General features: G+C 66.4%; 57 protein-coding genes and 1 pseudogene. 25 read left to right on the top strand and 33 right to left on the bottom strand.

The window, feature by feature from the left end:
• Positions 1-317: 317 nt before the first annotated feature.
• The 3 genes from RKD05_RS17905 (at position 318) to RKD05_RS17895 (ending at position 1,426) form a co-directional block, all read left to right on the top strand.
• On the top strand, positions 318-797 hold the full coding sequence (locus RKD05_RS17905; RefSeq protein ID WP_424711986.1) for a hypothetical protein: 480 nt from the start codon (positions 318-320) through the stop codon (positions 795-797).
• Entirely contained in the window at positions 790-1,104 is a 315-nt protein-coding gene (locus RKD05_RS17900) for a hypothetical protein (RefSeq protein WP_424711984.1), read from the top strand. Before RKD05_RS17905 ends, RKD05_RS17900 begins: the two co-directional genes overlap by 8 nt.
• A gap of 70 nt (positions 1,105-1,174) precedes the next feature.
• A complete protein-coding gene (locus RKD05_RS17895) occupies positions 1,175-1,426 on the top strand; it encodes a hypothetical protein (RefSeq protein ID WP_424711982.1) in 252 nt (83 codons plus the stop codon).
• Between the two features lie 102 nt (positions 1,427-1,528).
• Here RKD05_RS17895 and RKD05_RS17890 read toward each other — a convergent pair whose 3' ends face one another.
• Both RKD05_RS17890 and RKD05_RS17885 read right to left on the bottom strand, forming a co-directional pair.
• Entirely contained in the window at positions 1,529-2,137 is a 609-nt protein-coding gene (locus tag RKD05_RS17890; protein WP_424711981.1) for a hypothetical protein, read from the bottom strand.
• Between the two features lie 97 nt (positions 2,138-2,234).
• Positions 2,235-3,074 (bottom strand): hypothetical protein, encoded by an 840-nt coding sequence (locus RKD05_RS17885; RefSeq protein WP_424711979.1) that lies wholly within the window; start codon positions 3,072-3,074, stop codon positions 2,235-2,237.
• Positions 3,075-3,420: 346 nt separating this feature from the next.
• On the opposite strand from RKD05_RS17885, the gene RKD05_RS17880 reads away from it, so the two are divergent.
• From RKD05_RS17880 to RKD05_RS17870, 3 genes are all read left to right on the top strand, one after another.
• Entirely contained in the window at positions 3,421-6,645 is a 3,225-nt protein-coding gene (locus tag RKD05_RS17880; RefSeq protein ID WP_424711978.1) for an AAA family ATPase, read from the top strand.
• A gap of 257 nt (positions 6,646-6,902) precedes the next feature.
• Positions 6,903-7,742 (top strand): hypothetical protein, encoded by an 840-nt coding sequence (locus RKD05_RS17875; RefSeq protein ID WP_424711977.1) that lies wholly within the window; start codon positions 6,903-6,905, stop codon positions 7,740-7,742.
• Positions 7,739-8,266: a hypothetical protein gene (locus RKD05_RS17870; RefSeq protein ID WP_424711976.1), complete on the top strand. Its 528-nt coding sequence runs from the start codon at positions 7,739-7,741 to the stop codon at positions 8,264-8,266. Before RKD05_RS17875 ends, RKD05_RS17870 begins: the two co-directional genes overlap by 4 nt.
• Before the next feature lie 174 nt (positions 8,267-8,440).
• Here RKD05_RS17870 and RKD05_RS17865 read toward each other — a convergent pair whose 3' ends face one another.
• From RKD05_RS17865 to RKD05_RS17815, 11 genes are all read right to left on the bottom strand, one after another.
• Complete coding sequence (locus RKD05_RS17865) at positions 8,441-8,890, bottom strand: single-stranded DNA-binding protein (RefSeq protein ID WP_424711975.1); 450 nt, start codon at positions 8,888-8,890, stop codon at positions 8,441-8,443.
• 89 nt (positions 8,891-8,979) lie between these two features.
• Positions 8,980-9,477, bottom strand: coding sequence for a hypothetical protein (locus RKD05_RS17860; RefSeq protein WP_424711974.1), 498 nt, complete (start codon positions 9,475-9,477; stop codon positions 8,980-8,982).
• A complete protein-coding gene (locus RKD05_RS17855; RefSeq protein WP_424711973.1) occupies positions 9,474-9,869 on the bottom strand; it encodes a hypothetical protein in 396 nt (131 codons plus the stop codon). The genes RKD05_RS17860 and RKD05_RS17855 overlap by 4 nt, the downstream gene beginning before the upstream one ends.
• Positions 9,866-11,644: a type IV secretory system conjugative DNA transfer family protein gene (locus RKD05_RS17850; RefSeq protein WP_424711971.1), complete on the bottom strand. Its 1,779-nt coding sequence runs from the start codon at positions 11,642-11,644 to the stop codon at positions 9,866-9,868. Before RKD05_RS17850 ends, RKD05_RS17855 begins: the two co-directional genes overlap by 4 nt.
• Entirely contained in the window at positions 11,641-12,435 is a 795-nt protein-coding gene (locus RKD05_RS17845; RefSeq protein WP_424711969.1) for an FHA domain-containing protein, read from the bottom strand. The genes RKD05_RS17850 and RKD05_RS17845 overlap by 4 nt, the downstream gene beginning before the upstream one ends.
• 5 nt (positions 12,436-12,440) lie before the next feature.
• Positions 12,441-14,018 (bottom strand): hypothetical protein, encoded by a 1,578-nt coding sequence (locus RKD05_RS17840; RefSeq protein ID WP_424711968.1) that lies wholly within the window; start codon positions 14,016-14,018, stop codon positions 12,441-12,443.
• Positions 14,018-15,511: an SCO6880 family protein gene (locus RKD05_RS17835; RefSeq protein ID WP_424711967.1), complete on the bottom strand. Its 1,494-nt coding sequence runs from the start codon at positions 15,509-15,511 to the stop codon at positions 14,018-14,020. The genes RKD05_RS17840 and RKD05_RS17835 overlap by 1 nt, the downstream gene beginning before the upstream one ends.
• Before the next feature lies 1 nt (position 15,512).
• Positions 15,513-17,054, bottom strand: coding sequence for a hypothetical protein (locus tag RKD05_RS17830; protein WP_424711966.1), 1,542 nt, complete (start codon positions 17,052-17,054; stop codon positions 15,513-15,515).
• Positions 17,024-17,329, bottom strand: coding sequence for a hypothetical protein (locus RKD05_RS17825; protein WP_424711964.1), 306 nt, complete (start codon positions 17,327-17,329; stop codon positions 17,024-17,026). The genes RKD05_RS17830 and RKD05_RS17825 overlap by 31 nt, the downstream gene beginning before the upstream one ends.
• Before the next feature lie 19 nt (positions 17,330-17,348).
• Positions 17,349-17,930: a M23 family metallopeptidase gene (locus RKD05_RS17820; RefSeq protein WP_424711962.1), complete on the bottom strand. Its 582-nt coding sequence runs from the start codon at positions 17,928-17,930 to the stop codon at positions 17,349-17,351.
• A gap of 39 nt (positions 17,931-17,969) precedes the next feature.
• A complete protein-coding gene (locus RKD05_RS17815; protein ID WP_424711960.1) occupies positions 17,970-18,710 on the bottom strand; it encodes a hypothetical protein in 741 nt (246 codons plus the stop codon).
• On the opposite strand from RKD05_RS17815, the gene RKD05_RS17810 reads away from it, so the two are divergent.
• Positions 18,709-18,909 carry a hypothetical protein gene (locus RKD05_RS17810; protein WP_424711991.1) on the top strand — a complete coding sequence of 67 codons (201 nt, stop codon included), beginning with the start codon at positions 18,709-18,711 and terminating at the stop codon, positions 18,907-18,909. The genes RKD05_RS17815 and RKD05_RS17810 overlap by 2 nt on opposite strands.
• Positions 18,910-19,089: 180 nt before the next feature.
• On the opposite strand, the pseudogene RKD05_RS17805 reads toward RKD05_RS17810, so the two are convergent.
• The 4 genes and pseudogenes from RKD05_RS17805 to RKD05_RS17790 all read right to left on the bottom strand — a co-directional run.
• Positions 19,090-19,491, bottom strand: a pseudogene (locus RKD05_RS17805) (DUF2637 domain-containing protein); the annotation flags it as partial.
• Complete coding sequence (locus RKD05_RS17800; protein WP_424711958.1) at positions 19,482-20,612, bottom strand: hypothetical protein; 1,131 nt, start codon at positions 20,610-20,612, stop codon at positions 19,482-19,484. The pseudogene RKD05_RS17805 and the gene RKD05_RS17800, both read right to left, overlap by 10 nt.
• An 80-nt stretch (positions 20,613-20,692) precedes the next feature.
• Positions 20,693-21,244, bottom strand: a complete 552-nt coding sequence (locus tag RKD05_RS17795; protein WP_424711957.1) for a hypothetical protein — start codon at positions 21,242-21,244, stop codon at positions 20,693-20,695.
• Positions 21,245-21,434: 190 nt separating this feature from the next.
• Positions 21,435-24,182 carry a hypothetical protein gene (locus RKD05_RS17790; RefSeq protein WP_424711955.1) on the bottom strand — a complete coding sequence of 916 codons (2,748 nt, stop codon included), beginning with the start codon at positions 24,180-24,182 and terminating at the stop codon, positions 21,435-21,437.
• A gap of 260 nt (positions 24,183-24,442) precedes the next feature.
• Here RKD05_RS17790 and RKD05_RS17785 point away from each other — a divergent pair, with 260 nt between their 5' ends.
• The 4 genes from RKD05_RS17785 to RKD05_RS17770 all read left to right on the top strand — a co-directional run bounded on the left by RKD05_RS17785 (position 24,443) and on the right by RKD05_RS17770 (position 28,203).
• Positions 24,443-24,763: a hypothetical protein gene (locus RKD05_RS17785; protein ID WP_424711954.1), complete on the top strand. Its 321-nt coding sequence runs from the start codon at positions 24,443-24,445 to the stop codon at positions 24,761-24,763.
• 346 nt (positions 24,764-25,109) lie between these two features.
• Positions 25,110-25,322: a hypothetical protein gene (locus RKD05_RS17780; protein ID WP_424711952.1), complete on the top strand. Its 213-nt coding sequence runs from the start codon at positions 25,110-25,112 to the stop codon at positions 25,320-25,322.
• Positions 25,323-25,525: 203 nt separating this feature from the next.
• A complete protein-coding gene (locus RKD05_RS17775; protein WP_424711951.1) occupies positions 25,526-27,469 on the top strand; it encodes a hypothetical protein in 1,944 nt (647 codons plus the stop codon).
• A 200-nt stretch (positions 27,470-27,669) separates the two neighbouring features.
• On the top strand, positions 27,670-28,203 hold the full coding sequence (locus RKD05_RS17770; RefSeq protein ID WP_424711949.1) for a hypothetical protein: 534 nt from the start codon (positions 27,670-27,672) through the stop codon (positions 28,201-28,203).
• Positions 28,204-28,444: 241 nt separating this feature from the next.
• On the opposite strand, the gene RKD05_RS17765 is transcribed toward RKD05_RS17770, so the two are convergent.
• Complete coding sequence (locus RKD05_RS17765) at positions 28,445-28,642, bottom strand: hypothetical protein (protein ID WP_424711947.1); 198 nt, start codon at positions 28,640-28,642, stop codon at positions 28,445-28,447.
• A gap of 551 nt (positions 28,643-29,193) precedes the next feature.
• Here RKD05_RS17765 and RKD05_RS17760 point away from each other — a divergent pair.
• The 6 genes from RKD05_RS17760 to RKD05_RS17735 all read left to right on the top strand — a co-directional run bounded on the left by RKD05_RS17760 (position 29,194) and on the right by RKD05_RS17735 (position 39,989).
• Positions 29,194-30,591, top strand: a complete 1,398-nt coding sequence (locus tag RKD05_RS17760) for a ParB/RepB/Spo0J family partition protein (RefSeq protein ID WP_424711945.1) — start codon at positions 29,194-29,196, stop codon at positions 30,589-30,591.
• A 282-nt stretch (positions 30,592-30,873) separates the two neighbouring features.
• Positions 30,874-31,326, top strand: a complete 453-nt coding sequence (locus tag RKD05_RS17755; RefSeq protein ID WP_424711943.1) for a hypothetical protein — start codon at positions 30,874-30,876, stop codon at positions 31,324-31,326.
• A gap of 793 nt (positions 31,327-32,119) precedes the next feature.
• Positions 32,120-32,332: a hypothetical protein gene (locus tag RKD05_RS17750; RefSeq protein ID WP_424711942.1), complete on the top strand. Its 213-nt coding sequence runs from the start codon at positions 32,120-32,122 to the stop codon at positions 32,330-32,332.
• A gap of 545 nt (positions 32,333-32,877) precedes the next feature.
• Complete coding sequence (locus RKD05_RS17745; protein ID WP_424711940.1) at positions 32,878-33,570, top strand: ParA family protein; 693 nt, start codon at positions 32,878-32,880, stop codon at positions 33,568-33,570.
• 597 nt (positions 33,571-34,167) lie between these two features.
• Positions 34,168-34,983 (top strand): hypothetical protein, encoded by an 816-nt coding sequence (locus RKD05_RS17740; protein ID WP_424711939.1) that lies wholly within the window; start codon positions 34,168-34,170, stop codon positions 34,981-34,983.
• An 86-nt stretch (positions 34,984-35,069) separates the two neighbouring features.
• Entirely contained in the window at positions 35,070-39,989 is a 4,920-nt protein-coding gene (locus RKD05_RS17735) for a helicase (protein WP_424711937.1), read from the top strand.
• Positions 39,990-40,380: 391 nt separating this feature from the next.
• Here RKD05_RS17735 and RKD05_RS17730 read toward each other — a convergent pair whose 3' ends face one another.
• The 7 genes from RKD05_RS17730 to RKD05_RS17700 form a co-directional block, all read right to left on the bottom strand.
• Positions 40,381-41,052: a M23 family metallopeptidase gene (locus RKD05_RS17730; protein WP_424711990.1), complete on the bottom strand. Its 672-nt coding sequence runs from the start codon at positions 41,050-41,052 to the stop codon at positions 40,381-40,383.
• Positions 41,053-41,446: 394 nt separating this feature from the next.
• Positions 41,447-42,289 carry a F510_1955 family glycosylhydrolase gene (locus tag RKD05_RS17725; RefSeq protein WP_424711935.1) on the bottom strand — a complete coding sequence of 281 codons (843 nt, stop codon included), beginning with the start codon at positions 42,287-42,289 and terminating at the stop codon, positions 41,447-41,449.
• Positions 42,290-42,350: 61 nt separating this feature from the next.
• The gene (locus RKD05_RS17720) at positions 42,351-42,962 is read right to left on the bottom strand and encodes a DUF305 domain-containing protein (protein ID WP_424711933.1); all 612 of its coding nucleotides are present in this window, start codon (positions 42,960-42,962) and stop codon (positions 42,351-42,353) included.
• A gap of 99 nt (positions 42,963-43,061) precedes the next feature.
• Positions 43,062-43,502, bottom strand: a complete 441-nt coding sequence (locus tag RKD05_RS17715) for a DUF6153 family protein (RefSeq protein ID WP_424711932.1) — start codon at positions 43,500-43,502, stop codon at positions 43,062-43,064.
• Positions 43,503-43,539: 37 nt separating this feature from the next.
• Positions 43,540-45,684, bottom strand: coding sequence for a heavy metal translocating P-type ATPase (locus RKD05_RS17710; RefSeq protein ID WP_424711930.1), 2,145 nt, complete (start codon positions 45,682-45,684; stop codon positions 43,540-43,542).
• A 32-nt stretch (positions 45,685-45,716) separates the two neighbouring features.
• Complete coding sequence (locus RKD05_RS17705; protein ID WP_424711929.1) at positions 45,717-46,049, bottom strand: heavy-metal-associated domain-containing protein; 333 nt, start codon at positions 46,047-46,049, stop codon at positions 45,717-45,719.
• Positions 46,050-46,079: 30 nt separating this feature from the next.
• Positions 46,080-46,361, bottom strand: a complete 282-nt coding sequence (locus RKD05_RS17700) for a metal-sensitive transcriptional regulator (RefSeq protein WP_091493920.1) — start codon at positions 46,359-46,361, stop codon at positions 46,080-46,082.
• A gap of 100 nt (positions 46,362-46,461) precedes the next feature.
• Between RKD05_RS17700 and RKD05_RS17695 the strand changes: the two genes are divergently transcribed.
• The 4 genes from RKD05_RS17695 (at position 46,462) to RKD05_RS17680 (ending at position 50,403) form a co-directional block, all read left to right on the top strand.
• On the top strand, positions 46,462-46,827 hold the full coding sequence (locus tag RKD05_RS17695; RefSeq protein WP_424711927.1) for an ArsR/SmtB family transcription factor: 366 nt from the start codon (positions 46,462-46,464) through the stop codon (positions 46,825-46,827).
• Positions 46,824-47,888, top strand: a complete 1,065-nt coding sequence (locus RKD05_RS17690) for a cation diffusion facilitator family transporter (protein ID WP_424711925.1) — start codon at positions 46,824-46,826, stop codon at positions 47,886-47,888. Before RKD05_RS17695 ends, RKD05_RS17690 begins: the two co-directional genes overlap by 4 nt.
• A 54-nt stretch (positions 47,889-47,942) precedes the next feature.
• Positions 47,943-48,185, top strand: coding sequence for a glutaredoxin domain-containing protein (locus tag RKD05_RS17685; protein ID WP_424711988.1), 243 nt, complete (start codon positions 47,943-47,945; stop codon positions 48,183-48,185).
• A gap of 85 nt (positions 48,186-48,270) precedes the next feature.
• On the top strand, positions 48,271-50,403 hold the full coding sequence (locus RKD05_RS17680) for a hypothetical protein (protein WP_424711923.1): 2,133 nt from the start codon (positions 48,271-48,273) through the stop codon (positions 50,401-50,403).
• A 167-nt stretch (positions 50,404-50,570) separates the two neighbouring features.
• On the opposite strand, the gene RKD05_RS17675 is transcribed toward RKD05_RS17680, so the two are convergent.
• From RKD05_RS17675 to RKD05_RS17665, 3 genes are all read right to left on the bottom strand, one after another.
• A complete protein-coding gene (locus RKD05_RS17675) occupies positions 50,571-50,840 on the bottom strand; it encodes a hypothetical protein (protein WP_424711922.1) in 270 nt (89 codons plus the stop codon).
• A gap of 26 nt (positions 50,841-50,866) precedes the next feature.
• Entirely contained in the window at positions 50,867-51,124 is a 258-nt protein-coding gene (locus tag RKD05_RS17670; protein WP_424711921.1) for a hypothetical protein, read from the bottom strand.
• An 86-nt stretch (positions 51,125-51,210) separates the two neighbouring features.
• The gene (locus RKD05_RS17665; RefSeq protein WP_424711919.1) at positions 51,211-51,918 is read right to left on the bottom strand and encodes a hypothetical protein; all 708 of its coding nucleotides are present in this window, start codon (positions 51,916-51,918) and stop codon (positions 51,211-51,213) included.
• 326 nt (positions 51,919-52,244) lie between these two features.
• Between RKD05_RS17665 and RKD05_RS17660 the strand changes: the two genes are divergently transcribed.
• Positions 52,245-52,526, top strand: a complete 282-nt coding sequence (locus RKD05_RS17660; protein ID WP_424711918.1) for a hypothetical protein — start codon at positions 52,245-52,247, stop codon at positions 52,524-52,526.
• A gap of 24 nt (positions 52,527-52,550) precedes the next feature.
• On the opposite strand, the gene RKD05_RS17655 is transcribed toward RKD05_RS17660, so the two are convergent.
• Positions 52,551-53,138: a PIN domain-containing protein gene (locus RKD05_RS17655; protein ID WP_424711916.1), complete on the bottom strand. Its 588-nt coding sequence runs from the start codon at positions 53,136-53,138 to the stop codon at positions 52,551-52,553.
• 39 nt (positions 53,139-53,177) lie between these two features.
• Complete coding sequence (locus RKD05_RS17650) at positions 53,178-53,705, bottom strand: excisionase family DNA-binding protein (protein WP_424711914.1); 528 nt, start codon at positions 53,703-53,705, stop codon at positions 53,178-53,180.
• Between the two features lie 229 nt (positions 53,706-53,934).
• Here RKD05_RS17650 and RKD05_RS17645 point away from each other — a divergent pair, with 229 nt between their 5' ends.
• Both RKD05_RS17645 and RKD05_RS17640 read left to right on the top strand, forming a co-directional pair.
• Positions 53,935-54,447, top strand: coding sequence for a hypothetical protein (locus tag RKD05_RS17645; RefSeq protein ID WP_424711912.1), 513 nt, complete (start codon positions 53,935-53,937; stop codon positions 54,445-54,447).
• Positions 54,444-54,641, top strand: a complete 198-nt coding sequence (locus RKD05_RS17640) for a hypothetical protein (protein ID WP_424711910.1) — start codon at positions 54,444-54,446, stop codon at positions 54,639-54,641. Before RKD05_RS17645 ends, RKD05_RS17640 begins: the two co-directional genes overlap by 4 nt.
• Positions 54,642-54,683: 42 nt before the next feature.
• On the opposite strand, the gene RKD05_RS17635 is transcribed toward RKD05_RS17640, so the two are convergent.
• Both RKD05_RS17635 and RKD05_RS17630 read right to left on the bottom strand, forming a co-directional pair.
• Positions 54,684-55,589, bottom strand: coding sequence for an ImmA/IrrE family metallo-endopeptidase (locus tag RKD05_RS17635; protein WP_424711909.1), 906 nt, complete (start codon positions 55,587-55,589; stop codon positions 54,684-54,686).
• Between the two features lie 2 nt (positions 55,590-55,591).
• Positions 55,592-55,954: a helix-turn-helix domain-containing protein gene (locus RKD05_RS17630; RefSeq protein ID WP_424711908.1), complete on the bottom strand. Its 363-nt coding sequence runs from the start codon at positions 55,952-55,954 to the stop codon at positions 55,592-55,594.
• Positions 55,955-56,088: 134 nt separating this feature from the next.
• Between RKD05_RS17630 and RKD05_RS17625 the strand changes: the two genes are divergently transcribed.
• Positions 56,089-56,283 carry a hypothetical protein gene (locus RKD05_RS17625; protein ID WP_424711906.1) on the top strand — a complete coding sequence of 65 codons (195 nt, stop codon included), beginning with the start codon at positions 56,089-56,091 and terminating at the stop codon, positions 56,281-56,283.
• Positions 56,284-56,392: 109 nt separating this feature from the next.
• Here RKD05_RS17625 and RKD05_RS17620 read toward each other — a convergent pair whose 3' ends face one another.
• Positions 56,393-56,845 carry a hypothetical protein gene (locus tag RKD05_RS17620; protein WP_424711905.1) on the bottom strand — a complete coding sequence of 151 codons (453 nt, stop codon included), beginning with the start codon at positions 56,843-56,845 and terminating at the stop codon, positions 56,393-56,395.
• Positions 56,846-57,073: the final 228 nt, after the last annotated feature.

The raw sequence follows: 57,073 nt of genomic DNA, 5'->3' as shown, positions 1-57,073 counted from the left end.
GACTCGGCCTGCCAGGGCATGGCTGAGTGCGAATCACCCGAGCGTGGGGAACGCTCGATCGGTTGGTGATTCGTTGAGAGAGGTTGACCGCGATCGCATGACTGCGGCCGGTTTCTCTGACGCGTGGAGGGGTCTGGGTCCTAGTCAAACGCCTCATGTGTTGGTGGGCACACGAGGAATATATCACACGAAACGCCGTCGATACACATCCTGTGTACATATGAGTGACACCTTCTGGTAGTCTATGAACATCCCTCAGGGTGTCCGACGTTCCCGACCTCGCGCCCTGTCTCAGCTCATATAGACCAGGACCGCATGTGAACGACGACGCAGATGACTCCGACCCCCTCCTGCCCTGGGAACTTCTAGAACCCCTCGTCATCTACATGGTGACCAAGGGGATCCGCGAGATCCGCCTGGAATCCCGGCAGCTGCCCGACCGTCCCGCGGTGGAGCCGCAGCGCGAGACGTCGGAACACGAGATCTCCTGCGACGCAGCGCCGGACGCTCCCGGCCTCCAGGGCACCTACGCCGTCTCGGATGAGTCCGGAGGTGGACTCATCGGACCCACCTCCGTTCCGCAGTCGCTCATCCGCCCGATCCTTCGCGCCCTCGATGCAACTCCGGTGACGGGTATCAGCATCAAGACCGACGCGCCGATCTTCTCGGAGCCGGCGACAACGACGACGCTCGCTCCTCCCGCCGAGAGCTTCGAGGAGTTCGAGCTGCCGTCTTCCGATAACTGGCCGCCGGCGGTCGTCGCTGTGCAGTGCCCTCGCGGAGGCGCCGATGGCTGAGAGCGAGTTCGAAGAGGACGCCAAGCCCCAGTTCAACCCCGCCCCCTCTGCCTGGCGAATCCGCTCAAGGCGAGTGCCCCCTCATTGGCTTCACATCGCAGACACTCAGCGCCTACTGGGCCTCATCATCGTCGTCTCGACGCTGCTGCTGTACGGATACCTAGTCGTCGCCGTCGTCGTCAAATGGATTGATGACGAATCCTTCGTCCGGACAGTCGCCGCTCTCGCTCCCCTGCAGGCGCTTGCTGCTGCGACCGTCGGATTCTTCTTCGGTCGACGAGACAATACCCAAGCTTCCGGCTCCTGAGGCCAGGCGGCACGGAGAGGTGCCCCGAACCGATGCATGCCAGTCGACTCCGACCTGGCACACTCCTCCTGTGAGCACCGACTATCCCCGATACCTCGTCGACTACTACGCGAACGGCGAGCACATCTATCAGGACGAGCACGCCCAGACCCCGCCGGTGATCGGACACGGCTTCGAGTTCGGCCGCAAGTGGTACCGGATTGTCGACGTCTGGACCGTCCACGAGAAGCATGCGCCGGTCACCCACGGCACGGCCGTGTTCCTCCAAGAGGTCGAGACACCACCCGTGTTTCTCGAAGTGGACCGTAAGTACTACCGCTGAGGAGCGGCGCCGCCTCGTCCATAAGCATGGACCGTTCTGCGATCCGGCGAAGCGGTTGTCATGAAGGAAGCCGGAGCGCTAACGTGCCGGATCGGCTCGAGATCAGAGCGAGTCCGATGCAATTGGGCTGCCGTACTGTGGCAGATCTCGCTGAGTGTACTTCGGTGCGTATTTCGCATGTAGAGTCGCCCGGTCGAGCTTGAAGTCGATCCCCGGGGCGTCACCCGCTAGCCAGGCAACAACGAGGTATTCGCCGAGCTGCAGCTGGTTATCGAGCCAGTCAAAATCCTCAACGCGAGCCGCACCGCCAAGCAGCGACTCGTGGTGATGAAGAGCCCATCCGCTGATCGCAAGCTTCGATGCTGTGGCCTTCTCGAGAGTGGCCGCCAGCTGTGCGTTGACCCAGATGTCGCGGGCTTCGCGTGGCAGCGTAAGTGGCTCCTCGGCACCATCGGTGGTCTGAGGTAGCAGCCCGTCCGGGTCTCTTCGATCCGCGCGGTGCGCCCGCGTCCGCGCCGACTGAACGGCAATCCGGGCCGATCCCAGCGCGTCTAGGAGCGCCTGCCCGTAACGCTCGCGACGCAATCTTGCCGATTCCGCTCGAGCGAAACGCCACGTTGCGATCCCACCCGCGATGGCTCCGATGACGGCGGCGACCAGAGGGGACGCCCAGTCCTTCATGATCGCCGCAAATGTAGCCCAGTCGCTCATGCCACGACGATAGGCCGTGAGACTCCCTGATGGATTACCGCATCGACTCGAGAATCCCGCCCCGGCGGCACACCCAGCTAGAGGTACTCGTACGACCTCAAGAAGCAGGACTGATGCCAGACAGTCCAGCGTCGAGTCGCTCGTAGATGCGCGGCCCCGTAGGTTCTGCGACGTTGTCCTCCCAGGGGAACTGAGGGGTGGGGTCAACGATGAGGCGGGATCCGTCGAGCCTGAAGTGTCGGAAATCGCCCCCAAAGCGGAACGTGTCCCGGACGTTCATCCCAAGATCTCGCACCCAAAATTCCACCGTCATCAACCAGTGCTCACGGCGCCCGAGGTCCTCGGGCGTTCGGAGCGCCGCGCGAGCGACGACGCGTTGCCACGACACCTGTGTCTGCTCCCCCGGGCTCAGGATGATGCCTTCCCCGGATCGGACGCTTAGTTCTCCCTGCGCCGAGTCGACGACGTCAATCCGGGCAACAGTGCTCGAGAGGTTTCGGAACGTGATCGCCGCCGAGGTTCGGAAGAAAACATCCTCCTCTGCCTCCAGTTCCTGGCGGTGCTTTACCTCGACGAAGGAGCCTTGGAAGCTTCTCATCAAGTTGTGCCGACGGGCCGTGGCAATGACCAAGGGAGCAATCGTGTCCAAACGGGCCTCCGTCTGACGCCGCTCTGTAATGACCGCCTTTCGTTCCTGCTGGTCGAGCTGTCTTCGCGCTTCGGTGGCCTCGTCACGCGCGAGGTGAAGCTGTTCAGTGGCTGTGTGCGTTTGAGCTCGGGCTGCCTCTGCCTGCTGCTTGGCCCAGTGAGCCGCCCATCCCGCGAAAACGGCTGCCGTAATGGCAGCAAACAAAGTGAGGGTGCCCGTCACCGCAGATATCCAGTTCGGCAGTCCTTCCCAAGCCACGTCGACCGCTGCTGCTTGGAACGATGTCATGTCGGCACTATTCACCATGACGGGATGTTGTCACGAACCGAAGACAGGGATGAACGCTGACTAATCCTTCCGCATCCGTCGTGCCGATAGCGCGGGCCAACCTCAGCGCGAGGCCCGCACCCGTCTGCTCCGGAACAGCGGCGGCGATGCGGGCGGTGTCGGCGTCGAGCACCCCGGCCTGCACGATGACGATCCGGTCACCCGGCTGTAGCGCGCACGCGATCGCATGACGGATCCCCCCGACCGTCAACGCCGCGCTTCCGACCCTCAGAGCGTCCGCCGGTTCTCCAATGACAGTGATATGTAATGCACGCAGGCACTATGTGACCTGGGCTACGCTGTGGGCGTGCGTGGAGGGCTGGAAAGGTGGAAGCGGGGTGTCGGCTCGCAGGGTGTCCGGCAGGCCGTGGAGTACGCCTTTCATGGCGCGTGCGACTCGCATCTGACGGGTGTGTCGGGGGCGGCCGCGCTTGCGCATTACAGCGATGTGGATGCCGGTGAAGTGTCGCGGTTCGTGGTGGTGGATGGGGAGATCTCCGTTGACCAGCTGGATCGGGCCGGCCTGGCACGGTGGGTCAATGGTGACGATCCTGAGACGGGCGAGCGGCGGGGCCGGGAGCTGGCGTCTGCGGATGCGGATCTGGTGCTGGACGGGACGATCAACGCGCCGAAGTCGTACAGCCTGGTCGCGTTGCTGAATCCGGAGCTCGCCGCGGAGTTCGAGGCGCTGCAGGACCGGCTTCGTGAGCGGATCCTGTTGACGTGGCAGCGTGAGCTGAACGCGCGGCGCGGTGCCGGCGGTCGCTTCCGGGAGCAGCTGCACCGGATCGAGGTGGTCGAGCTGCAGCATCGGCGATCGCGTGCGTTGGACCCGCATTTGCACCGGCACCTGTGGCTGAGTGTGAAGGTGCTCGGTCAGGACGGAAAGTGGTCGAACGTGGACTCGCGTGTGGCGATGAAGCTGCACACCGTGGTCAACGCGGAGGGTGAGCTGGCCGCGCGGACGGACCCGCAGTGGGTGGCCGCGTTGGCTCGTCATGGGTACACGATCGGCGCGGACGGGGAGATCTCGCAGCTGGTGGCCGCGGTGCGTCCGCTGTCGCGGCGGTCGAATCAGATCGAGGCGAACAAGGCGGTCAAGCTCGCGGAGTGGCAGGCGGCCAACCCTGGTCAGGAGGCTGACCGGACGGTGTTGCAGGCGATTGACCGGTGGGCGTGGGCGCAGGGTCGGCCGAACAAGCCGGGCCAGGTCGACGAGGACAGCTGGGGGCAGATGGTGGCCGAGGAGATCGCGGCCATCGACTCGCGCCTTGTCCGCCCGCGTGCCGCGGTCGCGGTCGAGGCGGTGGCGGTTGCTGACCTTGACCGTGATCTTCTGGCGGCCAAGGCTGTGGCCGAGGCGGACAAGAGGTCTGCGGCCACGGGTGGCCGGTTCAGTGTGTATGACCTGCGGGCGGGTGCGACGCGGGCGGTCGCGGCGTCCGGTGTCGTGGCTGACCGTGTGGTCCTGGGTGAGGTCATCGAGGACGTGACTGCTCGCGCGGTGGGCGGGGCGGTGAACCTCCTGGCCACGGACGAGGATGTCCCGCCGCACATCAAGGGGTATATCGCTGCGGGGACCGTGGCCGTGAAGGTCGCGTTGGCCGAGCAGTTTGACCGCCTGAACGTGCCGGGTGTCACGGTCCCGGTGGACGTGATCGACGATCTCGCCGGTCAGGTCCTCGCGGACGGGCAGTCCCTGGACGAGGGGCAGACGGCGGCTGCCGCGGCGATCGCCGGCACCGACCGGTTGGTGACGGTCACCGGCCCGGCGGGGACGGGCAAGACGACGATGCTGCGGGTGGCACGTCGCGCGTTGGAGGGGCAGGGGCGTCGGCTGTTCGTGGTCGCTCCGACGAAGAAGGCGGCGTCGGTGGCCGGGCGGGAAGTCGGTGTGACAGCGTCGAGCCTTCACGCGCTCCTGGTGGATCACGGGTGGCGGTTCGGGGAGAACGCTGCGGGCGCCGTGGAGTGGACGCGGGTGCGTCCGGGTGAGGCGGACCCGGCGACCGGTCGCGTGTACGACGGCCCGCGCCGGTATCCGATGGTGTCGGGTGATCGGATCGTCGTCGACGAGGCGGGCATGGTCGATCTGCACACCGCGTCCGCACTGGCCACGTTGGCGGAAGAGACCGGCGCTGGGATCGCCCTGGTTGGGGATCATTTGCAGGCGATGCCTGTCGGTCATTCCGGGGCGATGGCGATGATGACCCGCCGCAGCGGAACCGTGGTTGAGCTCACCGCGGTGCATCGGTTCGTCGACCCGGAGTACGCGGCGCTGTCGCTGCGAGTGAGGGATCCCGGTTCCTCGGCCAAGGCGACTGAGGTGGCGGAGCTGCTGCACGAGCGGGGTCACGTCGCCCTCGTCGACAGTGCTGAGCACGCGCGCGACCGGATGGTCGATGCGTGGTTCGACTGGGCGGGGCGGGGAAAGCGTGCGGCGCTGGTGACGATGACCAACGCCGAGGCGCAGAACATCAACGACCGGATCCAGCAGCGTCTCGTCGACGAGGGCCGGCTGAGCCTGTCTCGGATCGGCGTGGGCCAGGACGAGCAGCGCATTCTGGTCGGCGACGTCGTGCAGACCCGTCGCAACAACACGGAGCTGGACGTCGACAACCGGGCGCTGTGGCGCGTCGTGGACATCACGCGGGACGGCGCGGTGTTGGCGAGCCTGTCGGACTCAGCGGACACGCGCGCGGTGACGGCGGACTACCTCGCGGAGCACGTGCACCTGGCGTACGCGTCCACCGTGCACGGCATCCAGGGTGAGACGATGGATGCCTCGATCGTTGGTCCCGGTGTGGACGCGGCGGGTCTGTATGTTGGGATGACCCGCGGCCGCCGGCACAACGAGGTCGTCGTGGTCGCTCGCAGCCTGCGGGAGGCGGTCGCCGAGGTGGCCTCGACGATGCTCCGTGGCACCCCGGAAGTCACCGTCGACGACGGGATCCGTGCTGCTCGGGAGGAACTTGCTCGCGCCGCTCGGACACCTGTCGCGGCCGTGGACGCGGCCTCGGCGTCCTGGGACGATCGAGGGGTGCGACCGTTGGGCGCGATTGTCGACCTGGATGCGTACCTCGAGCAGGTGTCCGCAAAGGTGCCGGCGCTGCGGTCCGAGCTGGAAGAGCTGGGCGATCTGATTCGTCGGGATCAGACGGCGCTTCGTGAGCTGGAGTCGCGTCAGCGCACGCTCGAGGCGCGCGGCCACGCCGCGGCCGCCACGGTTGACGGTGACGTCCCTGTCCCTAGCGGGCCGCTTGTGACGGTCCGCGCGCGGTTGGTGGCTCGGCTGGAGGAGCGGGAGCAGGTTCGAAAGACCAAGGGTGGGGAGTACGCCAGCGCCGTTCGGGCGCTGGAGCACGGGCCGCTCGAGAGGGACGTCCGTGCCGGGCAGTCCGAGGCGCAGCGCGATGCTGAGCACCGCGCCCGCCTTTCGCACATCCGCTCTCGTCGTGCGAGGGGCGCAGCGGTAGCACCCGGGCCAGCCGTCTCGACCCCCTTGTATGACGGGCCTGCCCTGGGCCTCTGAGCCCTGCTTCACGGGGAGTACCAGCTGGAGCGTACTTGCGTCGGAATCGGCAACCCAGCCGGGAGGACCGGCCCTACGCCCCAGCGCCAACCGGTGCCTCTTCAGCGAGCGGAGAGCAATCCGCCTATTTGGGCATCACATATGAACTCTCAGATAGCTCGAATGAACTCGGATGTACTCTCATGGGGTTCCTGAAACGGCAACTCACGTTGGTGCTCGCGGCTAACCCATGGTGGCCTCATCGGTAGACTGGAGGCATGAACAAAGCCACCCGCGCCAGCGCTGGGGCACCCCCCGCGTCCGCGGGCAGGCCTCCGCGACGTGAACTGCTGCTCCCGATGCTGGAGGGCACGAAGCGTTCTATTGTTCCCATCCGTCGGGAATTCATCCAGAAGCCCCGCGGAACATCCGGATCCCGTGGCTCCATCCTCTCTCAGCTCGCGCGGGATGAGTCCGCTCTGGACGCATATCTTCTCCTGCACGCTCTCGCGTCCAGCAGCGAACCGTATTCCGCGGAGTACCCCGCTCCGACGTGGACGCAGCTGGCGCGGCTGGACGAGGCGGCCACGTTCGACGCTGCTAGGTCGCGGTGGTCGAAGGTCGTCTCGAAGCTGGTGGCCCTGAACGTCATCGAACGAAAGCGCAAGGGCAACACGATGGATTATCGGCTCCTGCACGAATCAGGTAGCGGTGAGCCGTACACCCGCCCGAAGAAGACGGCTGACGGTCACTGGCTCCGGTTGCCGCACAGCTACTGGCTCGACGATTACGACGCCGCGCTCAGTCAGCCGGAGAAGCTGATGCTCCTGATCGCTCTCGATCTCGGAGACAGTTTTGTGCTCCCGTTCAATCAGTCCGCGGCCTGGTATGGCATTTCGGAGGCGACAGCCCGACGAGGCCTGAGAGGCCTCGAAGAGCGTGGACTGCTGTCGAAAACGAGCTCCCGCGTCGTGTCTCCCCGATCGCCTACGGGCTGGATGGACGAATTCCGTTACACCCGCGAAGGGGCGTTCTCGGCTTCTGCCGTCGAGGCGGCGGCGAAGGCAAGCCGTCGTGGCAAGGGCAAGGTCGGTTTCTCTGAAGAGGACGCGTCATGAGCGTTCTCTTCGTGGACGAGTCCAAGGCGAAGGGGTACACGCTCGCGGCCGCTGTCGTCGTGCCCGGTGAAATGGAATCGGCTCGGCGCAACGTGCGTGGTCTCGTTCTGCCCGGTCAGCGTCGTATCCACTTCACCAAGGAGCAGGATGCGCGCAAGCGTCTGATCCTTTCGCGCCTCATCGAGTTCGGCTTCCAGGCGCACGTGTTCCACAGCTCTTCGAAGCACGCCTCGGTCGGCCGCGAAGAGACCCTGGGTGCTCTTATCGCGCATGCTGTCGAGCACGGACATCGGCGCGTCGTACTTGAGCGGGATGATTCCATTGCACAAGCTGATCGACGGTTTCTGTTCCATGAAGTCCAACGACATGGCCTCACCGGGACGCTCACGTACGAACTCGAACCGCCCCACCTGGAGCCACTGCTGTGGGTGGCTGACGCTGTGGCCTGGAGCTACTCCAAGGGCGGCGAGTGGAAGCGTCGAATCGAACCACTGGTGGCTGGCATTACGAGACTGCCCGCATAAAGCGCGAAGCTCGGCCCACCCACCGTCCGGAAGGCTGCCGAGCTCACTTCGCGTCGCTATTGCAACGCGCAGGTTCAGTTTACCCGTTTACCAGCGCTCGGGGCTACAGGGTCCTGCGTCGCAAGGGGCGGGCGGGAGCTACGATCGCTTCCGCCCGCCCCGATGTGGAGTCGGTCAGCGTGCTAAGGCAGTGGCACCGGTTGCCGCCGGTGTCGCGACCGGCCCTGTGGTGCTCTGCTGCACTTCAGGGCCGGGCCCCTTCGGAGCGCGGAGCTCCTGCACGGGGTTGAATTGGAGGGACACGGCGACGTGGTCGGCGATGATCTGTCGGCTCTCCCGCAGTTCCTGGGTGTTCTTGTCCTCGTAGGTGCCGAACTGTAGCTCTCCGGAGACCAGCACCGGCGATCCCTTGCTGAGGGACGTGGCGGCGTTTGTGGCCTGCTTACCGAACACCGCGACTCGGTGGAACACGGTCTGCCCGTCCTCCCAGGTGTTGGTTTCGGGGTCGAATCGCCGATCGGTCACGGCGACGCTGAACCGGGCCCAGGGTCCGTTGCGGCCGGTGCCGGACTCGACGTCGGCGGTGAGGTTGCCGTGGATCGTGACGGGGATTTTCGTGCTCATTGCTCTTCCTCTTTCTCTTTTCTTGAACTCCTCGGAGGTCCCGGGGAGGGTTTCACGCGGCTCAGGGTGATCGCCGTGGCGGGATCCTGTTAGTTGGGCACCTGAGCGGGGCGATGGTCGGTGCTGATCCATTCGGACCAGGTGTGTTCGGGGGTGACGTTCTCCCACGTGCGGGGTAGGTCGTCGCGGTGGGTGGTGGTGCAGCCGCCGTTGTAGACCTCCCGCCATCGGGCGCGAGCGACCGCGAGGCGTTCGTGCCATCCGATGGGGCCGAGGCCGGCGTCGCTGGGGTCGAAGGAGGCGACCCACGCGGAGTGAAGGGCGGAGAGTTCCTCGACGAGACCGCCGTGGCGCCACCAGCAGTTCGGGATCGCGCTGGAAGCGATCGTGTAGCGGACGGTGAACCATTCCACCCAGTCGCGGAGGCGCTGCCACTCGTCGACTGCGGTCTCGGGGTCGATGGTTCGCCAGTTCACCGCGTATCCGCCGATGGGTGCGGACGTCCCGTCACGGTTGTCGACGTCGAAGTCGGGTGTGGTGAGTTCGAGGTCGTGGGCGAACTCGTCGGGGTCGAAGTAGTCGCTCATGGGGTGGAGGTTCCTTTCGCCAGGCGTCGCTGGAGCCGTGTGATCGCGGCGGTCGACGCCGCGCGACGGTCTCTGTGGGAGCGCAGAACGATGTCGCGGTCGATGAGGCGGTGGAGCAGTTCGTGGCAGTAGGGGTGCAGTGACACCAGGTCCTCGTGCTGCTCGCCCGCGAACCACCGCCCGTCGAGGTAGGTGACGCCGCTGTAGTCGGTGTGGTGGAGCTCGAGGGCGCGCGGCCGGGCGGGACGCTCGCACGCCGCGCAGGAGAGCTTCCCGCCGGTGCGCCGCAGCTGCTCCGCGAACCAGCGGTCTCGGCGGGCGAACCACACGCGGGAGCGGAGGTAACCGGTGCGGTACCGGTTTCCTCGGGCGCCGAGGCGACCGTTGCTCACTGTGACCTTCTCCGTGCGTACCGGTCGGCGAACACGGCCTGCTGCTCAGCGGCCGTGGTGCTCTTGCCTGCGATGATGTCTGCGCGGTCGCTGCGAGCGGTCCAGCCCTGCAGGTCCAGCAGCACGCCGCGACGGTTGCGGTAGGCGAGCAGTCCCAGCGACTCCGGGAGCCGGCGGATCTCGTCGGCCGAGAGCACCGCCATGCGCTCGCGCTGTTCGGACGTACTCACCCCCGCCTGATGCGTGCTCCACGAGCGTTGCGTGCGCTGCAGTTCCCGGGTGCCCAGCAGCGCTTCGATGTCGCGCAGGTCGTCGACGTCGGAACCACCGCCGAGGAGAATCTTGGCTGTTCCGGCGGACCAGATCGTGCTGGCTTCGGCGGCCGACCATCCGGACTCTGCCTGGGAGAGGGCCTGGAGCACGACCATGGCGCAGATGCCACGGCCGCCGCCGTCGGCCATGATCCGCGGCAACTCCGCCCATCGGAACATGTTCACGATTTCGTCGAGGATCAGGCCCAGGGGTCGCTGCAGACGTGACCCTGGGGAGGCGAGTGCTTTGGTGCGTGCGACCTCGACGGTGTCGTTCAGCAGCGCCGCGAGGAATCCGCCCATCGCTGACGCGCCGGTCGCCGATCCGACCAGGTACAGGGAGTGCTCCCCCTCAAGGAATTCGTGTGGGTCGAAGGTCAGGTCGCCGCGCGCTGGGGTGAGCGTGTCGCGGATCTGTGGGATCGCGAGCGGCGCGACGGCACCCTGTACACCGAACCAGGTGGAGGAGAGCAGCTTCTCGTCGCCGGCGAGGATCGCCTCGAGCCCGTCGCCCCATCCGGGGGTGCCGTCGCTGCGGAGGATGTCCACGGCGGCGCGAGCCATTCGCGGGTTCGAGCCCCACGCATACAGGTCTTCCACGGTGCCGCCGCTGACGGCGGCCGCGTGTAGGAGACGTGCGAGGACGACACCGGAGGCTTGCGCCCACTCCTGGTTCGATGACGAAGAGCCCAAGGCTGTGCCGGTGACGATCGCGCGGCCGCGTTGGTCGGCGACCTGGGGGTCTTCGCACCCGGCGATCGGGCTGATCCGGGCGCGATCGCGGACCCCGGAAAGTCCCTGCGGGTCGAACACCCACGTCTGCCCGCGCTTGCGGCGCATTTGCAGCGTGGCGGTGAGGTTGTCGTTGGTGGTGGAGGTGGTCACCAGGGGGCCGGCCCAGTCGATGATGGCCGAGATCAGGACCCGGTATCCCTTTCCCATGCGGGGCGGGCCGACGACGACGACGGAGTCTTCGATGGAGATGTAGACGTCCTGGCCGCGGGCGCGGCCGATTCGCCACCCCACATCGGTTGCTGCGGTGGTCTTCAGTCCGGGGCGCAGCTGCGGGGCGCGAGCGAGCACGGCCGCGGCCGACATGTGCTTGCGGATCTCCCACCCGTTGGCAAAGCCGGACCGGTTCTTGACGTCGCGGATGAAGAACGCATCCGACTGCCGGTACGCGCTGTAGATGAAGGTCGCCGCGATCAGCGCGGCCGCGATCAGCGCGATCGCGACGATGCACGCGACCCGAGCGGTGTCCGCCGGGTAGGTGCAGTCCGTGGGGATGGTCACTATCAACAGGTCGCCCGTGAGCGGGACCAGGAGCCCGGCGAGAGGGTGGGAGATCCCCAGCGTTTGCCCGCAGGCGAAGAGACCGACCAGCTGCAGCGCCCCGATCGATGCGGCGGTGAGGGCGACGCCCACGGCGATTACGGCGAGGAAGAACTTTGATGAGGTGTTCATGGACGGTGGTCCTTCTCCGTTGGGGTGTTCGCGGGGTGCGGCGCGTGGAGTGTGGCGTCGAGGTCGCCGAGCAGGAGCCGTTCGCCCGGGCGGATCAGGGTCGGGGTCTGCGGAGGAAGGTCGGTGAGGATGTCGTCGACGAGGTGGGCGATCCCGTTCTTGGCGTCCAGGTCGGTGATGAGGACACCGTCAGCGACGGGCTCGAGGCGGGCGTGACGACGGGACAGCGTCTGGGTGGGATCGGGAACGGTGATGACGTGTTCCCCGCGCCGCGGCGCCGGGTTTCTCCCGATCACGCAAACCTGAGTCACTTCGACCGTGGCGGAGGGGAACACCAGCTGCCAGCGCGGAGGGCCGGTGAGCGTGTTCGTCTGCCGCCGCTGGCTCACCGTGGTCCACTCATCGACGTCGACGTCGATGTAGGTGATGTCCTCAGTCGCCGGGACGGCATCCTGGGCGGTGAGCCGGGCCGGTCGCGGCGACGCGGGTGGGCGGAGGATGCTCGGCGCCGGCGCCGGTGGGACAGTGGCCGGTCCCGCGTCCGTCGATGGGCGCGGGCTACGCGGGGTGACCGTCCCGCCTGGAGTGATGCGGAGAATGTGCTCGCCCTTGTCCCCCAGAGTGCGCAGCTCGATCACGTCGCCAAGGCGGCGCGCCTCGGCCGTGGCTCGGCGCAGGACCAGCGCCCGGATGTCGTGCCCGAGCTCCGCGTTGACGGTCTCCTCGGCGCCGTCGGACATGACGACGGTGGCGTTGCGACCGGACACGGTCGCCGTGATGACGTTGATCATTCCCGTCAGCTCCCCGCTACCAGCCACGCATCAACGTCGTCGTCGACGTCCGGCCACACCTCGTCGACGGGCACGTCGAAGTCGTCGATGTCGCTGTCCTCACCGGTGACCGCGTCATCGGTCTTGAACAGCTCGTACTCCCACGCGGTGGACGTTGCGAAGCAGTCGACGATGTAGGCGTACTCCCCCACGTACGCTAGGAACCGGCCCTTCGGGAGGCTCCGGAGCTGCTGGACATGGCTTTCCGGCATCAGCAGTCGGGTGCGGAGGTTGCCCCACTCCTGCCGGTTCATGCGGAACAGGAACTTGTTCTCGATGTCCCCCAAGATGGCGTGGGCCAGGGCGCGCTCCTTCGATCCGGCTTCCCCCACCGCGTCCAGGTCGGATAGCGAATGCAGGATGAGGATGTTGCTCACGCCGTAGTGGCGAGAGAGCTTCATCCACTGCTGGAAGGTGCGCAGCTGCGGTACGGATGCCATGTCGCGCCACCCCTCCTCCCGGATGAGGTATCGCCGGCGTTTGGCTGAGCGGTCCGAGATGACCGATTGGATCCATGCGCTGGTGCATGTCGACGCCAGCTGGGCGACTAGCTCGCCGCGGGCGAACAGCTCGCTGGTGTCGACGACAACCATTGGTGAGTCCTCGTCGAACTCGACGGTCGACTCGTCCTCGAACAGTCCGGCGAGATCTCCGTGCACAAACCGTCGCAGAACGAACCGAGGCTCGCGCGCGCCCGTGACGAGGTCGGGGTCAGACCATAGGCCGTCGTCGGTCATCTGCTCGAGCTGGTCGAGCACAGTGCGCAACGTGGGCTGGTCGTCGGTCGCTGCGATCGCGGCAGACAGAGCCTGCTCCAGAGCGTTCACTTCGTCCGAGCGGAGACTGCGAGCTCCTCCGAGAGTGTGGTCGACCAGGGCGAACAGGACGGCGCTGCGCCGATCACGCACCATCTCCGCGTCCTGCTCATCGGTGACGTCCGCGCGTCGTGGCCCGCGGTTCAACGGGTTGAGACGGTTCTTGCTGCCCCCGCCCAGGCGGATGACCGTCCCGCCGACGGCGCGAGCGACAGGGACCCACTCGCCTTTCGAATCGGAGGGGATGACGGAGAAGTAGCCGAACGGGATGCTGCGCACCGCCATCGTCTTGATGGTGCTGCTCTTGCCCGATCGGTACTTCCCGAACACGGCGATGTTGGTCGTCATCACCGCACGGTCGCTGCCGTCGGCATAGGCGTCGAAGGGTGAGAAATGCCACAGCGCGTCCGCGTTCAGATCGGCGCCGATGATCGGTCCGCGCTGCCCGATCCCAGGATCAGCGACGAACGGGTAGATCCCGGCGATATGGGGCGATGTCGACCGGTGTGCGGGCGCATTCAGCCCGATCGGGTTCCAGTAGCCGGGGGCGGTCGTGTGCGCGGCGAACGGCCCCGGAGATGCCGGCGCCGGCAGGACCGCCCGTGCACGGCCGACGGGCCCCTCGGATGTGCTGACGTCGGCCCGGGCGGCTGCGGCGACCGCGCGTTCGCGTGTCCGACGCTCGCTCCGCGTCTCCCCCGCCGGGGTGAAGGATCCTGCCCACCGCATCAGCGCATCCCCAGCCCGAGCGGGAGCGCGTTGACCATCAGCGCCTCAGCCTGCTGGCAGTAGAGGATCTGTGCTTCCATCCCCGCTCGAGCTAGCGCGTTCTGCATCCCCGCGACAGACTGCCGCAGCCCGGCTTCGTCTTGCGCGGTCACGGTCAGGTACGCCCCGTACCGGAACTCACCGTGACCGGCGACAAGCTCGGCCTCCTGCTGATCGAGGACCTCCGCGTCCTTCTCGCTGAGGATGGAGCCCTCCCGGTTCCGCTTCGCGCGCAGATTCTCGTTCGTGCGCCACGTCTTGCGTTCGGTGGTGACCCTGTCCAGAGCTTCACGGACCGGGACCGGCGTCATCACAATCGACAGGACATGGCTGATCGCCGCATCCGTCACCGGGTGGCGAGCGAATACCAGCGGGGCGATGAACCCGACCGGGGAAGCCGTTCGCGGCCACTCGTGCACCCAGAGCGTGGTGTGCACGCCAGAGTCGGTGATCACCAGGCCGTTCTTGCCGCGCGGTTCCTCCAGCACCATCGGGCCCAGCCCGATCGGGTCCACACCGCGGCGCTCGGCGGACCGGTTCTGGATACCGGGGATGGACGCGGGATCGAACACCGTCCTGGTCAGGGCGGCCACGTCGCGCGGGTTCAACCACAGGCGGACGCGAATCTCCGCCTCCGTCAACGCGGCGGCGATGTTCCGGGCCTCCATCAGCGCCACGGCGCGGACCCCGCGCTCGCCCTTCCCCAGCTCACGGATCTGACGGTCGAGCTTGCTCAGGTCCAGGGTCACCGTGAAGAAGTTGCGGTGAGAGACGGCGAACGTTTCTGAACGGTCCATCACCTCTTCGTAATTCGCCGCGGTGACCGCCGGGACGGCTCCTCTGAGACGCGCGCGGGCCTCCTGGTAGTTCTCCCGCGCCGCGCGGATTGTGGTCGGCGTGGTCCGCTCCTGCAGGATCACGCGCTTGATGCCCGGGCGCTGCGTGAACGACGCCAGCACGTTGGAGAGCCGCCCGGCGAGGTCCGCCCGGTCAGAAGACTCGGCCATCAGAAACCCGGGCACTTCGAGCTCTGCAGTGAACGACACCGAACGGTCGACTGGGTTGTAGACCAGGGCGAGCTCATCCGCGTCCCACAGCCGCACGTTCGCTCGAATCCCCGGCAGGTTTAGCGTGCCGGCGACCTTAGGGGCTTCGGGCCGGAACGTGTGACGCGTGCCACCGGTCGCGTGTCGGACCTGCTTGCTGAGCCACAGGCCCGCCTTCCGCGGGGCGGAGTACCCGTTGTGCGGCCACACCGCGGCACCGACGAACGGCACCGCGGCGACCAGGCCGACCAGCAGCCCGAACGGGAACCCGCGCACCGCACCCAACCCCACACACACCAACGCGAGGACAGCGCAGAACGCTTGAGCCTTGTCCAGGCCCAGGACAATGCCCTGGCTGGATCGGCGGGAGAGGAGAACCGGAGTCTCCTCATTCTGTGCAGTGGTCATCTCATGCTCCTCGGGGACGTGGGGTACTCGGCGCGGCCGGCGGTGTCGACGTCACCGGCGGGCGGGACCCGGGCGGTGACGACGGGCTGGACGGTGACGGAGCAGGCGACGCGGGGCCTCCGCCTGAGCGCCCCGGAGCCGACGGAGTGGGACCCGGGGTGCCGGTCGGTCCCGGTGATCCGCCACCGGGACCAGCGGGCGCCGGCCCCGGTCCGCCCGATGGTGCAGTCGGGCCTGACTGACCACCCGGCGCCGACGGGCCCCGCGCCCCGCGGTAACCGGCTGGGGAAGCGTTCGCGCGGGACGGGCCGCGCAGGGCGCGCGCCCCACGGCTGGCCGCGTTTGCCGTGGTGCGTCCTGCGGACTGGCCGAGGCGGCTCCCAACGGCGTCGACGGCGACATGGCCGACGAAGTTGAACAGCCCGAACACCGCGAACGGTGTGATGGAGGTCATGATCAGACCGATCAGCAGGGGGATCACATCGGGGTTCCAGATGGTGCCCGCGGCGGCGAAGCCACGCATGATCATGTCGAGGAAGCTCAAGGTCAGCGGCCCCGTGAGCAGCAGCGCCGCCACCGCGGATGCCCAGGCGATCACCCACCGCTTCCCGACCTGCTCAAGCGGGAACAGCATCCACGCGATCGGGGCCACCATGATCAGCGCCGCCAGAGCGACGTTGCGGAATCCGAACACGAACACCAGCAGGAACATGCCCACGATCCACAGGCCGGTGACAAGGTTCGTCCACCCGAACCAGCCGCTGCCGCCGGACCACATCGTCGTCTGCAGCTGCGCAAACATGCCGCCCGCTCCGTCCGGGGAGAACGCGTACGCGGTCAACTCGTCCATGGCCGGCACGATCCGGGCGAGGACCCAGAACGTGGCCGGAATCGCGAACACGGTGGCCAGTGTTCGTCCCAGCGCGCCGATCAGCTTGTCGCGTCGACCGGACGCCGCCGCTTGCACCATGGCGAGCACGAACGCGGCGAACACGACGATGAGGACCGCCCACGACCAGAACGACCATTTCCCGGCCATCGCCTCCCACAGGGGTCCGTCGGTTCGAAACGCCATCTGCTGCAGCACCAGGTAGGACGCGACCGTGGCCGAGATCGCCTGCGCGCGGGCGTACTGCTCCCACACCGGGCAGATCAGATCCAGCGGCGCGCACCCGTACTCCAGCTTCAACCGCTTTCCATCGACTCCCGTGGCGGTGAGGGAAGCTTCGTGGCCTGTGTAGCTCGAGCACACCGTCACCACCCCTTGCGACGACTGCACGTTGGAGTAGCAGACGACCTCCCCGTTCTGGGTGTTGTCGGTGGCGCTGCAGAAGGCGGTGTTCGCCGTCATCCGGCAGGTCACTGGCTGCGCCGGACCCGACCACGCCTCCCCCGACACGTCCACGGTGTCCAGCGACATCGCCGACGCCGGCGACGTCGCGTGTGCGGCCGCTGCTCCCGTGAGGACCGAGGTCGCGCACACCACGGCGATCGCCGCCGCGGCGGCCCGGATCAGAAACCGAAGTTGAAGCCGACGAGCCACTGGAAGATCCCGGAAGCCGAACCGAGGCAGACGATGACGATCGCGATCGTGCCGATGGACTCCCCCGCCCAGACACGAGCACGCTCTGGTGCCAGCTTCGAAAAGCCCAGCGCCAATAGGGCGGCAATGAGCAGCCCCAGAGTGATCACGAGCGCGGCACCAAGGAGGTAGGACACGATGCGGACGAATCCGACGAAGAACGGTGCGGAATAGTCCGGCTGGATGTTCGGCATCGTCGAGGTGTAGGCGATGGTGTGGAGGAGAAGATCGTTCATTGACGTGTGGTTCCTTTCGTCATTTCAGGTGAAGGCCGCGTGCGGCCATAAAGGGTTCGGGATCGGTGGGGTTGCCGCCGATCCGCACTTCGAAATGCAGGTGGCAGCCGAAGGACTTGCCTGTGTTGCCCTCCGCGCCCAGAGGGGTGCCGGCAGTGATCTGCTGCCCCCGGGTGACCCGTAGGGACCCCCACTGCATGTGGCCGTAGAGGGTCACCACGTCCTGGCCGTGGTCGATGAGCACCGCGTTTCCATAGCCCTGGTACTCCTCGGCGACGATCACCGTTCCGGGACCTGCCGCGTGGATGACGGTCCCGCAGCCCTGGGACATGTCGTAGCCCTGGTGGTTGACCGAGCAGTAGCCGCACCCGTCGACCGGGTTGTAACCGAACCCGCGGCCCTTGTAGTAGTCACCGACGAGTGGCGTAGTCCACCCTCCGGACAGGACCGGATTCGACGGACCCGGGGTTGGGTTCTGCCCGGTCGGAGGTGTGAGCAGCACCGCGGCGAATCCGACGACCGGGGACAGCGCCGCGGCGGCCGTAACGGCGGCGACCCCTCCCGCGGTGAGCAGGGTCCGCCGACCGAGGCGACTGTTCAAGGCGGCAACGGCGATACGCCCAGCTCCGACGGCCACCGCTCACCGCCCCACCCAATGCCCGACCTTGCAGTCGCCCGTGCGTTGTGCGGTGTTCGGCGCCGGGTCGCTCTCCGACCCCGGCCCGCACGAGATGAGCAGCTGCACGTCGACGGTGTCGTCCCAGGAGTACTCCCCATTCGGCCCCTGCGCCGTGTACGTGACCTTCACCCGGCCGGAGATTCCGTACTTCGTCCCAGACGGGTCATAGCGGAGGTTGCCTTCCACCGTCACCGCTCCCTCGAGGGTGGCGACAGACCGCCCCTTCTGTTCGGCGAGGGTGTCCCACTCACGCCTCGGGTACACCACCTGCGTCGCCAGCACCGTTTTCGAGCTGTCGAGGTCCTGAGCGCGGTCCTCGGCGGTCCAGGAGGTCTGTCCTTCGCCACGGGGCATCGGAGACATCCACGTGTACATACGGTTGAGGAACTGCTCCCGCGTGGTCTTGGTGGTGTCGAACGTGGCCGGTGCGAGGATCGCGACCGCGCCATAGACCGCCGGATCCTGGGTGATCGGCTCCGGCAGCATCCCCAGCGCACGGAACGACTCATCCACCACCGTCGACGAATGCCCGGGCGTATCCGCTCCCGGTGCCGTCTGGGATGGTGCGGCGACGGTGCCCTCCGGCGCCGAGGATTCCGGGCGCGTAATCACGGCCCCGACGATCCAGCCGAGCCCGCCGACCACCAGGACACCACCGGCGACGATCGCGATGACGATCGCCCACTTTCCTCTGCTACGCATGTACTGCTCCTTCTTGTCTCTCTGCGGCGTGCTCTGTCATCAGGTCTTCGGGGGTGTCGAACAGGTCGGGAGCCTCACGGCGCACCGCCTCCAGTCGTCGACGACCGGTGCGCACCGACACGCCCTGCAGCTCGGCGATCAGCGCAGCCGTGATCGGTTCGCCCGCTACGGCGCGTTGGCGCAGCTGGTCGACAAGTGAGCTGGCCGCGTTCGGGCCAGCCGGCGCTCCTGGAGGCCGCGCATCCCCGCGCCCGCGCTCGGCCGCCGGTGCGGGTACTGCGTCCGTGGGGCTGTGGATGGGATCCGGCGTGGTGCGGTCGGGCGCCGTCACATTTACAAGGGGGGCGGGCGCCGTGCGGCTGTTCTCCGCCATGACCGTCATCAGATGCGACGCCAGCAGGAGAGCAACCGCGGGTACCGCGGAGACGATCGTCGACACCCACGTCGCGACATCCGTCGCCCGAGCCTGAGCGTGCAGAGCATTCCCACACACGGACACAGCGGAAAAGACCACGAGGGCAGCCCATGGATACCAGGTCACGCGGGCGCCCTGGCCCCGAAGCGCGAACGCCGCGGCTGTCGCGACCACGATGAACCCATCCACGATCAGCGGCCACATGTAGGCGAGTCCCGGATCGATTCCCGACCTGACCGCGAGGTCACGCAGCGCCGAGAACGACAGAGCAAACGCGCACCCGCCCAGACCCGTGACCCCCGCAAACGCGACTCGCCACAGCCACCGAGACGCGTCTCTACGCGACCGGTGGTCATTCAGAAGCATGACCAACGAACCCCCCAGCCGTAACCGGGGATCTCGTACGTCTCATGCCACGCCGCGTCGGCTGGCATGTAGAGGGTCGAGCCGTAGGAAGCGGACTGCCCACTGTTCGGATAGTCGACGCAGCTACCGTCTGTCACGAGCTTGATCGGCGACCACGCCGGCCCGCTGGCGCCGCCCCCGGAACTACCGCTCCCGCCGGAAGAGCCACTGTTGCCCGAGCCGGAACCGTTTGAAGATCCGCTGCTCGAACCCCCGCTGTTCCCGCTGCCGGCGCTGTTGCTGCCGCCGCCCCCGTTCGAGCTGCCGCCGTTGGACCCGCGGCTTGAGCTGCTTCCGCCGCCGCTCGAGTTACTACCGCCGGACGCCCCGGTGTCCGTGTTCTCCTGGGCCCGGCGCTGGGCTTCCTGCTCTGCGGCGATGGCCGCGTCATGAGACGAGCGCGCTGCCGCCACGGCGGCCGCATAGGTCTTCACGAGTCCCAGGACGTCGGTGACCGCGGCATCCACGGATGCCGCGTCCGGACGCAACGCGTCCAGCGCCTTCGCGACGGCCGCACGCTCGGCATCCCCCGCCCGATCGATCGAGATGCCAGGAGCTTTCGCGACTGCCGCAGTGACCAACGCAGCCAGAGGAGCGCCCGCGTCCGCTCGTGCCGTCGTGATCGCGTCCGCCCGACTCTGGATCGTTTCCCGCGCCGCTCGCAGCGCATCCGCCCGCGCACGCTCCTGCGCTGCGGCATCCGTCAGGTCCGCGGTGGTCGCCGTCGTCACGTCGATGTCGACCGGGTCGGCCGCGTACGCGGTCGAGTCGTCTTCGGAGGCGGTCACGGCGGTCTGGATCGTGGCCGCGGCCGCGGCGGCGGCGTCGCGCGTAGTCGCCGGGTCGACGAGTTCTGCGGGCAGCGCCTCGAGGACCTCGTTCAGTGCGGTGACGTCGGCCGTGCCCGCATCCGCTGCGGTCGCGCGCGCCGCGGCTGCGGACGCGAGGTCGTCCGCCGCGGCGGCTGCTTGCTCCTGCGCGGCGGTGTAGTCATCGACCGCGGCCGCGTGCTCGTGATCCGCGATCACGAGCGGGATGATGACCCCGGCGGCGATGACAACGGCGACGAGGGCACCGATCAATGCCCAGAGCGTCCACCGGCTTCGCAGGATTGCCCGCCAGCGCGGCGAGGGTGCGGTTTCGGAGGGGATGTGTGTGGTTCTCATGCTGATACTTCCTTCGCGGCCAGGTATGCCGAAACGAGGTTCTCGATCGGGTTCCCGCCCTCCGTACCGGCCAATCGGGCCGTGGAACGGGTGAACGGAGCAAGCTGCGCATTGATCGCCCAGATCGAGGTCTGCCCGGACACGCCCGTCGCGGCAGCAGACAGTGCAGCCACGACAGATGCGAGGCGGGCGGTTCTCGCGATCGCGGCGCCGACGCCGCCGCGGACGGAACGGGCGATCAGATCGGCCTCAGTGTCGATGTTCGCTAGATGCGCGCTGACGAACGCGCCCTCGTCGACGGCCGTTCCCGCCAGCTCGTGTTCCCCGCGGCCGCGGGCGATCTCGACCAGATCAGTTCGGTCGCGCTGAAGGAGCGCGATCTGCCGTTCCAGAGGAAGCACGATGCTCCCCCACCGCCGACCCGGGGTGTCGAGGGGTGTCAGGTTGGCCAGAAGGTTGGCGCCGTCGTCGCACAGCGCCAGGCGCAGGATCGAGGGGGCAACCACGCGTGCGAACGAATCCACGCGCTCCCGTACGGGTGTGCTCATCGGGGGTCTCCGTAGGCTGATGGTGCCGGGCGGGCCGTAGCCCGCCCGGCGTGGATGCTCCTGCTGTCGTCGTGCCGGCAAGCTGCTCGACAGCGGAGCGGTTCAGAGGTGCCGCCCGTCCGGGTGGCTCCGGGGGCTCTGGGAGGGACGACGACGTCGTTCCCTCACCAGAGCCCTTCCGGACGAAGGATCAGGCCGAAGGCTCGGTCGACGAGCGACGTCGACGAACGAGCTGCACACCGATCAGGGCCAGTCCGACCAGCACCCCGAACGAGGCGGCCGCGATCCACGGCCCCATCGATCCCCCGTCGAAACCGGTGACCGCGAGAGCCTGCGGGGATCCCGGCGTGCCCGTCGTCGACCCCGGGGGCGTCGGCTTCGGAGCCAAGGTCAGGGTCTCGTCCGGGACTCCACAGTCGCCCTTCGCGATCGTCTGTCCGTTGTGGTCACGGACCGTCTCGACGAACCAGACCTGCGTGGTCGTCGACGTCGCGTCCGGCGTGAACGCCCCCGAGACCGGCTGCTGAGGCTGGCTCTCCGTGAAGTACCCCGCCGTCAGCGTGGCCGTCGTCGACGTCCACACCAGCGTGGCCGGGCTGCACACCGGGTTCCCCGACTCGCCGCGGAACGCCTCGAACGTCACCGTCGCGCCCTCCGGGACGGCCCCGATGATCGACGCGGTGTCCTGGATGCCCGTCCCGGGGGTGACCGGGTTGGAGCCGTCGACCGCGGACGCCTTGGTCGACACATCCAGCACGACCGTCGTCTCGTCCGGGACACCGCACTCACCACGGCTGATCAGCTGCGGCTGCTCACCGGGCGTGGTCGGGATCGACCACAGCGACTCCACCCACAGGAACGTGCCGTGCTCGGATGCCGTCACAGTCGGGCTCGTGTAGATCCCGGTCACCGCGATCTTCGCGCCCCGCCCGATGTTGCTGAACACCCGGTTGTTCGGGTCGTCGCAGACCTTCGACACATCGCCACCCGGGACGTCGCGCTGCCACACCCCGTTCGCATCCTGCTTCATCGGCACCTGATACGCCTCGAACGTCAGCTGCGCGCCCGTCGCGGGCATGACTCCACCCACCGTCGCGGTGTCCGTGATCTGGGCGCCCTTCTGAGCGCTCGTTGTGGCCTTCGTGGCCACGGTCGGCTGACCGATCAGCTGGATCTCCGTCGGCACACCGTAGTCGTCCGACCACTCCTCGATGTGGTCCGCGTTCGCGCCCTGGTCCGCGTCGCGCACGCTCGCGACCCACACGATCGAACCCTTCCCCGACGCCGGCACCGTGAACCCGAGTGCGTCGCCCTCGGGAGTCTTCGCAAGACCCGCGCCCGTGACCGTCTGCGTCGTCGAACCCAGAAGGACCGCGTCGGCCGGCTTGTCATCGACCTTCACCTGTGTGATGCCCGACTCGCGCGGGTCCAGGAACGCGTCCCACCGAACCGTTACTGGCAGGTTCGACCCGTCCGCGTCCTTCAACCAGAACCCGTCCGTCGTGACCTGCGCGGCATCCACCGGCACACCACTCAGCGGCACCACCGGCGCCGCAACCTGCGTCGCCGCCGACACCCGCATCGGCGTCACTGACTGCTCACCAGAAAGCCCGAACTTATCCGTGAACACGTAGTCGCTGGGGAGATACTTCTTGCCGACGGCCGTCTGGGTGGCGGCGGCGATCGTCCAGACGTAGTAGTAGTAGCCAGCCGTACGTGCTGTCTCTGTGCTCGTCGCTGTGTACTCGATATCCGGACCCGCGTCACCAGTCGTCACCTGCAGGTGCCCGGCGATCGGCGCTTCTGCGGGAACCGTGTCGCTGGGAGCGTCAGCTGGCTCAGCGAACGGTCCATAGACCGTCCCCTCGGCCGTGATCGGAAGCGCTTTCCCCGTCGCGGGCGATCGATACCAGGGATTGTTGAGTCCCGCTCCATCGGAGGTGGTTGAGAACCTCACGGTGTCCGCGAAGGCCGCCCCCTTCTGGACGAATGCCTGTGCGGTAGTTGAGAGAGTCGGCTGAAAGACGGTCGTGCGGTCTGCTGGATCAAATCCCGTCACATCGAAGGGCTGAGGGCTCGCCTTCTCCCCCGCTGAGAGGGACCGTTGCTGTCCGGCCACGGTCGGCGTCCAGACATGCACGTTGGGCGCGTAACCCTCCTGGCCGGGGGGTGTGAACCGGCCCTGACCGGTGATCTTGTAGAACACCCCGCTCTCGTCCGGGACCCCTCGCACGCCGTAGGCGGCGCCTTCCTGCACGTTGTCGCGGGTGTTCAGGCCGGTGTCCTCGAACACGCCGTGGTCGAGAGTGATCGATCCCGTGGACCCGGGGGTGCCATCCATCTCGACCGTGCCGACGTAATGGTTCTTCGGGTTGAGTGCGAAATTCAGCTGGCCTGATCCGGTCCTACCGCTGCCGGCAGTCGTGGTGTTGATGGTGTTGGTCAGATCGTTCGCAATGCGCTGGATCTCCTTGACGTTGCTGCTACCCACCGTGCTGTACAGGTCGTAGTTGATGACCGCGTTGTAGCTGCTCTGCCGGCTGCCATCGAAGGCATTCAGCGCGGCGGTGGGATCCACGGTGCGCGCTACGGCGTACTCGAGTGCCGCAGCCGTGTTCCGGTCTGTCGTGTCGAGGTTCTCCGAGAGCACCCGGTTGATGCCCGCGAGTTTGTCGCCCGTGATGCCGTTGTAGTTGTCCCAGTACCCGGCGTCGTTGAGTGCCCCGGTCGGGTAGTCGGCCCCCGGCTGCCCACACACGATGTGGATGCCGTTCTCGGTGAACGTGCCCGCATATTTGCTGGCCCTACTGCCGAACGTGCCCCACCCAGTGCCACCCGTAGCCGCCTCCGCAGGTACCGCCGCGGCGACCCCACCAGTGGCCACGAGAGCCACAGCCAGCACCGCGGCCGACAACCGTGTGTGACCGCGCGAGGGCACTCCGCTCCATCCTCGCCATCGAACGAGGGTCCTCCCACCAGGTGGGGGTGTGGTCTCTGTCTGCATGCGCAATCTCCGTTCTCGGGTTCTGAGGTGGCACCCGCGAGTCATCAGAGTCGACACCTCGCGGGTAGCCGTACATAACGCCCCGCGAATGTGTGGGTGACTCGACCTGGACGCTACATGTAGCGTACTTTAACTACGCTACGCATTCGGGCATGAGTGGCTGAACGGTGTGAGGTGAGGGAGAAACCATGCGCATGGCTGAGAATGGGGCAATGCCGCGATTGACAGGTGCCCGGGCGGAGATGCCCGACGGCGCGGTCCGCGCGCAGCGCGTCATCAGCACGGTCAATCGGATCGAGACAGCACGGTATCTACGAAGAAACCCCAGATCCACGCGCCATGAGATTGCCGAAGGCACGGGTCTCAACTACGAGAGCGTCCGCAAGGAACTGACCAATCTCGCCGACCTTGGCTACGTCGCGGTGACAGGGGAGGGCCGGGGCGCAACGTTCATCTTCGATGGGACGCTCTTCAGTCGAGATCTCGGTTTGCTGCTCGGCTATCTGAGCGAGTGACGCTGGCCACGGCCAACGGGCTGGATTCATCTGCCGAATCGGCCATGTCCCCCGACTGGCGGACATGGCGTCTTCGCCCGGTTCTCACCCGCAGTCGGCGCGGAAATCCAAGGCTTCCTGCCGAGCCGAGATCGCTTCCGCCACGAACGTGGCCCAGCGCGAATACATGGCTCGTGCACCGCGTCTGTGTGACGCACTCGCTCAAGCCGACGAGGCTTGGGTCGTGATTTTCCGGGTGTTAACGCGGCGGCGGCGGCGTGTCACGGGCCGTCAATACGTATGCACGTTCATGATGGGCGCCATGGGTACAACACGAAGCCGGGAGTATGGCGTCCGCGTTCAGGACATGCCATTGCTGCAGGGTCGCGTCCCCGAGCGGGCGCTCGACGCTTACCGTACCGCGGCCCGCGAAAGCGGCGTCTCGATGAGCTACTACCTCGAGGCACTGGCAGCAGTGTTCGAGGACAAGGGTGGACTCCCGCTCGTACCCAAGCCCGTCGCGGCACCTCAGCCGCTTGAGTTCGACGTGGAGGTGCGCTCCGACACCGCCGCCGCATAAATGAAGAGGGCCCGCCGTATCGACGGGCCCCTCAAGATTCAAAGCGACGAGTCCAGGTCGCCAAACTCACGACTCGAAGCTGATGCACCACACACCGGGAAGAACCCGGCCTTTGTCATACCCTCCCCTACCAGGAAGGACACGACGACATCGTAACTCGTCGACCCCCGAAATCGGTAGCGCCGCGCACCAATTTCCCGGGCGTGTCGCAGCATTCGGCTGCGGACGCATGGGAGTTCACGCGTGCGATCACTCCGCGCGCGCATGTACGCGCCGCGGCCCGCACCGTCGCCGGCGAGATCACGAACGACTACGACCACGAACACGAGACGGTCGCCGTGGCCCCGCAGAGCGTCTGGGCCATGTACCTTTCCCGTGATCGCCAGCGGTACGACTACCTCCCCTTCGACTTCGATGCGTCCCGAGGCAACGCCGCCTACGACGCCGGCCGCCTCTCCCACTGGCTCGACGAGCTCAACATCGACCACCTGATCTGCATCTCTGGCCCCAGCGGCGGCCGCCACGTATGGCTCGCCCTGAGCGAGCCCGCCGAGGCAGCCCAGGTCAAGGCAATCGCGCAGCTGACCGCATCACTGCTCCCCTCCCTGGACATCAAGCCGCTGTCCAATCCCGCCACTGGCTGCCTCCGTCCCCCGCTCTCCCCCCACCGAAACGGCGGCATTTCCGAGCCCCAAGGCCCCCTCCGCACCCTCACCGAACGCGCGGTTGACCCCGACCATCTCCGCCAGCTGCAAGATCTTCTTCACGACCTCGGCGCCGAGATCCCCGTCCCTAACTCCGCACCCCCGCGCGGAGAACGCCTCGACGCCGCCGGCCACCCCTACCTCGAGGGCGCCAAACGACCCCTCAGCCCGCGGCTGACCATGCTCCTAGACGCCGAGCCCGGCCCCGACGCGTCCTACACCCTCGCCACCGTCCTCGCCGGATGCGCACAAGCCCGCTGGCGCTACGACGACGTCGCCGAGCTCGTCGACCACTCCCCCGCCTTCGAACACGTCCGCACCGCCCGCAGCCGCGCCGGCGGCCGCCGAACCCCCCGGAGCGAATCGAACAGGCAGCGCGTCCTCGACGGCGCCTGGAAACTCGCCGTCCGCTACGTCGCAGCGAACCCCATCGACCGCGACGGCACCGACCCCGACTTCCTCCCACGGCAAGCCGCCGTCGTCGAAGCCGTACAACGCGCCCAGGAACGTGCCGACACGCTCCCTGGGCTCTGGGGCGCGGACAGGGCCTCCAGCGCCGCACGTACACGCACTGGCACCCACAGCACCCGCGCCGTCCTCGACGCCCTCTGCCTCTACCTCCTCCAAGCCGTCGCGCACGTCGTCGAAGCCGATGTACGCCGACTCTCCGCCGACACCGGGTACGGCCGCACCACCGTGGCCACAGCCCTCCGCACCCTCGCAACCCCCCTCGTCGACGGCGACCCCGAATCGGCATGGATCGTCCGCGTGGGAGAGCCCACCCCTCCGCACGGACAGCGCTACCGACTCTCCCAAAAGTTCTCCACAGAGAACTCGGACCCAAACCGGACACAAGTGCTTGCACGCCCTCCGGCCTCCACCCGCTCCCCCTGGATGACCCATCTGCACAACGCGCTCCGCCCCCTTGCACACGATGTCTTCACGGCCCCCGCGAGCCTGGGCCGCACTGCGGGACTTGTGTACCTCCACCTCCACCCCGACGCTCTCGCCACGGTGAACGACGTCTGCCTAGCCACAGGCCTAGACCCCGCCCGCGCCCGCAAGATGCTCCACCGCCTCTCCTCCCACGGGCTCGCACTCCGCGTCGACGACGGGTGGGCTCGCTCCTTCAACCCCACGGCACCCGACGACGTCGCGGCCGCGATCGGCGCTGCCGGCTACCTGGCCGAGCGCCGCGCCCGGTATGAGGAGGAACGCGGCCGCTGGGCCTGGTGGAGCGCCGAGGTCGCATGGATGCGCAAACGCCGTAAGAAACGCCGCGGTCGCCGCCACGCCACCGGAGTGGCCCTGTTCCCCCAGAACGATCGACCTGACTACGCCCGGTACCCACGAGGTCCGGACGGGCGCCCGGACCATCGACAAGCTGCCGCTCTCGTTCGCGCAGGTGCGCTCCTACCCGCTCAGGAGCTTGAGGCCTCTTAGAGCTCCTCACCCGTGGCGAGCGGCTCAACGTGTGGGTCTGTGTGTCGGCTCGACGTAGTTGAGTTCAACGTATGAGTGAACCTGCAACTCCCCACCTGCGAGACGTCGCGGCGAGCATCTTCCGAGAGCGCGGATGGCTAAGCCTGGACGACGGAGCACCCGACACGAACGACACCTGGTCTTTCGTGTCGCAAGCGCGGGTGACCATCGTTCAGATACTCACTGATCGGGTCTATGTAGAAGCGCTTTACACGGGCGACGAGTCCGTTATACCCACGCGCGGATTCTTGCACGCGGCACCCACTTTCGGCTCCCTCGTGCGCAGGTGGGAGAGGTACACCGGACCGCGGCTGGAACGCGCATCCGACGCCGATCTTCTTCCACGAGCCCGCTCGCTGCTCCCTGCGTTCCGAGCCGAACCCGCTGCCCCCGCTCCGCCCTACGATGACGCGCTCGATGTTTACCTTCGAAGCCGCGGATGGTGGTCATACAGGCGATGGCTCGAGGAGTTTCCCTCACGTGATTTCATCTTCGACGCCTGGCGCTGGGGACCACATCACGACACCCCGGGTCGTTACCTCGAGATCATGGGCATCGGCGACGGGCAGTTTCGGATCGTGCTTCCAGCAGGTGGGGGAACCTATGCCGAGAGGGATCTTCCCGATCGGGAGAGCGTCATCCAGCTCGTGCCCGATCTAGAGCAACTGATGTACAACGCCCCCGTCACCTACTAGCTGAAGTGCTCTGGGAGCCCTCTCCCACGCCCACGATGACCGGCTGGCTGCAGCTCCGGCATCGCCAGAACACGTGTCGGCCCGCCCCGGCGGGTTCACATGCGCCCAAACACGTCGGGCAGCGTGGCGGCCACCCGTCCCACTCGTCGACGTCAGTCATGGCCGCAGCGTACGGATGCCGCGGCCTCGGCCGCGGGCGTTATCCACACCCGGTGATGGCCGTCGACGTCCTCGACGCTCCTCAGGCCTCCTCGACGTGCCCGTCGAGTCTCTTCGCGCGGACTTCGAGGACCGCGCGACCGAAGAACAACAGCGACGCCACCAGGAGGAGCACCGCGGTCACGATCGACCACCACACCAGCTGGAGAGACAGAAGAACAGTCCCGGCCGCGAGGAGGAACAGGATTCCGCTGAGAACGTACGAGCGCGCTGACCACATGCTCTTGACCGTATCCACGCCAACGAAGCCTCAACCCTGCAGACCGCCCCGCACGGTTCCGGGTGAATGCACCCGTCGTCGGGGACGGAGGCCGTGGAAGTGGAGCGGGTGTGCGCCCACAATGTGCACGGCCGAGCTCCCGCCCGGCTCGCCCGCACACAGTGTGGACGACACCCGCGCCCTGCTGACCCGACCTATGAGGGGCTGTGCCCCTCGAGCACCCCCAGGGGCGGGCCTACGGCCCTCCCCCAGCGGCGCCGGCGATGCCGGCACAGCCCCGCACCCCTCCGGGGTGCGTTTTTCGCCGTGAAGCCTTCGGCAGCTCCCTCCGCGCTGCGCGCTCCGGTCGTTGCAGCCTCCGAGCTGCACGCAAGCCCCCGCCGCGGCGGGGGCCGGCTCCCCCGAGATTTTCGGCACGCGGTCGCTGACGCTCCCTTATTTCGCGCCGAAATTCTCTCCTCCCCCGCCCTTCGGGTTGACGTTCCGCTCTCCGGCCGCAAGGCACATTCGTGCCTTCTCGGCAAAAAACGATTAGGGAGAGAGAGAAACCCATGACCACCACCACCCACAGCCTCGGCACCATCGAGCACCTCGACCCGACGACTCTCGTCATCGACGTCAACGTGCGCCCCAGCGCGGGCATCGACCCAGGGTTCGTGCAGAGCATCCGCGAGAACGGTGTCCTCGTACCCGTCGTCGCGAGCCGCGACGAGCAGGGCAACGTCCTCGTCCGCATGGGGCAGCGTCGCACCCTCGGCGCCCGAGAAGCCGGGGCAGCGTCGATCCCGGTGTACATCGTCGAGGGCGACGACTCCACCGTGGAGCGCATCATCCGCCAGATGGCCGAGAACGACCACCGCGACGGCCTGACCGCCTCCGACCGCGCCGCGGCGTTCCAGCAACTCGCGTTCGAGGGCATGAGCGTGACCGCGATCGCCAAGCGCACCGGCACGAAGGCCAAGGAGGTCAAGACCGCGATCGCTGTGGCCGAGAACCCCACCGCGGCATCCGCGATCAACGAATACCCCCTCACGCTCGACCAGGCCGCTGTTCTCATCGAGTTCGAGGATGACGAGGACACCCGCGACAACCTGATCGCCACGGCGCTCGGCAATCCTGGACAGTTCGCCCACGCCGCGCAGCGAGCACGCGACGATCGCGCCCGCGCACGGGCGAAGGCTCAGAAGGAAGCCGAGTTGGCCGAAGCCGGGTGGGAAATCCTCGACCGTGACCGCGGGTACTACGAAACCGACCTCGCGCGTCTCACCGAGCTTGTCACCGCGGAGGGCGAGCGAGCCACCGTCGAGCACATCGAGAACGTCGAGGGCCGCTGCGTCTACGTCAAAGTCACCTGGAACGGCGACATCCACCCGGTTTATTACATCCGCGACCCGAAGGCGGCGGGACTGCGCAAGGTGAACGCCTCCGGCCACACCGGCGGCCCGATGACTGACGAGCAGAAGGCCGAACGGCGCGCCCTCATCGCCAACAACAAGGCGTGGGCGTCGGCCGAGACCGTGCGCCGCGAGTGGCTGACCACGTTCCTGGCTCGAAAGACGCTCCCCAAGGATGCCGCCGTGGTCGTCGCGACCGCGCTGACCACCGAGCACACCACCGTTGGCCACGCCGTACAGAACGGCAACGGCCGCGCACACGACCTCCTCGGCATCGAGCGGGGATTGTATGGGCGGGACAACCTCGCTCCCCTAGTCGAGCGCACCCCCGCCAAGGCTGCACACGTCACCCTCGCGATCGTTCTCGGCGGGATCGAGGACAGCATCGGCAAGCAGACATGGCGTTACCCGACCGAGCGCGATGCGCTCTACTTCCGCCGCCTTGCCGCATGGGGCTACGCCCTCAGCGACGTCGAGCAGATCGTCATAAGCACCATCGACGCGAAGACGACGAACGTGACGACCGACCAGACGGACGAGAACAACGAGGAATAGCGGACAGAACAGGGCGACTGGCACCCGGAGGGACCGGAACAAACGGCCCCCTTCCCGGCTATGAGCCGCCGCCGGGCCGAAACACAGCCAGCCATCGGCGGCGGCCAGCCGTGCTGGTGTCCGCCGAAGAGGGGACAGCGGTGCATTGGCCGTCTCAGGTTGAATCATTGAACTGGAACCTCACACGAGGTTCCCAAGATTTGGGGGCAACTTATGCGCGGACAAGTACGACGCCGTCTCCTGGCGTCGATTTTTGCGGGACTGCTCGTCGCAGGTGGATCAGTGGCGGTGGCCACGCCAGCGAATGCGTACGTCATCGGGGAATGCACCATCAAGGCGAACAATCCGCACCCTTCCACACATGTGAATGGAACCATCAACGCTCAAGGCACAGTTGCGTGCAGCGTCGTCATGAACGAGATTTACCTCCGTGCCGTGCTCGAACGTGCGGATGGTGCGTCCTGGACGGGAACCACCAGCGACTACTTCGGTGTGAAGGGGACCCAAGCAAACGCCGCGACCTCATGTTCGGCCGGGGAATCGGGCTTGTTCTTCAGACTCCGTATCGAGTACGTGCTGCAAGCCCCGCCGGGTGTTGACCCGGCATACGCGTCGAACACGATCTACTCCCCATGGGTGAGCGGAAAATGCACCAATGGTGCCAATCGTGTTGCCACCGGGACTGAGTTGGATGGGCTAACGGTCACGGTCCCCATCGAAGCTTCCGGAAAGTAGCCAGCAGGCTTGAGGCGCGGAATACGAGTTATGGTTCCGCGCCTCACTTGCGTGTGAGAATCACTGTCTCGGACGTTCCGCCGTCATCTGCCGGGGCCCCGTGTACCCGCGCGTACCGGACAACGGTTACCCAGTTTCCGCGTGCTTCGAGAGCGTGGTCTTCATATCGCACGAAAACCTCATAAGAGTGAACGCTGAGCTGATCCGCCCAGGCGAGTACGTCTGTCACTGAATCCACTCCTGTGACATCCCACTCGTCCACGCGCCATGATGCGCCCGGTGCTATCGGCTCGCTCCAAGCGCGCACTCTGTAGTCGGCTCTCTCTTCAGAAGGTGTTCCGACGGCGCTCAGCGGGTCAACTATCCGGTATTGCATAGGCAGAGACTACGCCCGCCACTATTTATGGGCCGTGGACCGGGCCCCGCCCGCGGCGCTTGCCCCCCCTTCCCGCACCCGTGAGAACATCGCCCGTCCACAGATGGAGCTGGCCACGAAGCCGTCGCCGACTGAGGACGGTCGGACGGAGCCGACCGACATCCAAGCGCCTGACGGCGCGTTGTTTCGCCGGGAAGCCTTCGGCAGCATCCGGTCGATCGGGCTCCACGCAAGCCCCCGCCTGCGGCGGGGGCCGGCTCCCCCGAGACTCTCGGCACGCGGTTACTCCGCTGCGCTGCGTTCCCTTATTTCGCGCCGAAACTCTCTCCCTCGCCGCCCTCCGGGTTGCATTCCGCCCGCTCTCCCTCCGCGGCACTACGTGCCTTCCCGGGAAAACAACGAGAGGGAGAGTGACCCATGAACACCACCACCCACACCCCCAACCACATCGAGATCGTCCAGAGCATGGTGACCACACACGCCGCCTACGTGCAAAGCCGCCAGGTCGCCGACCGCGCCCGTGAACTCGCTTCCTACGCGCGTCTCGGGTACGTGCTGATGAACACCACCAGCGTCCCCGGCGACGATCACGTGCTCTTCATCGACACCCTCACGCGTCAGACCAGCTGATTCCTGGCGCTCCTAAGAACAGGACAACCCTCACCATGCTCACCCTCACCACTCCCTAGGCACATTGATCGCCAGCATCAACCTCGAGCTCGCGGTCCTCTGGATCCAGCAGGAACACGGTGACATCTTTGGAGCCGAGTGCAGCCCTTTCGAGCAACGCACGATGAGCTGGGAGTACGTGGAATGCGTCCGAGACCTCCGAGACCGCCCCACCGACGGCTACACACTCCTGGGCGAGGCAGAACCGCCACCCTCCTCTGACGACAGCATCCAGTCACCGGCGGCACACCCTGTCATCCAGTAAGAAACAGAGTCTGTAAGTACCGCACATCCGAACTTTGTTACCACCAAAGCTTGGATGTGCGGTACCCTCGTCTATGGCAAAGTCTGTAACTTCCGAACCTGCGTAGTTCGGGAGTTATATACTCAGAAAGTTCGGTTAAACCGTAGTTTCGGAGTCTGTAAGTTACGCAGTCGACTTCACCGTAACTCTGTTAGCTCGGTAGTACCGGACTACGTAAGTACCGGTATCTGTTACTCTGTAAGTGCGTGAGTTGAACTGGAAGGGAAGCGGCTTCATGCGTATCGTCGCGCTCGTTGGGCAGAAGGGTGGCGTCGGCAAGACGACCACCACCATGAACCTGGCTGCCGTTATGGCCAAACACTCCCGGGTGCTCGTCGTCGACGTCGACCCCCAGCAGTCGACGACCTGGTGGGCAGGCCGGGCGGGGGAGGACCTCCCATTCGACTTCGCTGCCGACGTCGACCCAGGACACCTGCTGCGCCTGCGGCAGCTGGACTACGACACGATCATCATCGACACCCCGGGAAATCTCGAGGACACCAGTGTCTTGACTGCCGTCCTCGACGTCGCTGACTTCGTCATCCTCCCGCTCAACCCCGAGCCGCTGAACATCGCGCCGATGCTCCGAACCGTCACCCAACACGTCGCGCCTCGGGGTATCGCCCACCGCGTGCTCCTGAGCAAGATCGACCGGCGCCGCGCAGGGCAACTCGAGGACTGGGAGCGGCTCGTTGACGAGCAACTCAAGCTCCCACGGTTCAGCCAGTGCATCCGTCTCTACGCGGCACACGCGGACGCACCGCTGGAAGGACGCGTCGTAACCCAATACCCGGACACACGGGCGAACTCGAACGCCATCTACGACTACACCCACGTGGCGATGGAGCTGATGTCGATCTGGGCCAACGAAACCAGCCGAGTGGAGGCCAACTAATGGCACGTCAACGAGACCTCTCGTCCCTGCTGGGGGACGCAACCCTCACCGCAGCAGATCCGCGCCCCTCATCTCAGATCGAGGCACCCGAACCGCCGCCGTCCGCATCACCCGCCGCGCCTCGCACGCCGGCGGCGAAGGCAGCACCAAAGAACCGAACTGACAAGCCCGCTGCGCCCGATGTCACGCCCTCGTACCTGACATTCGAACGCAAGGAGACGCGCATTCGGCCAGACCAATATCAGGAGCTCACAGAGATCTCGCGACGACTCAATCGGGCACGCGCCGGGGCAGGGGAGCGGTTGACCGAGAACACCCTGATCCGCGTCGCCATCGACTACCTCCTTCTGCGTGCAGCTGACCTGAGCGGAACCACCGAAACCGAACTCCGGAAGTCTGTAGGTCTGTAGACACCCGGCCGGGCGTTGCTCCCCGCCACGCAACGACCACGGGAATCGACCAACCCACGGGGTGAAGGGATCTCCAGCGACGAATGAAATGCCCGAACCTGGACAGAGCGCGGTGAACCGTACCCCGTCGCACCCACGAGCCGGTCGTAGGCAGGTGACGCCTGGCGAAAGAGGACGGAGATGACCCATGTCGTATGACCGACCAACACCCCGACGGCGGTCGATGCCCTCAATAACCTCCATCCCGGAGTTCTGGATGGAGGCGGTCGCGTGGCCCGACGACGCATGCCTGCGCACGAAGGGCAGCTGGCGTTCGACCTGTGGGGGATCCCCGAACCGGACGCCGACGCGCGCATCGACGCTGCACGCGCCGCACCCGCGCCACAACAGGGCCTTGCTGGTGGCAGCCGCAGCGTCGACCTTCCTCCGGAAGAAGCAGCGGGAGAGGACAGCGATGAACAAGTACGCCCGAATCGCGCAGGAGCACTGGCAGCGCCACGCGCCGAGCCGGTACGCGGCCCTGGAGGACCCGGAGAGCTACTTCCAGGACCTCGGGGAGACGGCGCTTACTCAGATCGCTCAGATGGAGGCCTATCTGGAGCGTCAGCTACCGACCGATCTGCCCTACCTCGATCGAGTACGACACCTGCAGTCGATCCGGCTCCAAGCGGAGGAGACCGTCCTGACCGACCTGGTCTACTCGGTGGAGAGCGAACCGACGACCCTCTCAGCCGAGCTGGAGGAGATCCTCGGCGAGCTGCCCCCGTTATCAACCGTTCTCGACTCGATCGACCGGATCCGACAAGAAGCGGAAGACGCGACCGAACAGGACGGCTTTTCGACAGTCTCGATGACCGCGGACCAGCAGGACCGAATCACGCGGCTGGAGGGCCTGCTCGTGCTGTTGAAGAACGTGGGAGACCCGGATCGGATGAGCGAGTCCGAGCTGGGGGATACGATCCGCGCTCTACGTCCTTACCTGAGGACCCCGCTCGCCCCCTGATCTTCCGTCCCGGTAGCCAGCAAGACCTTGCCCCGTCGGGACCCCGCGCGCGGTTCACAGCGAACATCGCCGCGATCCAGACCGCATTGCAGCTCGAGTTCGATCAGCGCCACGCGACATCCGAGGAGCAAGCAGTACTTGCTCGATGGAGCTCGTGGGGTGCGATCCCTCAGGTCTTCGACGATGACAACCCCGAATGGGCGGACCAGCGGGCGCAGCTACGCGACGTCCTCACGGACGAACAGTTCGCCGCGGCACGTCTGACGACTATCAACGCCCACTACACCCACGCTGCGTATGTCGAAGCGATGTGGCAGGCCGCCCGCGATCTTGGCTTCGACGGGGGAGCGGTCCTGGAACCGGGATCCGGATCCGGAACATTCATCGGTCTCGCCCCGTCGACCGCTCAGATGACCGGTATCGAGCTTGACCCGGTGACCGCGGCGATCGCCCGCGGCCTGTACCCTCACGCCGACATCCGGACCGAGAGCTTCGCCGACACACGGTTCCCCCGTGATCACTTCGACGCCGTCATCGGCAACGTCCCCTTCGCGAACGTCGCGCTCTATGACCCGCAGTTCAACGGGGCAGGGCACTCCATGCATAACCACTTCATCGTGAAATCGCTCGCGATGACCCGCCCCGGCGGCATCGCCGTAGTCCTCTCCAGCTCGTTCACGATGGATGCCGTCTACCCTGCCGCACGCCGTGAAATGAACAGCATGGCCGATCTGGTCGGCGCCATCCGCCTCCCGACTGGAGCCCACCGACGCGCCGCCGGCACGGACGCTCTGACCGACCTGTTGATCTTTCGACGCCGCGACCCCGGCACCCCGCCGGCAGACCCGACCTGGGAAACGGTCTCCGCTCATCGCATCGACGGTCACCTGATAAAGACGAACGCCTACTTCGACATCCACCCGGACCACGTCCTCGGCACCATACGCGTCGGACAGGGGATGTACGGCGACGCGACCGTCCACGTCGAGACGGACGCCCTCGCCGACGTGCCCGCGAGGCTTCAGGAGGCCCTCAGCGACGTTGTGCGGCGCGCACGCGAACAAGGCCAGGTGTGGGCACCCGCCACCGAAGCATCCCGCGAGCTCCGCGCACAGCGCGCCCAGGCGCACACCTCCCTATGGGACGGAACGATCATCGCGGGGGAGCGCGACACGTTCCAGATCGCGCACGCCGGGCAACTTCACGACTACCCCGTGCCGCGCGCCCAAGCCGCGGAGCTCCGTGCCCTGTTGCAGCTGCGCGACGGAGCACGAGCCCTTCTCAACGCAGAAGACACGAGCCTCGACGACAGCCCCGCGCTGGAAGAACAGCGCGCGTCCCTGCGCCAGGCGTACGAGACCTACGTCGACCGGTTCGGCGCTCTCAACCGGTACACCCTCCGCGGTACCGGCAGATACGAAACCATCACAGACCCTGTGACCGGCGAAGTCGCCCGAGACGCCGAGACCGGGGACCCGGTGCGCGGCGCCGAACTCACGGCCCGCGTCACCCCGCCCGCGCTCGTGAAGTTCCGGCAGGACCCGCAATCCGCCCTCGTGCGCGCCCTTGAGCGATTCGACGAAGAGACCCAGGCCTCCACCCCAGCCGCGCTCCTGCTGCAGCGTGTTGTCGTGCCACGGCCGCTCAAGCTCGGCGCGGAAACCCCGGCCGAAGCGGTCGCACTTTCTCTCGATCAGACCGGAGGCGTTGAACTCGAGGTCGTCTCCCGTCTCCTCGGCGTCGACCAACCCGAGGCGCGGGCCCTGCTCGGCGACCTCGTCTATGACGATCCCGACACCGGTGAGCTGGTCCACGCCCCCGAATACCTCTCCGGGGACGTCCGTACCAAGCTCGAGCAAGCCGAAGCCGCGGCCGCGGCCGACCCTCGCTTCGCGGTGAACGTCGATGCCCTCCGTGCCGTCATCCCCGACCCGATCGGAATCGATCAGATCGAGGCGCGCTTGGGGTCCGTGTGGATCTCCCCGGAGATCCACCAACAGTTCCTCAGCGAGATCCTGCACGACCGGACCGTCAGGGTCGAAAACCCCCTCCCCGGGGCCTGGGACGTCCGAGGCCAGAGGTACGGCCTCCGCGCTACCAACGAGTGGGGCACGACCCGTCGACCAGCGACGGACATCGCCCAAGCCGTCATGGAGCAACGTCGCATCGAAGTCACCGATGAGGTCGAAGGCCCCGACGGGGGCATCCGACGGGTCATCAACCCCGTCGAAACCACCGCCGCGCAGGAGAAAGCCGAGGCTCTGCAGGAACGCTTCAGCCAGTGGGTCTGGGAGGACCCCGCTCGCGCCGGCCACCTGGGGGAGATCTACAACCGTCGTTTCAACGCCATCCGCCTACGCGACTACACACAATCCGGTGACCACCTGACGCTGTCAGGTCTCACCGCCACCCTCACGCTCCGACCCCACCAGCGCGCGGCCGTTGCCCGCATGATCGCCGAACCCACCACGGGCCTTTTCCACCAGGTCGGCGCCGGCAAGACACTCGAGATGATCGTGGGTGCGTCAGAGATGCGCCGTATGGGTCTGATCACCAAGCCCGCCATCGTGGTCCCGAACCACATGCTCGAGCAGTTCTCCCGCGAATGGCTTCAGGCCTACCCGCAAGCCCGCATCCTCGCAGCATCCACTGACGACCTCGCTGGAGACAAACGCCGGCTGTTCGTCGCTCGCGCCGCGGCCAACGACTGGGACGCGATCATCCTCACCCAGACCGCATTCAAGAAGATCGGTCTGTCCTCCGAGTTCGAGCAGCGCTACATCCAGAGCGAGCTCGAGCAGCTGCGCAGCGCGCTCGAGCTGGCCAAGGAGGAGGGCGCCATGTCGGTCAAGCGCATCGAGAAGAGAGTCCTCGCCGTGGGGGAGCGGTACAAGCGCGCACTCGCCATGACCCGTGACCCTGGCATCAGTTTCGAGGACACCGGCATCGACTACCTCGTCGTCGACGAGGCCCACATGTACAAGAACCTCGCCACGATCAGCAACATTCAAGACGCCGCGATCGAAGGCAGCCAGCAGGCCACCGACCTGCACATGAAACTCGAGTACCTCCGGGAGCGGCATGGCGACCGCGTGGCCACGATGGCCACCGCAACACCGCTTGCGAACAGCATCACCGAGGCCTACGTGATGCAGCGTTACCTGCGGCCGGATCTGCTGGAGAAGGCGGGTGTCACCAGCTTCGACGGATGGGCAGCCACCTTCGGCTCACAGGTCACCGAGATGGAAATGGGGCCCGCCGGCGGGTTCCGGTTAAAGACACGCTTCGCGCGCTTCCAGAACGTGCCCGAGATGCTGCGCATGTGGCACGTGTTCGCCGACGTCAAGACGGGGGAGGACCTCAACCTCCCCGTCCCACAGATCGCGGCCCGCGCCTCCGACGGGAAGCGCGAGATCGAAACCGTAGTCCTGCAGCCCACCCCCGAACTGCAGGAGTACATCGCCGCGATCGCTGAACGCGCCGAACGCGTGGCATCCCGGCAGGTCGACAGCCGCGAAGACAACATGCTCCTCATCTCCACAGACGGACGGAAGGCCGCCCTCGACCTCCGACTCGTCGACGAGCGCGCCCACCAAAGCGGCCCCGTCAAGCTCGACGCCGTAGCCGCACGCATCCTCACCCACTGGCAACAGAACCGCCACCGCGAATACCTCGACGAAACCACCGGCACGCCCAGCCCCATCCGCGGATCCCTCCAGCTGGTGTTCAGCGACCTCGGAACCCCCAACGAACGACGCTGGGACGCCTACACCGAGCTGCGCGCGAAACTCATCGCCGGCGGGATGCCCCCCGACTCCATCCGGTTCATCCACGAAGCACGAGACGACAAAGCCAAAGGCCGGCTCTTCGCCGCCGCCCGAGCCGGACACGTCGCCGTGCTCATCGGATCGACCTCGAAGATGGGCGTCGGAACCAACGTCCAGAACCGGCTCAGCGCGATGCACCACATCGACTGCCCCTGGCGTCCCGCGGACCTTGAGCAGCGAGACGGGCGCGGCATCCGGCAAGGAAACCAGAACCACGAAGTCGCACTGTTCCGCTACGTCGTCGAGCGCAGCTTCGACGGCTACAGCTGGCAAACCGTCGCCCGCAAAGCCACCTTCATCGCCCAGGTCATGCGCGGCCGCCTCGACGTCCGCGAAATCGAAGACATCGGCGACACCGCGCTGTCCGCCGCCGAAGCGAAAGCCCTGGCATCCGGAAACCCGCTCGTCCTCGCCAAGGCCACAGCCGACGCCGCACTCGAAAAACTCCGCCGCCAGGAGACCGCCTACCACCGCGCCCAAAGCGTCGCCCAACACACCCGCACCCAGGCCCAGGCCCACGAGGCATCCGCCATCCACGACATTCACCTCCTGCGCGCCGCGCACACCCGCACCGTCGACATCGCCGGCGACGCGTTCCAAATGCACATAGGCGGCCGCACCTACACCTCCCGCGCCGACGCGGCCGCGGCGATCACCGAATGGGCGCGCGCCCATCACCCCGATATCGCCCAGGCCAGCGGCCGAGAACTCACGCTCGGCCGACTCGCCGGTCACGACGTCGTCGTCGCGTTCGAACGCGACACCGGCCCCGACTTCCGGCCCCTGACCGTCGCCCGCGTCTTCCTCGGGCCGCAGGTCCCCCTCTCCGGAAGCCGCCAACCCGCCGCCGACCTCCTCGACGCCGACCACGGGACCATCCGTGCCATCGAGAACAAGACCTCCGCGATACCCCGCAACATCGCCCGACGCGAGCAGGACCTCGTCGCAGCACGCAAGACGATCGCCGAAGCCGATACCGCCCTCTCCCGTCCCTTCCCCCACACCGACGCCCTCAAACAAGCCACCGCCCGCACGCGCGACATCGACGACGCCCTGGCCAAAGCCAACGAGGTACCCCCAGGCCCAGCCGCTCAACAACGGAGCATTCCGCCCGCAAGTCGCCCGACCGGACCGGTTGTCACCGCCGAGCAGGGGCGAGGGCCGACACTCCACCGCTGAGCTGCGCCGCTGACGCTTGCGGCGCCCCGGGGTTGCACTCCGTTCCAGGCTCCGTTCAGGCGTCGCGATTCCTGCGGAATCGCTCGGCGCCGGCAACCCGGGCGCGTCGGACAAGCCGCCACGCCCGGAACGCCGACGCGACCTGCACTACGCCCTCCACTACGTGCAAGGCGGCAGATGCCACCGAAAGCAGGCAGCTCGACGCAAGCGTCGAACTGCTCACTTTCGGGGCAATGAACAACGAACACGGACAGGCGAGAACATGAGCGACATGATCCAGGACGAGGTGATCGTCTGGTGCAAGTGCTTTCTTACAGTGAGCGCTATTCATCAGTTCTCACTTGCGGCTTGAGGGGGCACCAACGCGGTCGGGGCTCTGCATCGTCCGCGATCAGCAGGTGGCGTAGGTCTGTAACCACGGCAAGGGGTCGATGGCGGTGGTTCCGTCGAGGAGTACCTCGAAGTGCAGATGGGCTCCGAAGGAGCGCCCGGTGTTGCCGGTGCGGCCGATGTACTGGCCGACGCTCACTGCGTCGCCAACCGCGACTTGTCGGGAGCCGTACTCCATGTGGGCGTAGCGGGTCGAGACGAGCTGTCCATCGACGAGGTGATCGATGACGATGGTGACTCCGTAGGCTCCGCCGTTGTCGGTGGAGGTGCTGACGACTCCTTCGGCTATGGCTTGGATGTGGGCGCTGGCGCCGGGGACGAAGTCGGTGCCTTCGTGCATCTTGCCGTCGCGCATGCCGAACCCGTAGGTCATGGGGACGCCGACGGCGTAGGGCCATTGGATGGCGCAGTCGGGGTTGTTGGTGAACACCGCGCTGGAGTAGTTGGTGATACCCACGGTCCCGGCGAGATCCACGAGGGTGGCGGTGGAGTAGCCGTCGCGAGTGATGACGGGAACGGCCTGCGTCTGGCCGGGTGTGACGTACGCCTGGATGTCTTCGGACCGCGAACTGTCCACCGCGGTACTTGCCGGTTCGGCGTGCTCGTGGGGAAGCGCCTCGGCATCGACGGTCATCCCGATGGTCAGCAGCGCCACGAGCCCGAGGACGTTCATAGACAAGAACAGCGCCCGCGCCCGAGAGTGCGGCTGAGGATGGGCCGGGCTCAGGGCGCGGTCCGTGTTGGATGCGAATGAGGGCGCAGAAGCGGACCCGGACTGCGCAGCTGGTTGTGGCGTGAAGGAGAACAGGCGGGCCGCGGCCTCAAAGGCATCTAGCGGGGGTCCCGTGGGGGTGTGTGCACGGCCAGCGGGATCTTGCCTGGTTTCCTCGGAGGCGTATGCGCGGGTGCGGGCTTGCCGTCGGGTGAGGACGGCCTCGGGCTGTGTGGTCGCTGCGGGCGCGAGGGGCGCTTCGGCGCCAGTCCAGAGTCTTCTCCGGGAACGCACGGGTGGCTGGCCGGTGGTGGGTGGATGAGTGAGCAAGCGTGGTCTCTTTCGGGTGAGCCGATTAGTTGGCTGCGGGAGGAGGGAGCAGGGTGAGTCCGCTGTCGTCGACGACGAGGATGTCTCCGGCGTCGGTGATGGCGATTGCTTGGGCGGAGCCGTGAGCGGTTCCGACGTTCCGCCAGGTCGGATCACTGGCGCTGCTACTCCAGATGGTCTCCTTGCTGTCCACGCCCACGAGTCGCTGATAGTCAGGCGACACGGCCAGCGGATACAGGGTTGGCGCATCCGGCAACGGGGCGAATGCGGCGCCCCGGTCGATGCTGACCTGCAGCCCATCGGAGGTGGTGGCGAGAATGCGGCCGCTGGCGTCAACGGCGATCGCGAACACTTGCAGCCTGCTGCCGGTCGGGGTCCAGCTGACCCCACGGTCGGTGCTTTTCAGCAGCACGTTGTTGTCGGTCGACTGGGCGTAGAGGGTGCTGTCCGGGCCAGCGGTGAGGGCGTGGAAGTCTTTCTCGCCGGTGTACGCGACCGTGTCCCAGGTGATGCCGCCGTCACGGCTGCGAATGACGCCGAGGTTGTGTGCGCCCAGGTCGGTGGGTGTGCGGGTGCCGGGGTGGCCGGAAGCAATGAGGTCGCCGCCGAGCGCGGTCAGGCCCATGGCGTCGAGATTGTCGCTGCCGACGCGGATGCCGAGTTTCCCGTCCGCGGTGGCCGTGTAGAGGCCGTCGTGGGTGCCGAGTAGGAACCCGTCACCGTCCGGGGCGGGCACGATCGTGTGCACGTGCGGCATCGTGTCCGCGTGGTCGGTGCCGGTAGTGGGCGGCGGTCCGGCAGCGCACCCGGTGAGGGTCAGAGCGATAAGCGCGACGAGGCTTGCTGTCGCGCGCAGGGGAATGCGCATACGCACCCTTTCGAGTCCGGGGTGAGGGACACCGTTGCGGGTGCCCCTCACCGGGGGTGCGTTAGAGCTGTGCGAGCAGCTCCTGCATGGTGGCGATCTCGGCGGTCTGCGTGTCGATGATGGTCTGCGCCATTGCGATCGCGTCCGCGTTTTGGCCGTTGTCGACCTCGTCCTGCGCCATGGTGATGGCGCCCTCGTGGTGCGTGGTCATCTGCTCGAGGAACAGGCGGGATGCGTCGGTGCCGGTGGCGGCGTCGAGGGTTTGCATGTCGGCGTCGCTCATCATCCCGTCACCGTGGTCCATGCCGCCCATTCCACCCATGTCGCTGTCGGCGCCCCACTCTTCCAGCCATCCCTGCAGCTGTTCGATCTCGGGCTGCTGGGCGGCTTTGATCTGCTCCGCGAGCGTGATCACTCCGGCGTCGATGCCGTCTTTGGCGAGGATCATGTCGGCCATCTCGACGGCCTGCTGGTGGTGCGGGATCATCATCTGCGCGAACATCACATCCGCGTCGTTGAACTCCGCCATCACCACGGACGGTGAGGCGCTGCTGCTGCTGCCGTGGTCCATGCCCGGCATTGAGCCGGAACCGGCGGTGTTGCCGGCGCAGCCGGCGAGGGTGAGGGCGGTGGCCAGGGCTAGTGCGGCGGTCGCCGCGGTACGAATTCTCATCAGGGTTCTCCAAAAGGGGTACGTGAAGGGTGCGCCTGGTCAGGGAGACCGGCGTGCGTCAGTGGGAGCCTGCGGCAGGGTGGCCGAGGCTCGAACGCGTCACGTACGACTAATGCAGAGAGCGGTTAGAGAAGGAGGACGGGAAAGACCTGCGATGCCGGGCGGTGAGACTGCGGGCGGTCCCGGTCGGGGGAAAAGCGAGAGCCACTGGCGGACCGCGGCCGGGCGGGCCAGAAGCAGCACCGTCGCGAGCAGTGCGAGGACGCACGCCATCGCGAACATGCTCGAGTGGTCCGACCCGCAATCCACGCACCCGTCATCCACCGCGGCGGTTGCCGCAGCGTGAGAGTCGGTGCTCATCCCGGAGGAGTCGGCGGCCATAGAGGCGTGGTGGCCGGTTTCCGCGGCGGTGTGAGTGTTGAGGGAGTGCATGGCCAGCAGGCCGACGATGACCGCGCCGGTGAGAGCGATCAGCAGTAGCAGCGTGCGCGCCATCGAGCGGCCGGCCCGCAGTTGTTCTGTGAGTGCGATCAGCGACATGTCACCTCCCTCGTCCTTCCACGGTACGACACCCCGCTCAGTTGCGGCTAATGACAGACTCCGGGCTGAGGTCCAGACGCCGCAGCAGCTGGGCGTTGAGGGCGACCACGATGGTGGACAGCGACATCAGGATCGCTCCGACCGACATGGGCAGCACGAACCCGATCGGGGCGAGCACCCCGGCGGCCAGTGGGACGGAGAGGAGGTTGTAGCCGGCGGCCCACCACAGGTTCTGGGTCATCTTCCGGTAGCTAGCCCGAGATAGTTCGATCACCGACACCACCGAGCGGGGGTCGTCGGAGGCGAGGATCACCCCGGCAGAAGCGATCGCGACGTCGGTGCCGGCGCCGATCGCGATACCGACGTCCGCCTGTGCGAGGGCGGGGGCATCGTTCACCCCGTCACCGACCATTGCGACCTTCCGGCCTTCGCTCTGCAGCTGCTTCACCTTCGAGGCCTTGTCCTCCGGGCGGACACCGGCGAAGTACCGGTCGATGCCCAACTCGGTCGCTACGGACGCGGCGACGGCTTCCGCGTCACCGGTGATCATGACCACATGCACACCGCGCGCCTGCAGTGCGGTCACGGCCTCGCGAGATTCGGGGCGGATCTCGTCCGCAAGCCGCAACGCACCCGCCACCGTGCCATCGATCAGGACGTGCAGGATGATCGCGCCTTCTTCGCGCCACTGGTCCGCGACGGGCAGCTCACTCGCCCCTTCTTGCTCGAGGAGGTACGGGCCACCGACCTGCACGGTGCGCCCGTCGACCAGCGCCCGAACACCGACCGCGGGTGAGGATGCGAAGTCGCTGGAGCGCGGGACGGTGAGCTGGCGTTCTTTCGCGGCGTTGACGATAGCGCGGGCCAGGGGGTGCTCGGAGTCCGTTTCGGCGGCGGCTGCCAGGGAGAGGAGCTCGTCGGGGTTGATGCCCGCGGCGGGGTCGATGGCGGTGACGGCGGGGGTGCCCTTGGTGAGGGTGCCGGTCTTGTCGAACAGGACCGTGTTCACGGTGCGCATGCTCTCCAACGCCAGCCGGTCCTTGACCAGCACACCTGCCTTGGCGGCGCGTTCGGTGGCGATGGAGACCACCAGCGGGATTGCCAGCCCGAGGGCGTGCGGGCACGCGATTACCAGCACCGTGATGGTGCGAACGACAGCATCATCCGGGAAGCCCAGCAGCGTCCAGGCGATCGCGGTGATCGCGGCAGCGCCGAGGGCGAACCAGAACAGCCACCCGGCGGCACGGTCCGCGAGGCGCTGCGCACGGGAGGAGGAGTTCTGCGCCTCGGTGACCAGCTTCTGGATCCCGGCGAGAGCGGTGTCGGCACCGACCGCGGTGATCTCCACCCGCACCCCGGAGTCGGTAGCCACGGTCCCGGCGATTACCGGGTCGCCGTCGCTCCGGCGCACCGGGCGGGACTCTCCGGTGATCATCGACTCATCCATGCTTGCCGAGCCCTGCACGATCCGTCCATCCGCCGGTACTCGCCCGCCGGGGCGGACCACGACCACGTCCCCGACGAGCAGGTCCGCGGGAGCGACGGTCACGGTGGTGTCGCCGTCGACCTTCTCGGCCTCGTCGGGGAGGAGTGCGGCGAGGGAGTCGAGGGCGGAGGTGGTTTGGGCGAGCGAGCGCATCTCGATCCAGTGACCCAGGAGCATGATCACGATCAGCAGCGCCAGCTCCCACCAGAAGTCCAGCTCGTGGTCCAGCACGCCGAGGCTCGCACCCCAGGACGCGACGAACGCGACCGTGATCGCCAGGGCGATCAGCAGCATCATCCCGGGCTTGCGGGCGCGGAGCTCACTGACCGCGCCGGTGAGGAACGGCGCGCCACCCCACACGTACATCACCGTTCCGAGGACCGGGGAGACCCACCCGACCCATGCGGCATCGGGCAGCTGGTAGCCGAGCAGCATCGAGAACATCATCGAGAACCCGACGACCGGGACGGCGAGGATCAGCATGATCCAAAACAGCCGCCGGAACCGGGTCACATGGTCACCGTGACCCGCGTGGCCCCCGTGGTCGGCGTGCCCGTGATCGGAGTGCCCCGCTGCCGGCGCCTGGGCGTCATCGTGACCGGTATGGCCCATCGCAGCGTGGTCGTGGGCGGTGGCAGTCGCAGCGGCGTGATCGCTGTGGTTCACAGGGTGGGAAGAGTGATCGTGCTGGCTCATCAGAGCCTCCTTCGTTGCGTGGCGTCGAAGTGTTAGACCGAGGTGGCGGCCAGGGTGTAGCCGGCCTCTTCCACGGCTGCTTTCACGTCAGAGCTGCTGATCGGGGTCGAGCTGTTGATGGTGACGCGTGATGCGCCGCCGGGGTGTAGTTCGACGGTGACGTTCTGCACGCCTTTGATACCGGTGATCTCTTCGGTGACGCTGGATACGCAGTGCGCGCACGTCATTCCTGACACCAGCACGTCTTCGGTCACTGTTGGCGTCGCGTTGGCAGAGAGATCGGCGGGGGCAGAGGTCGTTGTGGCGCAGCAGGAGCAACCAGCGCTGCTGGTGTCTTTCAGGCCGAGGTCGATGCGGTCAGTCATGGTGTGTCCTCCGATAGGGGTTGGGGTGGTTTAGGAGCGGACTAGCCGCGCGATGGCGTCGTTGGCTTCGCGGATCTTCTCTGCAGCGACCTGGCCGCCCTCAGCGGATGCCTCGGCGACGCAGTGGCGCAGGTGATCGCCGAGCAGGGACAACGCGACCGTCTCGAGCGCCTTCGTCGCGGCGGACACCTGCGTGAGGATGTCGATGCAGTACTTGTCCTCATCGACCATCCGCGAGATGCCGCGCACCTGACCCTCGATGCGCCGCAGCCGCTGCTGCAGGTCGTCCTTGTTGCTGTCGTAACCGTTCACGTACATACCGTACCCCCCTAGGGTATGCAACGGGTCTCCGAACTGTGTATTCCCTCGCGGAGTTGACGGACACCTGCCTTTGACACAGTAGTATCTGCGTATGAGCGTAGATAAGCAATCATGCGGGTATCGTCCGGATAGTTCCTATGTGGAGCTCGCCGTGGAGGTGTTCGGAATGCTGGCAGACGCCACCCGCGTGCGGATCATCCTCGCTCTACAAAATGCGCAGGAGCTGTCGGTGAACAGCATCGCGGAGGCGGTCGACAAGTCGCCGGCCGGGGTGTCGCAGCATCTAGCCAAGCTGCGGCTGGCCCGCATCGTTGCGACCCGTCAGGAAGGGCAGAAAGTGTTCTACCGCTTGGAGAACGAGCACGCTTCCCGGCTGGTCGCCGACGCCATCTTCCAAGCCGAACACTCGCTCGGTGGCACCCCCCGCCACCACCACGCGGACCGAGTCAGCGAATGACAACCGGCCACGAACGCGACCACAAGGACCCGCACCACGATCACGACCACGTGCAGGGGGATCACGATCATGGCGGCGATCACAGTCATCCGACTGGTCTGAAGGGGTTCGTGTACGGCCTGTTCGTGCCGCACTCGCATGATGCCGCGGACTCGATCGATGACGCGATGGAAGCGAGTAGCTCCGGTATCCGCGTGTTGAAGATCAGCCTCCTCATCCTGCTGGCAACGACCATCCTCCAGGCGGCGGTCGTCATCTTCAGCGGTTCCGTCGCCTTGCTCGCCGACACCATCCACAACTTCTCCGATGCACTCACCGCTGTACCCCTCTGGGTGGCGTTCATCCTCAGCCGGCGCGCCGCATCCCGCCGCTATACCTACGGGCTGGGCCGCGCGGAAGACCTCGCGGGCTTATTCATCGTGTTCGTCGTCGCGCTGTCCGCGATTATCGCCGCATGGCAGTCCATCGACCGCATCATCCACCCGCAGCAGATCGGCAACATCGGTTGGGTGATAGCCGCTGGAATCATCGGCTTCCTCGGCAACGAAATCGTAGCCGTGTATCGGATCCGCGTCGGCCAGCGCATCGGCTCCGCCGCGCTCGTCGCGGACGGCATCCACGCCCGCACTGACGGCTTCACCTCACTCGCCGTCGTTGCCGGTGGAGTCGGTGTCTTGCTCGGCTTCCCCTTGGCTGACCCGATCGTCGGGTTGATCATCTCCGCCGCGATCTTCGTACTGCTCATCGGCACCGTCGGCAGCGTCGGCCGCCGCCTGCTCGACGGCGTGGAACCCGAACTTGTTGACCGCGTCGCGCACGCGCTCGACCAAGTCGACGGCATCGACCGCGTCGACCGGATCCGACTGCGGTGGAACGGGCACCGCCTCGAGGGAGACGCGATACTCACTGTCGATTCCAGGGCATCGCGAGCGCAGCTCGATAAGGTCAGCGTCAATGCGACACGCAGCGTTCGCGATCATCTGCCAAACGTAGATGAGTTCCTAGTCAGCACCCACGCAGTGCCACCAGGTCAGAAGCCGCCACACTCGTCGAGTAGTTAGATGCATCATTGCAACTTCGCTGGGAGCAGCTGACCATGCCAAAACCGCGAGAACATCAGCACGCTTGTCTACAGCCAGCCCTCCTGCGGCCAGTGCATCGCGACCTACCGAGCATTGGAATCGAAAGGCATCCGCTACCGCCTAGTCGACCTCAGCGAGCACCCCGAAGCCGTCGATTACATACAAGAACTCGATTCCAGATACATGCGAGCCCCCGTCGTCGTCGTCGACGACCAAGACCACTGGTCCGGCTTCCAACCCGCCGAGATCGACCGAATCGCCCAACACCGATCCTGACCCCCTGTCGCCGACAGATCAGCCGACAGCCTTCCTGCGATCGCTACGCTCGCGTGCTCGAGCGCGGATGATCCACAATCGGGCTGTGGAAGCAGAACCCGACGCACCCGACCCGCGGACGCCCGCCGAGGATCCAACATCCCGGCCACCCCTGTGGCGTCGGTTCGGGGTGCGAGTTACTGCCGGCGTCGTCGGGTATGTCATCGTCGGGGCGATCCTGCTTGCGAGCGTCCCCGACCGACTGTTGGCCAACTGGTTTCCTCATCTGGACGAGAAGGCGCGCGCGGCATTTCTGGGGCCTGCCGCCAATGTCGTCCTCTTCGCCCTGGGCGGGTCGATCGCGCTCGTCGGGGTCGGTCTCAGCCTGTCCCGACACCGTCAAGAAATTGAAGCCGCCGAACGCGACCGCCAGCGCCTCATCGACGACCGTGCCCGGGAGCAGGCGCGTCGCGACGAGGTCGAAGCCCAACGACGTATCGATACAGAGCGAGCGCTGCGAGAACGTTTCGTGACCACAGTGAAGCTCCTCGGCGAACCTGCCCTCGCCAACCGGCAAGCAGCCCTCTTTGCCCTCGGCGCTCTCGCAGACGACTGGGACGCCTTCGGGAAACCAGACGAGGTCCAGGTATGCATCGAGGTCCTCACCGGCTACCTCCGCGCACCGCGCACCGACGACATGCTCGTTCCCCTCACCGAGGAAGAGCACGACCAGCTCCTCCCCGACGAACGCCGCGACGCGCAACGCACCACCCCCCAGGAGGTGTCGGTTAAACAAGCGGGCTACTCAGTTATCAGCCGACACCTCGTAGCGGACGCGGATCCGCACTGGCATGGGCAATCGATCAACCTCGAAGGCGCACATCTCGACTTTGAAGTGACCTTACGGCGCGCGAATATCAACGGCACCGGCTCGCTGAACCTCTCAGGTGTGAACATCAGCGGTGCCGGCGGGGTGGACCTCTCTGGTGTGAATGTCAGCGGGACAGGTCGGGTGGACCTTCTCGAGGCGGAGGTCAGTGGCACCGGTCGGGTGGACCTGTCTGACGCGGAGATCAGCGCCACCGCCGGAGTGAATCTCTTCGGCGCGAAGGTCAGCAAGGATGGGGCGGTTATCCTGAACCACGCGCGGATCAGCGGTGCTGGGCGTGTAGAAGCCGAGACCGCGACAATCCGTGACCGGGCAATGGTCTACGTGTCGGGGGTGGAGATCAGCGACGTCGGTCTGATGGACCTCTCTGGCGCGGAGATCAGCGACGACGGTCTGATGGACCTCTCTGGCGCGGAGGTCAGTGGCACCGGTCGGGTGGACGTCTCTGGTGTGAAGATCACTGGCACTGGCAGGGTGGACCTCTCTTACGTGAAGGTCAGCGGAGAGGGAGTAGTGGCCGTCAGCCACGCGGAGATCAGCGGCGCCGGGCGTGTAGAAGCCAAAACTGCGACAGTCCATGAACGGGGGAGGGTAGACCTTTCTCACGCTGAGATCCGTGACACTGCCCGCGTGCACCTCTCTGGCGCGCAGGTCAGTGGCACCGGCCGGGTGGACGTCTCTGGTGTGAAGGTCAGTGGCACCGGCCATGTGGACGTCTCTGGCGCGCAGGTCAGTGGCACCAGCCGGGTGAACCTCTCTGGCGCGAAGGTCAGCGGAGAGGGGGTGGTGGCGCTCAGCTACGCGGAAATCAGCGGCGCCGGGCGTGTAGAAGCGAAAACTGCGACAGCCTATGAACGGGGGAGGGTATCCGTCTCTCACACGAATATCAGCGACGCTGGGGGGATGGACCTCTTTGGTGCGGAGGTTAGCGGCACCGCCGCGGTGCACTTCTATCGTGTGAAGATCGACGGCACCGGTCGGGTCGACCTCTCTGGCGCGAATATCGGGGGTACGGGCAAGGTCGAGCTCATTGCAACGAAGATATGCGGAGATGGGGCGGTGGCCCTCAACCACGCGGAAATCAGCGGTGCCGGGTATGCACGAGCTTGGGGCATGAGAATCTGTGACCGGGGGGTGCTAGACCTCTCTCACGTGAAGATCAGCGACACCGGCTGGTTGGAACTCTCCGGCGGGATCGATGACGCTGGCCGGGTGAACCTCGCTGATGCGGACATCCGCGACGCTGGCCGGGTGGACCTCTCTAGCCTGGATATGGGGGACACTGGCCGGGTGAACCTCGCTGGGGCGGAGATCCGCGACGGTGGGCTGGAAGGATACGGGGACAGATAGCAGCATGCTCGGGAAGGCGCTGCGATAGATATCGGCGACTAGATCTGCATCATTGCTTGGGCTCTATCGCGTGGTCCGGGGCACGCGCCGTTGATGCGGCTTATTCTGCGAGGGCGGGAGATGGCCACTCAGGCTAGCCCGGCCACTAACCGTCCCTGACCGGCGCATCATTTACGGTTGCTTCTCGATGGACCGGTTTGTCTCACGTACTCCGACCAGGTGCATTCCACTGCCAATTTCATCGCGTCCTCTGGGAAGTATCCGATCAGTTGCCGCGCGGCCGGGTCGTGATCGAAGGTCACGGAGCGGAGGAGCTTGCGGCCACGCACCTCGACGAGGCGGATGATCGCGATGCGCTTGCTCGTGTCGAACAGATACCAGACGCCCTGCTCAGGGGAGCGTTGCAGCTGCGACATGGGCGACCACACCTGCACCATCACCGGCCCCTAGCCTGCGACCTGGGTCACGAGCCGTTGATCCCGCCGCCAGGCACGGGCGCCGAGATGATCGCCCGATGTAGTCGCTCTGCCGCGACCTTCAACGACGTCGCCCACCCGATGAGCTGACCGCCGTACTCGACGCGGTACCGGGGCCCATCGTCGGTGCGGCGCAGCTCGATCGTTCCGGCGACCTCGTGTCGAGCGCCGAGCATGACCCAGTGTGCCGGGGGATCCTCGCGCGCGAGCAGCTGGGGGTGCCAGCGGGGACCGTCCTCACGCATGTCGGACAGTATCGAATATCTGTTCTATAGGTGCAAGTCGTGGATCTAAGGGTCAGCAGCTCGTCAGGCGCCCCCGCGGGCGTGTCCTACTCATCGAGGACACCGAGCGCGGGATGCGTGCGGACGGCGTCGGCGCCCGTGGTCTGGTGGACGGTGAGGAGCGCGACGGTGGGGATCGCAGCACCACGCAGCAGCAGTGGGGGAGTGGCCGCGAACTCGCACACGAGGGTGGCTTCGCCGACCTCGGGATGGATCGCCGTCATGGCCGCATACGGGAAGCTGAGCCACTTCTTTCCCGCGTGCACGGCGATCCGCCGGTCCGAGGCGACCACTCGGACAGACGCGGGCCGCCGCCAGAACCGCACGTACTGCGCCTCGAGCCAGGTGCGTTGACGTCGGTACGTGCCCGTGACTATGAGGCCCGCGCTCACGAACGCCGGCGTCCCCGTCGCCGAGGAATCCACCGCCGCGGTATACCGCGAGCACACCGCTCGGGTGTCGACGAAGAACGCCTCGCCCGGTTGCGGTGCAGGATCGTGCGGGGCGATCGCCTGCGGCATCCGCCCCGCAGCGAGACCCTCCCGGACGCGCTGCGCGCGGATCCACTCGCGGGAATAGGCCTGAGTGCGATTTACCCCGTTTTTGTCCGTCCGAGCACCCCCGGCCCGCCAGTCACGAGCATCGGCTGAAATGTTCAGCTCGGCGACGGCGGTAACCGCGGCCGCGATGATCGCGACGATCCCGCAGGCCCCCGCCCCCATACGCCAGAAGAGCGCGTAGTACGGCGCCTCCATGCCCGGCGCCGACCCCGCCCCTGCCCCGATCCCAGCGAGGATCAGGGCCAAGCCGCCAGGGATCAAGATCGACATGACCCGGGCGCGCTGCATGTGTCGACGTGCCTCGGTCTCGGAGCGCAAGGGCGGAGGTGTCATACCCTCACCCCACCATTCAGCCCTCGCGCGGCGGCCCCGAGCCGCCGTCCTCGGCGCGGAATTCACCCAGCTTGAAGCCTCTGTTGATCAGATCCGCGCACGCTGGTCGCGAGACGTCGAACGAACTAGTGGAGGGAAGGGCGCCGCTGTGGTTAGGTCGCCTCATGACGACGGGCCGGGATCGAGGCGTGGACTACTCCACCGAATGCACTGTGTGCATCAAGGTCGTCGAGGGAGGTCTTGAAAACCGCATCGTCTACGAGCGCCCCCAAGTGCAACTCCCGAATCGCCCCCTCACGCAGGCAGAACGAGCGCGCGCGTTGCAAGTCGCCAGTGACGACGAACTCACCGCTGAAGCCATGTGGATCTTCGACGATATGAAGCGCAAAGGTCGGATCGGTGAGATGGCCGAGCTGGGTGGCATCTTCATCGCTCGTACCGCTGCCGCTGCCCTCGAGATGAACCTCTGACTTCAACGGTCTGGCCACCGCGGTTTACTCTTCTGCGAGAATGCGCGGAGCTAGCATCTGCCTTACCTCGCGCATTGCGTAACGCTCGGCGAGCAGATCGAGGATCTCAAGCGGCGTCATCGGCGGAGCTGCGAACCGCTCGGACATGGCACGGATCGCGCGAACGCCGGCGTCGATGTGCGCGGATACACAGTTGGCAGCGAAGTCCGCGACGCTGACCACCTCTACGTGCGCTTCGATAAGCGCGGCGCTCGTCTCAAACTTGGCCTCCTTGTCGCCTGTGACCAGCGCGTCAGCCTTTCCGATGATCGCGGCATGGACGACGTGTCCGTCGAACTCGTCGACGATGTCGTAGCCGTACTCTCGCTCCCTGGGGGCCTCGATGAGCGCACCAGGGAATGCGCGCTGCATGTTCCCAAATAGGCGTGCCCGATATTCGGGCCTGCCTGGGAGCCCGCGTTTCTCATCGATGCGGGCGAGCACGTCGTCGAGCTCGCTCATGGTTCCGCTGCTCCACAACGGGGTATATGCGAGTTCCATCGCCAGGGACAGCAGGAAATCGCGCTGCTTACCGGGAACGAGGGCGACAGTATCGAGGACAGCGCGGTACACGTGCCGGAGTCTGCCACAGCCGGCGCGCCCCGCGCAGGGTTAGTGTCCTTTGCGTGCTGCCGCGACGAACGCGGCCGCCTCGTCGGGATCGACGTCGTCGTAAGCTTGGGAGCTCTCAGCGATGAAGTTGCTCCGCGCATGGTAGAGCAGGTCGCGGTACGCGAGTACGTCAGCTAGACGCAGTTTCCGGCGCTGCTTCCCGGGGATGGTTGCCATCAGGTCGCCCTGCTCGATGAGCTTGACAATCGTCGGTCGGCTGATGCCAAGCAAGTCGGCAGCCTGTTGAGTGCTGATCTCCTTGTCGCGCGCGACGACGCTCACCGACTGGCCCTGGCTTAGTGCCTCAGCGACGTCTTTGAGGATTCGGAACAGCGGCTCAGTCAATTCGACGCGGTCGCGCTCGTCAGGCCCACTGAGGTAGAAGTCGGGCGTGGGTGCAGGTGCCGGCAGGGGCGTCCGCGCCGCCGCCAGGTGCGACAGGTGAGCATCGAAGAAGCGCACAACCCGTGCGGTGCGCTCGCGCTCCTCGGGGGCGGGCATGACCATGTCCAGTGTTGCAGTGCTCATGAGGTCCACCCTTCCGTCGAGTGCTACCAACCTATCACGTTGCGCAAGTTACGAAAGCGCCGCCGCGAAACTCCTGATTCGAGCTGAAGCAGTCGTCAAACGTGCTGAATGCTCAAACCGGGGCCCATCGTGAGTGCGAGGATGTCGACATGCCGACGCCGCGCCACATGACACGCCCTCCCTCGCGTCTGCGCCCAGGTGCCTCACCTACTAGCAAGGGAAGGCGCCAATGGTCGATAAGACTGACGGCGTAGAGGGGACGCCTCTCACCGATCCGGGGCCGCCCTCGCAGGCGACTCGTCGACGGCGACTCCCGCCCTTGTGGTGGCTCTTCACGGCAGTCGGGCTCGTCGGCGGAGTGATCGCGGGACGCTCCATTCCGCCGCCGTACCCGGACGGGCAGTGGTGGGGAACGTTTCTCACGTCGGCGGGATTCGGTGGCAGCCTCGCGGTTGTGGGCGCAAGCATCGCCGCGGCGATTGCATTCCACAACTCCCGCAGTGACCGCCAGCAGAAGCAGGACGCCGACGACCTGGCCCAATGGTGGGGGCGGTTCACCTGGGCGTGCGAGAAGGCAGTCAGCACTAAGCGGGGGGAGTCCGAGATGGGCTTGTCCGTTCTCTCAGCGTTGATAGATGCGCCGTGGGCGAGGGACGAGGATAATGAAATGGCGATCGGGGTGGCCAACGTCATCAACGACGCGATGAAGGCAGCGCCGACCAAGAGGTGGTGGCAACGATGAGCGGGTACAGCGAACGGTCCCAGAAGCTAGCCGAGGAGCTGGCCGAGAAGGCTGCGAAGAACCTTCGCCGCTCCGGCCGCACCGTCGAGCGCAGCGCCATCACAGGCCGCTACGTCGTCGGCCGAAAAGGCGGCGGCGAGACCGTTGTCAAGAGAGATGGGTCCGGCAGCTCGATCACCCGCCGTAACGGCTGAGGTTTCCAGGTGTGCAGCGGTCTGCGTGGCAGCACGGGGTGATTACCCCGGCAGGAGCTCAAAACCGTCGGTAGATACGAGCTTTAGTTTCTGGCCGCTGATGGCGGCCTTCTTGTGCAGGATGACGAAGTTGAGTCGTCCGTTGGTGAAACCCTCGGCGATGAATCTGATCTTCCCACGGGTTGTGTCCAAGGTGACCTCGCATGGGGGCACGCTTCCGGTCTGAAGGCTGAGAAGCGCTGTCAGCTCCGGGTAGGTCGTCGAGCCGACCCTCTTGTGGAGCATCGACGTGAGTTGGCCGTATTGCTTCCGGAATCGAGGTGATTCGAAGCTCTGTGTGTCGAACACCTCGACGGTGCCGCCAGTCTTGGAGTAGCGGCTGGTGGTCATGACTGCGATGGCATGGGTGCTGTCTTCCACATACTTGCGGATCGACGCGTGCGCGGAGACGCCGTACTGGGGGGCGAGGTGGAGGGCGACCTCGAGGCCGGGGGAGTAGCTGTCGGCGTGAGAGGTAAATCGGCCGGCGCCGAAGAGCAGCTCCGCGGAGAACTGATTCGCTTCCTGTTCCAGGATCTCCTTAGTCGCGGGATCGAGCGTCGAGTCGTCCTCTCCATAGAACGCCGCTTCGTGCCAGGGGAGCGCGTCGTGTCCGATCTCATGTGCCTCCGTGAAGCGCTGCCGCGGCACAGAGACGGTGCGATCGATGTAGTACTCACGCTTGGGGATCGAGAGCAGCCCAAGGACCTTGCCGCTGAGCTTCTTGATGACATCTCGGAAGCGTCGGGGTGTTTCCTGCCCGAGCTCGAACAGGTCGCGTCGGCGCAGGCCAACGGCGGCCGCGACTTGCTCCACCGGGATTCGGGAAACGTCTTCGAGCCCCGCAGCAGTCAGAGCACCTTTCGCGTACTGGCGAATTTTCTCCTTGGGGGCGGCACCGTCAGGCATGGCTAGCGCTTGCTCTTGAGGTAGTTCAGGTAGTCCATCAGATCCTTTCTCTCGTCCTCGGTGAGGTCTTCGAGGGCTCGGAGCGGGATGCCGTTCAGTGACTCAGGTGTCTGGGCTGCGTTGGATGGCACACGGTGGCCCGCCATCCCCAGCAGGTTGGAGTACTCGATCCCGTACAGCTCTGCGAGCTGAAAGAGCACGTTCGGGGCGGGCTTTGCGATCATCTGGTTCTCGATCTGCGACAGGTACCCGTTGGTGATGTCCGTTCTGGCCTCGACGTCGCGCAGCGTCAGCCCGACGGCCCGGCGCGCGCTCTTCAGGAAGGGGCCGAGGTCGTTGGAGACGGGGGTTGCACGAGGAGTCATGATGCCATTCTTGCGCAGTTAACCAAGCCTTGCATCGATGGGTTTGCAATCCCCGGGATTCTTGCGTAGTCTGCTAAGCAATGCAGGCGACAGCTTGCAGGACTGTCTCAACACCAATCACAGAAAGGCCACTCATGGCACACCGCAGCGCGATCTCTGGTCGCTACATCTCCAACGCCGCCGCCGCGCGTCACCCGCGCACCAGTGTCACCGAGAGCGGTGCGAACCGCTCGAGCGGCACGCACCATCGCAGCGCGATCTCGGGTCGCTTCATCACGCCCGCAGCCGCCGCGCGCCACCCCAACACCAGCATCACCGAGCAGGGCTGACGTGGGGCAAGCCTTTCGCATGTCAGCAAACTGACATAAGATTCATTATCGGCTTTTCAGCGACGGTTCGATCATCGCCGCCGAGCCACAGCGGCCCCGCCCTGCACGCTCACGCGATGAGCTTCAGCAACCGCTGTAGCTCGCGAACGTGGCGAGGGTTGTCAGGATCGACACCACGATCAAGCACCGCACCAATGCGTGCGCGAGGCAGCTGAAAGCTGACAAAGGGTCCGCGCGGTAGATCGTCGTCGGGTATGAGGTCGTCCTCATCCAGCTCGACACGATAGAGCCAGCCTCGGCCCTTGCCTGGCTCGCGTTTTGCCCAGTATGCCGCTGCGGCGGCGCCGAGCGAACGCTCGGTAGTGACGTAGACCAAGTCAGCCGCGGTGGTGATTCGGTGGAACCCAGCACGCTCAGAATCACTCTTCATGCTCGTCGCACCTGTCTGCGCCGGCGGAAGTATGAACTCGCCCGGTCGCAGGCCGGGGAACCCGCCGTGGAACAACCGGACGCGACCCGCGCGGATCTGGTCGTTCAGCGAACGCAACTCGGTGGGGTCCATGATCTCAAGATATCGACGCTCCATCCCTCGGGTGTGCGCGTGGACATTCGGGATGCAATACGAGAGGGGAGCAATAGCTCTCCCTCCCGTATTGCAAGTAGCAGGGCAAGCGTTAGATGAGAATGAGTTCGCGTACGTCCTTGCGATCGGGGTCTACAGTCTGCACCTTTCGCCCTTCAGTCACCTCATCGTCGAGGTACTTCGCAATCGCGATTGCTCGACGGACGG

The sequence above is a fragment of the Microbacterium sp. SLBN-111 genome (assembly GCF_049739645.1).
Lineage (GTDB): Bacteria > Actinomycetota > Actinomycetes > Actinomycetales > Microbacteriaceae > Microbacterium.
The sequence above is the reverse complement of the archived record's forward strand: the minus strand, read 5'-3'. Positions and strand labels throughout refer to the sequence as shown.

Coding starts and splice junctions, on each gene's coding strand:
- RKD05_RS17900 (WP_424711984.1), top strand. CDS start 790: ATGGCTGAGAGCGAGTTCGAAGAGGACGCCAAGCCCCAGTTCAACCCC.
- RKD05_RS17890 (WP_424711981.1), bottom strand. CDS start 2,137: ATGAGCGACTGGGCTACATTTGCGGCGATCATGAAGGACTGGGCGTCC.
- RKD05_RS17885 (WP_424711979.1), bottom strand. CDS start 3,074: ATGACATCGTTCCAAGCAGCAGCGGTCGACGTGGCTTGGGAAGGACTG.
- RKD05_RS17875 (WP_424711977.1), top strand. CDS start 6,903: ATGAACAAAGCCACCCGCGCCAGCGCTGGGGCACCCCCCGCGTCCGCG.
- RKD05_RS17870 (WP_424711976.1), top strand. CDS start 7,739: ATGAGCGTTCTCTTCGTGGACGAGTCCAAGGCGAAGGGGTACACGCTC.
- RKD05_RS17865 (WP_424711975.1), bottom strand. CDS start 8,890: ATGAGCACGAAAATCCCCGTCACGATCCACGGCAACCTCACCGCCGAC.
- RKD05_RS17860 (WP_424711974.1), bottom strand. CDS start 9,477: ATGAGCGACTACTTCGACCCCGACGAGTTCGCCCACGACCTCGAACTC.
- RKD05_RS17850 (WP_424711971.1), bottom strand. CDS start 11,644: ATGAACACCTCATCAAAGTTCTTCCTCGCCGTAATCGCCGTGGGCGTC.
- RKD05_RS17845 (WP_424711969.1), bottom strand. CDS start 12,435: ATGATCAACGTCATCACGGCGACCGTGTCCGGTCGCAACGCCACCGTC.
- RKD05_RS17840 (WP_424711968.1), bottom strand. CDS start 14,018: ATGCGGTGGGCAGGATCCTTCACCCCGGCGGGGGAGACGCGGAGCGAG.
- RKD05_RS17835 (WP_424711967.1), bottom strand. CDS start 15,511: ATGACCACTGCACAGAATGAGGAGACTCCGGTTCTCCTCTCCCGCCGA.
- RKD05_RS17825 (WP_424711964.1), bottom strand. CDS start 17,329: ATGAACGATCTTCTCCTCCACACCATCGCCTACACCTCGACGATGCCG.
- RKD05_RS17810 (WP_424711991.1), top strand. CDS start 18,709: ATGTACTGCTCCTTCTTGTCTCTCTGCGGCGTGCTCTGTCATCAGGTC.
- RKD05_RS17815 (WP_424711960.1), bottom strand. CDS start 18,710: ATGCGTAGCAGAGGAAAGTGGGCGATCGTCATCGCGATCGTCGCCGGT.
- RKD05_RS17795 (WP_424711957.1), bottom strand. CDS start 21,244: ATGAGCACACCCGTACGGGAGCGCGTGGATTCGTTCGCACGCGTGGTT.
- RKD05_RS17785 (WP_424711954.1), top strand. CDS start 24,443: ATGGCTGAGAATGGGGCAATGCCGCGATTGACAGGTGCCCGGGCGGAG.
- RKD05_RS17780 (WP_424711952.1), top strand. CDS start 25,110: ATGCCATTGCTGCAGGGTCGCGTCCCCGAGCGGGCGCTCGACGCTTAC.
- RKD05_RS17765 (WP_424711947.1), bottom strand. CDS start 28,642: ATGTGGTCAGCGCGCTCGTACGTTCTCAGCGGAATCCTGTTCCTCCTC.
- RKD05_RS17760 (WP_424711945.1), top strand. CDS start 29,194: ATGACCACCACCACCCACAGCCTCGGCACCATCGAGCACCTCGACCCG.
- RKD05_RS17750 (WP_424711942.1), top strand. CDS start 32,120: ATGAACACCACCACCCACACCCCCAACCACATCGAGATCGTCCAGAGC.
- RKD05_RS17740 (WP_424711939.1), top strand. CDS start 34,168: ATGTCGTATGACCGACCAACACCCCGACGGCGGTCGATGCCCTCAATA.
- RKD05_RS17730 (WP_424711990.1), bottom strand. CDS start 41,052: ATGAACGTCCTCGGGCTCGTGGCGCTGCTGACCATCGGGATGACCGTC.
- RKD05_RS17725 (WP_424711935.1), bottom strand. CDS start 42,289: ATGCGCATTCCCCTGCGCGCGACAGCAAGCCTCGTCGCGCTTATCGCT.
- RKD05_RS17720 (WP_424711933.1), bottom strand. CDS start 42,962: ATGAGAATTCGTACCGCGGCGACCGCCGCACTAGCCCTGGCCACCGCC.
- RKD05_RS17715 (WP_424711932.1), bottom strand. CDS start 43,502: ATGTCGCTGATCGCACTCACAGAACAACTGCGGGCCGGCCGCTCGATG.
- RKD05_RS17710 (WP_424711930.1), bottom strand. CDS start 45,684: ATGAGCCAGCACGATCACTCTTCCCACCCTGTGAACCACAGCGATCAC.
- RKD05_RS17705 (WP_424711929.1), bottom strand. CDS start 46,049: ATGACTGACCGCATCGACCTCGGCCTGAAAGACACCAGCAGCGCTGGT.
- RKD05_RS17695 (WP_424711927.1), top strand. CDS start 46,462: ATGAGCGTAGATAAGCAATCATGCGGGTATCGTCCGGATAGTTCCTAT.
- RKD05_RS17690 (WP_424711925.1), top strand. CDS start 46,824: ATGACAACCGGCCACGAACGCGACCACAAGGACCCGCACCACGATCAC.
- RKD05_RS17675 (WP_424711922.1), bottom strand. CDS start 50,840: ATGGTGCAGGTGTGGTCGCCCATGTCGCAGCTGCAACGCTCCCCTGAG.
- RKD05_RS17670 (WP_424711921.1), bottom strand. CDS start 51,124: ATGCGTGAGGACGGTCCCCGCTGGCACCCCCAGCTGCTCGCGCGCGAG.
- RKD05_RS17665 (WP_424711919.1), bottom strand. CDS start 51,918: ATGGAGGCGCCGTACTACGCGCTCTTCTGGCGTATGGGGGCGGGGGCC.
- RKD05_RS17650 (WP_424711914.1), bottom strand. CDS start 53,705: ATGAGCACTGCAACACTGGACATGGTCATGCCCGCCCCCGAGGAGCGC.
- RKD05_RS17645 (WP_424711912.1), top strand. CDS start 53,935: ATGGTCGATAAGACTGACGGCGTAGAGGGGACGCCTCTCACCGATCCG.
- RKD05_RS17640 (WP_424711910.1), top strand. CDS start 54,444: ATGAGCGGGTACAGCGAACGGTCCCAGAAGCTAGCCGAGGAGCTGGCC.
- RKD05_RS17635 (WP_424711909.1), bottom strand. CDS start 55,589: ATGCCTGACGGTGCCGCCCCCAAGGAGAAAATTCGCCAGTACGCGAAA.
- RKD05_RS17630 (WP_424711908.1), bottom strand. CDS start 55,954: ATGACTCCTCGTGCAACCCCCGTCTCCAACGACCTCGGCCCCTTCCTG.
- RKD05_RS17625 (WP_424711906.1), top strand. CDS start 56,089: ATGGCACACCGCAGCGCGATCTCTGGTCGCTACATCTCCAACGCCGCC.
- RKD05_RS17620 (WP_424711905.1), bottom strand. CDS start 56,845: ATGGACCCCACCGAGTTGCGTTCGCTGAACGACCAGATCCGCGCGGGT.